Genomic DNA, 55593 nt, shown 5'->3' on the forward strand with positions numbered 1-55593 from the left:
CCGTCGTGCGGGCTGAACTGCGCGGAGGTGTAGGCGCTGGTCTCGTCGGTGAACACCGGGGTCACCTCCCGGGATTCGGTGTCCACCCCGAGCACCTTGGGCTCCCCGGCGGGGGCGGTGACGTCCACGACGAGCAGGCGCCCGTCGGCGTCGAAGGTCGGGCCTTCGAGCAGGGTCATCCCCGTCTCCTCGTGGACGGAGGTCACCTGGACCAGGAGTTCGGCGGTGCGCTCGGTTCCGCCGTCCTGGCCGTCCCCACTCGTGGCGGCGGGGGCGGCGCATCCGGCCGCCGCGCCGGTCAGGGCCAGCGCGGCGAGTGCGCGGGCGGCCACCGTTCGTCGCGGCCTGGGGCAGTGCGGTTCCATACGGTTTCCCTCGGGGTCTGGGATGCGGGATCGGGTGTCGGGGGGCGTGCCCGGCGCACGTGCGTCCCGCCGCGCGGCGGGACGCACAGGTGTCGAACACGCTCGGGAGGATGGGGACGCTCCGGAGGAGGGCGCCCGCGAAGGTTCCCGGCCGGAGCGGCCGGGCCGACTAGGGCCGTGCGTCCATGACCTCGTGCATGCGGCTCCCGCGCCAGTCCGCCAGCAGCCGGTGGAAGGCCACGGGGCCGGGGCTGTAGGAGAACCCGCCGTGCACGCCCGCGCCCTCGCGGTTGTAGTAGCCGGGCGTGCACTCGGCCTGGAACGCCGAGTTGTCGTGCGCGGTCTCCCGGACGGTCCGGCCCCACGCGTCGGCGGCCTCCTGGGAGGGCTCGACCACCGGCGCCCCGGTCTTGCGGGCCTCGGCGACGACGGCGGCGATGTGCTCGGCCTGCTCCAGCAGGATGTGCGCGAAGTTCACCGAGTTGGCGTTCTGGAGCGCGCCCAGGTGGAACAGGTTCGGGAACCCGTTGCTGTAGAAGCCGTGCAGCGTGCTGGGCCCGCGGCTCCAGGAGGCCAGCAGGTCGCGCCCGCCGCGCCCGCGCACCGGCAGCGTCCCCGACATCACCCCGGACACGCCCACGTCGAACCCGGTGGCGAAGACGACGCAGTCCACGGGGTACTCGGCGTCCCCGACGACGATCGCGTCCTCGGTCATGCGGGTGATGCCGCCGTGGTCGGCGGTGTCCACCAGGGTGACGTCGGGCCGGTTGAAGGTCTGGAGGTAGTGGTCGCTGAAGCAGGGCCGCTTGCACATGTAGCGGTACCAGGGTTTGAGCAGCTCGGCCGTGGCCGGGTCGTCCACGACCTCGTCCACGCGCGCCCGGATCTGGTTCATCTTGCGGGCGTCGACGAGTTCGTCGATCCGCTCGCGCTCCTCGGCCGGGACGCTGGTGTCCAGCGCGCCGGTGATCATCTTGCGCTGGAGCCGGGCGGTGGAGGTCCAGCCGTCGCGGGTCAGGTCGGTTTCGACCGGCTCGCCAGAGAGGATCGCCAGGAGGTTCTCCATGCGCTCGCGCTGCCAGCCGGGCTGGAGGGAGGCCGCCCACTCCGGGTCGGTGGGGCGGTTGTCGCGCACGTCCACCGAGGAGGGGGTTCGCTGGAACACGTACAGGTGCTTCGCGTCGCGGCCCAGGTGCGGGATGACCTGCACGCCGGTCGCGCCGGTGCCCACGACCGCGACCCTCTTGTCCGCCAGGCCGGTGAGGCCTCCGTCCTGGTCGCCTCCGGTGTAGCCGTAGTCCCAGCGGCTGGTGTGGAAGGTGTGGCCCCGGAAGGTGTCGATCCCCGGGATGCCCGGCAGCTTGGGCTGGGTGAGCGTGCCCGAGGAGGTGATGACGAACCGCGCGCGCATCCGGTCGCCGCGGTCGGTCTCCACCACCCACTCGTCCGCGTCCTCGTCCCAGTTCAGCGCGGTGGCGCGGGTGTGGAACAGCGTGTCGCGGTACAGGCCGAAGGTCTCGGCGATGGCCACGGCGTGGCGGCGGATCTCCTCGCCGGGGGCGTAGCGCCACTCCGGGACGTAGCCGACCTCCTCCAGCAGGGGCATGTAGGAGTAGGACTCGATGTCGCAGTGGATGCCCGGGTAGCGGTTCCAGTACCAGGTCCCGCCGAAGTCGCCCGCCTCGTCCATCATCCGGATCGACTCCACGCCCGCCTGGCGCAGCCGCGCGCCGGTGGTCAGGCCGCCGAAGCCGCCGCCGATCACGAGCACCTCCACGGCGTCGGTCAGCGGTTCGCGTTCGGTCCAGGGGGTGTAGGGGTCCTTGGCGTAGTAGCCGAACCCGCCCGCGGCCGAGCGGTACTGGCCGGTGCCGTCGGGGCGGATGCGGCGGTCGCGCTCACGGGCGTACCTGGCCCGCAGCGCGTCGAGGTCGATCTCCTCGGTGCGGTCGTCGGTGTCGGCGGTCGTGTCGGAGGCTGTGCCCATGTGCCGTCCTCACTTCGTTGCCGTCGCATCGCGACGCGGACGCGGCGCCGGGCTCGCGCGGGGGATGGCCGTGGTGCTCACGGGAGCGTGGAACGGGATCCGGGCGGCTGCCATCCCGATGCGGCGGCGGTGTCGTTGAACCGTGCGCCAAAAAGCTTAGCATCAGGCTAAGTATTTGGGCCCCGGGGGAGCCCGTCGCGGAGCTCTATCATGGCGGCATGCGGCAACAGGTTTCCGAACAGGGCGAACACGAACGCGAACGCATCGTGCGCGAGATCCAGACCCTGAACGGGGTCATGGAGGAGACCGTGATGGCCGCCCTTCTGCAGAACCTGCTGTCGATGGACCTCACCATCCAGCAGCTCAGGGTGCTCATGGTCCTGGTCACCACGAAGGAGGGCGCGACGGGCAGGGGGCTGTCGGAGTCGTTCGGCGTCTCCATGGCCTCGATGTCGGGCGTGCTCGACCGGCTCGTGGCCCACGGCGTCGCCGAGCGCTCGGCCGACCCCGACGACCAGCGAGTCCGCCGGGTCCGCGCCACGCCCTTGGGCGCCTCGGTCGTGCGGCGCCTGATGGTGGCGCGGCCCTTTCGCGACGACATCCTCATGGGCCTGCCCATGGAGGACCTGCGCGCCCTCGAACAGGGGTTCCGCGCGGTGAGCAGGGAGATCTCCCGGCTGGGCGCACCGGACTGACTCCCTCCGCCGGGCGGGCCGGTCACCGGGCGGCTACAGGACACCGAGCAGGACCGCGCGTACAGGGGTGCGCCCCGCCCGTACGGGGCGGGGCGGGAGGGTCACCGGCCCGACCGGGCGGAGAGGCGCGGCGAGACCATGCGTCCGACCGCGCGCAGCAGGGCCCGGAACTCGGCCCCGTTCGGGCGCACGCCCAGACCGGCGTACATGAGCGCGTTCCCGTACTCGGCCATGAGGACGATCCGGCCGTCCTCCACGTCGAACCGCGTCACATAGGTGTTGCGGTAGGGCTGGCCCGTGCGAGCGACGACCATGTCGCCGACGCCGTGGAAGAAGAGCTGGCCGCCGTCGGGCGAGACGCGCCACGCCTGGTCGCGCCACCGCAGCGGGGCGAACTTGTCGAACAGCGCGCCCGTGTAGGCCAGGACCTCGCTCCTGCCCTTGACGTCCGCGACGCACAGGCCCCGTGTGCGGCCCTCGATGATGTCCGTGACGCCCTCGGGGGTCGTGGCGCCCCGGGCGTGCATGAACAACTGCCGCGCGTCCTCGGCCAGGGTCCGGGTCACGGCGTCGATGTCCTTGGCCTCGACGGCGCGGATGAACTCCCGGGCGACGGCGAGTCCGGCGTGGGCGGCGGGGGTGGCGGGGGTCAGCTTCTGGTCGTGCATGAGGGTCTCCGATCGTCGTGTTCTGCGGGTTCGTCGTGTCGCGCGGGCGGGGAGCCGGTTCAGGCGTCCCAGGACAGCAGGGGCTCACCGAACGACCCGGGGAGCCCGAAGGATCCGAAGCGGGGCGTCCACCACCGCGTGAACTCCGACTCGTAGGCCAGGAGCCGCTCGGAGAAGGCGGCCAGGTCCACGCCCTCGTCGAATTCGAGGTAGACGATGAACTCGGCGCCGCCGTCGTCGTCGGGCTGGAGCCACATCCGTTCCCGGTGGTAGCCGACCTCCCGGGCTCGGGCGTCCAGGCCGGGGAGGTGGTCCCTGTTCAGGGCGGTGAGCAGGTCCCGGAACTCCTGGACGCGCTCCCGGGGGATCGGGAGGGTCCACGCTGTACTGGTCATGCCGTCTCCTCGGCCTCGGGTGTCCGCCGCGCGTTCCGGGCGGTCCCGGCCCGCCCGGTGCGGTGTGCTCTCGATGATCCGGGGAGCCGGGCGGGGGAGGAAGACCGCGTCGAGGGTGGTACTGGCAGGACCAGGCTCGCCCGACGGCACGGGGCGCGGGGCGGGGACAATGGGGGGTATGGCGAGCAGCGATCGGACCGAGTTCGGGGAGTACCTGCGGCGGCGCAGGGCCGCGATGAGCCCTCCGGAGCCGCGGGGCGGTGTGCGGGTCTCCCGGCGGCGGGTCCCGGGGCTTCGCCGCCAGGAGGTCTCCGACATCGCGGGTATCTCGGTGGAGTACTACACGCGCCTGGAACAGGGCAGGGCGCCGCGCCCCTCGCGTGAGATCCTCTCCTCGCTGGCCCAGGCGTTCGCGCTCTCGGACGCCGAGCGCGACCACCTCTTCCGGCTGGGGGGCGAGCCCCCGCCCGAACCGGACTCGCCCTCGTCGGTCATTCGCCCCGGGCTGCTGCGCCTGCTGCGGGGCCTGGACGAGACGATGCCGGTCACCGTGCACGACGGGCGGCTCGACCTCCTCGCCCGCAACAAGGCCGCGCGGGAGCTGCTGGGGTCCCTGACCGGCGGCGGTCCGTTCGAGCGCAACATCGCCTACCAGGCCTTCACGACCGACGTGCTCGCGCAGCTGCTCGGGGGCGAGGGCGCGGACCGGTTCCTGCGGGTCGCCGCCGCCGAACTCCGGACGGCGCTGAGCCGGTACCCCGGCGACGCCTACCTCCGTGCCCTGCTCGCCGAGCTCACCGCGACCAGCCAGAGCTTCCGCGACCACTGGGAGGAGGGGGAGGTCGGCGTTTCGAGGTCCGCCGTCAAACAGATGCGCCACCCGACGCGGGGGTGGGCCCGCTTCGAGATCGAGGTGCTCCACGACCCCGAGCGGGACCACTGGATCATGCTGTACACGCCTCACGGCGACGAGTAGTCCCGCGCGCCGGGAGGGGCGGAGTCACTCCCTGGGCGCGACGGCGTGTTCGAAGCCCAGCTCCCGGAGGGCGGTGCGCAGCAGCTCGGCCGAGTGGTCGAGGACGCCGTGGTCCGTCTCGGTCTCGACGCCGCTGAGGTCGAAGTCGGACATGCCCCAGACGGGGGCCACGTGGACGTGCATGTGTGGAACCTCGAAGCCCGCGACGAGCAGCCCGGCGCGGGGCGCGTTCCAGGCGGCGCGAACGCCCCGGCCGACGGCCTGGGCCACTTCCATGCACCTGGTCAGGAGGGCGGGGTCGGCATCGGTCCAGTGGTCGACCTCCGCCCGGGGGACGACCAGGGTGTGGCCCGGCCGGAGCGGGGCGATGGACAGGAAGGCCACGACCTCGGGGTCCTTCCACACGAAGTGTCCGGGGAGGTCGCCGGCGATGATCTTGGAGAAGAGGGTCGGCAAGGGCAGGCCTTTCCAGCAAGGGCGGGGACAGACGGTCCCTCACAGTGTGGGGGCCGCGAACTCATGGAGGTGTCGAGAGCCTCCGCCAGGGTGGTGAGCACCATCGACGTGACCGAACTGACCAGCACCGAGACGAAGCCGATGACTGCCAGCGCGGCGACCGCCAGGGGGAGAAAACGCGCGGAGACGCTTGTGGGCATCATCGGTCCGTTCCGTGCCAGACGGCGACCAGCGCGGTGACCCTCGGGAGAGCCGGGAGACAGAGCAGGGTCAGGCCCAACCACAGGGGAACGATCCGGTCGTACGCACCACCTGCGGCCCCGGCGCTGAGGATGAGCACTCCCATGCCGACCGCGAACAGGGCCGTGACCACGCCGCGCTCCCGCCACCCGCGCCGAACCGCCGCCAGGGCGAAGAGCCATCCCGCGAGCCCCGTCGCGCCGCTGCTCGCCCATCCGGGGGTGGTCACCCTCTTCGCCACCCGCCCTGCCCTGACCAGCCGGAACCTTCGCGAACTCGAAGGCCTCCTGCGCATCCTCACCACGGCGGGTTTCGCCGCTGGGACCGCACTGGCCATCGTGCACGCGACGGCCTCGTCCGTGCTCGGGCAACACCTGACCAAGCAGGGCGAGAACTCCGGCGACCCCGTTCCTGGAAGTGCCGACCTGCTCTTGGTGAACGAGGCCCTCGAAGCGGGGTTCCCCGGTGTCGACGCCCGGGTGGGGTTCACCCTGACCGCACTCGTCACCGGTTATGAGAGTCTTCTGTGAAAGTTGCGGGATTCCCGGCGCACCGCACGTCATCGTCCTCCGCGCGCTGATCAGGTTCCGGAACGGGGCACGCCTCCGAGCAGGGCGGGACGGGCGGATCCTGTGGTGGGTGTTCACCGGTTCGTGCACGGTCTCCCCGTGTCGGTGTGACCTACGCGACTGGCGGCGTGGATACACCCGGGGGTATGGTGGGGGCACGGGCGGAAGGAGACCAGATGAAGCCTGAAATGGTGGGCGACGCCATCACGCGACTCAAGCGCGCGCAGGGTCAGCTCTCCGGTGTCATCTCGATGATGGAGGCGGGGGAGGACTGCGCCGCCGTCCTCCAGCAGCTGGCCGCGGTCTCCCGGGCCCTGGACCGGGCGGGGTTCAAGATCGTCGCGAGCGGCATGCGGCACTGCAACACCGCACGCGAGCGGGGCGAGGAGCCCGAGCTCACCGAGGAGGAGCTGGAGAAGCTGTTCCTGGCCCTGGCCTGAGGGTTCGCGGGCGCCGACCGGGTGTCGGGCGCCCGCACGCCGCCTTTCGCGCGGAGTCCCCCTCCGGCCTCGACCGGGGCGTCTCCATGACCTCTGGATACTCCCCCCAGTATATGGGGGCGGATATCGGGTAGCCCGGGCTCCCGCGCGTCCGGAGCCCCAGTCCGTCCACTGGATACCCCCGGGTGTATCCAGACCCACTCCTGCACCACCGAAGGAAGGAAACACATGAGTGACCACGGCATCGACGTGCGCGCCGTGCGCGTACTGCTCGAAACCGACCCCCGCGCCCTGATCGTCGACGTGCGCACCCCCGCCGAATACGAGGGCTCACACATCCCGGGGGCCGTCAACCTGCCGCTGGAGCAGGTGGACGCCCACCTGGAGCGCATCGTCACCAGCGCGGGCGGCCGCCTCGTCCTGGTCTGCCGCTCCGGCAGGCGGGCCGGGCGGTGCCGGAACACGTTGGCGGGGGCGGGCTTGGGCGACACGGTCGTGCTGGAGGGCGGCATGAACGCCTGGGAGGCGCAGGGGGCGCCCCTGGAGCGCGGCCGCGAGAGATGGGCGCTGGAACGCCAGGTCCGGTTGGTGGCAGGCGGCATCGTCCTGGGCTCGGTGCTCGTCTCCCCGCTGTGGTTCCCGGCGGTGGCGGTCGCCGGGGTCGTCGGCGCGGGGCTGGTCCTCGCCGCCGTCACCGACACCTGCGCCATGGGCATGGCCCTGTCCCGCCTTCCCTACAACCGGCCGAGCGAGGAGGTCGACATCGAGGACTCCCTGGCCCGCATCGGCGCTGGCCGATGAGCGCACGCGAACAGGGCTGCCTTCTGCCCTCTGGATACGCCCCCCGGTATCTGAACAGGGCTGACACGCCACACAGCACCCACCGGACAAGGAGCAGAGCATGCTGCTGGAACGCCTCTACGACGACGACCTCGCCCAGGCCGGCTACTTCGTCGGCTGTCAGGCCAGCGGAGAGGCCGTCGTGGTCGACGCCCGCCGGGACATCGACGACTACCTCGAACTGGCCCGCGCACACGGCATGCGCATCGTCGCCGTGACCGAGACCCACATCCACGCCGACTACCTCTCCGGCACCCGCGAACTCGCCGCGGCCACCGGCGCCACCGCGTACGTCTCCGGCGAGGGCGGTCAGGACTGGCAGTACGGATTCGACGCCGAACGGCTGCTCGACGGTGACGCCATCACCGTCGGCAACATCACGGTCCGCGCGAGCCACACCCCCGGGCACACGCCCGAGCACCTCTCCTTCCTGGTGACGGACGGGGCGTTCAGCCGCGACCCCGGCTACCTGCTCTCGGGTGACTTCGTCTTCGCCGGCGACCTGGGCCGTCCCGACCTGCTCGACGAGGCCGCCGGGGGGACCGGCACCCGGTTCGAGGGCGCCCGCCAGCTCTTCGAGAGCCTGCGCCGGGTGTTCCTGAACCTGCCGGACCACGTCCAGGTCCTTCCCGGACACGGGGCGGGCAGCGCCTGCGGCAAGGCCCTCGGCGCGCTCCCGGCCACCACGGTCGGATACGAGCGGCTCAACGCCTGGTGGGGGCCCTACCTGCGCGCCGACGACATGGAGGGCTTCGTCGCGGAACTGCTCGACGGGCAGCCCGACGCCCACGCCTACTTCGCGCGGATGAAGCGCCAGAACAGGGAGGGGCCCCGAATCCTGGGCCGCCTCGCCCCGCCGCCCGCGCTCTCCGGCGAGGAGGTCGGCAGGTCCCTGAACGAGGGCGGGAGCGTCCTCGTCGACACCCGGCCCCACGCCGAGGTCCACCGGGGCACCGTGGCGGGGGCGCTGAACATCCCGGGTCCGGCCAAGGCCGCGACCTTCGGGGCCTGGGCCCACGACCCCGAGTCCGAAACCCGCCCCCTGGTGCTGCTCGCCGACGACGGGGACACCGCCCGCCGGGTGCGCGACCACCTGTTGCGCGTCGGCATCGACCACGTGTCCGGTTACACGACCAGCACGGAGGGCCTGCCGAGGACCGTGCCGCCGCGCGTCACCCCCGAGGAGCTCGAACAGGACGGTGCCGCGCTCCTGCTGGACGTGCGCACCAGGGGCGAGCACGCAGAGGGGCACATCCCCGGTTCGCGGCAGCTCAGCGCGGGCCGTGTGCTGTGGAACCTCGACGCGCTGCCGACCGACGGCACCATCGTGAGCTACTGCCAGTCGGGCGCCCGCAGTTCCGTGGCGGCCTCGGCTCTGCGCCGCGCGGGATACGACGTCGTCGAACTCGACCGGGGTTACGGAGCCTGGGAGGACTGGAGGCGGGACCGGGACGCGTCGGTACGCGCTGGTGCCGACTGAGGCACACGGCGGGGCCGCGCCCGCCGCCCCGCGGAGCGGGGCGCGTGCGGGCGCCGCCCGCCCCGCGTCGTCCGGGCGGCCACGCGCTGTCACCGCCACGCGTTGTCCGGGCGGCCCCGCGTCGTCGGACCGCCCCCCGCGCCCACCATTCCCGAGCCAACGGCCGCCCGCACCCGCGGCGGCGAGCCACGCAAGCGGAGTCAACATGGAGTTTCAGATCGTCCTCGCCCTGGGCCTCGCCGTGGTGGTCGGGCTCGCACTCGGACTGCTCGGCGGAGGCGGTTCCATCCTGATGGTGCCGCTGCTGACCTACGTCGCGGGCATGGACCCCAAGGAGGCCATCGCCGCGTCCCTGTTCGTCGTGGGCGTCACCTCGCTCGTCGGCGCGCTCGCGCACGCACGTGCGGGAAACGTGCGCTGGCGTACCGGGCTGGTGTTCGGAGCCGCCGGGATGGCGGGGGCCTTCGTCGGCGGTGTGGTGGGAGCGCACGTCCCCGGCGCCCTGTTGATGACCGCCTTCGCCCTCATGATGGTCGCGACCGCCCTGGCCATGCTCCGGGGCGGGAACGCGATCTCCGGCCGGGGGACGGCCGCCGCGGCGCCGCCGCTGGGACGCGTCGTCCTCGACGGAGTGGTGATCGGCGCGGTCACCGGGCTGGTCGGCGCCGGAGGAGGCTTCCTCGTCGTGCCCGCCCTGGTGCTGCTGGGCGGACTGGCCATGCCGGCCGCCGTGGGCACCTCCCTGCTCGTGATCGGCATGAAGTCCTTCGCCGGACTCACCGGTTACCTGACCGCCGTGAGCCCGGACTGGGCCCTGGTCGGCGCGGTCAGCGCGCTCGCGGTGGCCGGTTCGCTCGTCGGGGTGCGCCTGACCTCCCGCGTGCCCGAAGCCGCCCTGCGCAAGGGGTTCGGCGGCTTCGTGCTGCTCACGGGGGTGTTCGTGCTGGCCCAGGGGCTCTTCGACCCCCTCGGCGCGGTCCTGGTCGCCGTGGCGGCGGGTCTGGCGGCCCTGGCCCTGGTGTGCCGCCTGGTCGGTGACCGCTGTCCTCTGGTCCCCCTCCTCCGGCCGCGCGCTGGATGACCCCGCCCTCCGTCGGAGGCGCGACGGCCCCGCGTGGAGGCGGACGCTCACGCGGTCGGCGGGCCCCGCCCGCCGGGGCCCCGCCGACCGCGAGGGCCGGTCCCGCGCGGGCGCGACGGGGTGTGCGAAGCCCCGGGCGTCGGCCCGCCGATGCGGACCGACGCCCGGGGCCGTCGGGCTTGGAGCCGGGGCGCCCGGGCGGGCGCGGTCGGCTCAGAAGCGGTCGACCAGGAGCTGCCCGTCCGCGACGCGCTGGCCGCTCAGGCCGCTGCCGTAGTTGGCCTCCACCCGCGAGCGCTCGGAGGCGTTGGGGTAGCGGCTGGTGCAGTTCACGCCGCCGGTGGAGCCCGACATCAGCGACGAGCACGGGCCGGGCTTGGCGTCGGGCAGGCCCAGGCTGTGGCCGAGTTCGTGCGCGGCGATGCGCACCGCGTCGTAGCCCTGGGCGGTGCCCTGGCGGCCCATCCAGACGGTGACCTGCCCGCCCGGGCGCACCGGGCCCAGGTGGGCGCGGGGCCAGCCGTCGTCGGCGACGATCCGGATCTCGGCGCGCCGTCCGGCGGAGGCCGGTTCCAGGCGCACGTTGTCGACGCTGGAGTTCCACACGTTCACGGCCGAGGCGACGGCGGAGGTGTACTCGGCGGCACGGCTGGCGTCGTAGTACAGGACGGTCTGGCGCAGCGGCTGGGTCTGCTCCGCGGGCGCTGCGGTGGCCGGCGCGGTGCCCACCAGCGTCAGCGCCAGGGCGCTCAGGGCGATCAGGACGGGCATGAGGACGCGTCTCAGCATGGGGGTCTCCCGGGGGTGAGGGTGCTGATGCTGCCTGGTGACCCGGTGGGGTCGGGTCGATGCTATGCGTAGCGGTGTGCCGCCACAAGACGTGCGGGACGCCTAATTGGGGTACCGCGTACCGGTTCGGAGGCCCCGGGGGAGAGAGCGCCGTTCTGTCGGAAAGGTCCGATAAAACGGAGGAATCCGTACGCCACGACCGCCGAGAGGTACCCCCTGATGGACCACCGTCCCGCCCTGCCCCTGCCGCCCGCCGACGACGCGTCGCACGTGCCCGGGATGCTGCTCCTGCGCACCGACCACGACGACGAGGCCTGGGACGACGTGCTCTCCCGCATGGGCGAACTGCCCGGTCTGGTGGCGCCCGCCCCCGGCCAGCAGGCCCCCGCGGTGTCGGAGGCCCCCGTTCCCCGGCGCCTGGTCGTGGTGGACGACCCCGCCTGGCGGGGCGCCACCCCCGAGGAGGTGGGCGGAGCCCTGGGCCGGGACGGGGTGTGGGTTCCCGACGTGGTCCTGCTCGCCAACGACAGGACCACGGCCAACGCCGGTCCGCGCCCGCTGCTGGCGTTCCGCGGCACCGGCGGGGACGCGTTCCGCATCACGCCCCGCCAGGCGGCCCTGACCTACCTGGTGATGCACTGCCAGGACCTGGACACGGTCCTGGACGACTTCGAGGAGTGGGCTCCGGCCGAACCCGAGTGGGAGACCGAGGAGGACGAGACGGTGGAGGACTGGGAGTCCGGCCTCCCCGACCCCGTGGGCGCCCACCTGGAGTCCCTGGAAATCCCGCCCCGCTACGAGCCCCCGGCCCGGCCCCTGCCCCCGCTCACCCACGCCAACGACGGTCTGCTCGTGCGCACCGACTTCACCGACGAGGCCGCCTGGACGGCGCTCCTGAACACCGTGTACCGCCCGGGCCCGGGCTACGGGAATCCGATCGACGACTTCGGCGACTACATCGGGGTCGTGGACGACCCGGTGTTCGAGGGCGCCACCCCCGAGCAGCTGATGTCGCTGGTACGCGCCGACCCGGAGGACTCCGACGAGGACGTCGCGGACGCCCTGCTGGTCGCGGACCGGGCCGCCATGAGCGATCCGGAGCACCGGCTCCTGGTCGTCCCGCTGGAGGAGCACGTGGGGCGCACCTTCCGGCTCGTGCCGGAGAAGGCCGGGCTCATGCTGGTCAACCTGGCCATCGCCAACCAGGACGTCGAGGACTACATGGACACGGAGGAGAAGGCCCGCATGCACGGGTGGTGGTGACCCGTGGGGGCGGGGCTCCGCCCGGCCGGATACGGAAGGGCGGAGCCGGACCGGCCTCGGTGCGGGCGGGCCTCCGCGTAACCGGTTCCGGCCGGGGAGGGGCGGACGGCCGGGGGGCAACCACCTGCCGACCGCGCTGCTGGGCGGCGCCTTCCTGCAGGGAGGGGTGGGTCGTCGGGGGCACAACCGCCCCGCCGCCCCGGACGGGCCGCCGTTCCCGCCGCCGCGCGATAAGTTGCGGATATGGATGAGAGCGGGAACCACCCTGCCGACGAGGGCGACGCCGATGTGCTGCGTGCCGTGGGCGCGCGGTTGCGGGGCCTGCGCAACCGCGCGCGGCTGACCCTCGCCGAGCTGTCGGAGCGCACGGGGGTCACCCCGAGCACGCTGTCGCGCCTGGAGACCGGGCGCGTGCAGCCGACGCTGGGCCAGTTGCTCCCGCTCTCGCGCGTGTACCGGGTGCCCATCGACGAACTGGTGGACGCGCCCAGGGTGGGCGATCCGCGGGTGCACCTGCACCCGGTGCGCCGCTTCGGCCTGACGTTCGTCCCGCTCACCCGGCGCGCGGGCGGGGTCCAGGCGTACAAGGTCCTCTACCCGCCGGCGCGGACGCTGCCGCCGCCCGAACTGCGTACACACGAAGGGCACGAGTGGTTCTACGTGCTCTCGGGGACCATCCGGCTGGTCCTGGGCGCCGAGCAGGACCTGCTGCTGGGCGCGGGGGAGGCGGCCGAGTTCGACACCCGGACCCCGCACTGGATCGGCAACCCCGCCGAGGACGGACCGGCGGAGACCATCGCGATCTTCGGAACCCAGGGCGAACGCGTCCACCTGCACGGGACCTGAGAAGGCGGGCGCGCGGAGCGGACGGGCACCCGCGCCGTAGCGCTCCCGCCCCGGCCCGCCGGAGACGGGGCCGCGGGGGAGGGGCCCGGAGCCACCGGGAGGGGTCCGGGACGATCACGGGAGACGTCCGGAACTGTCGGGGACGCGCCGTGCGCACGTGCTTTTGCAGTTCTGCAAGAGAACTGGCCCCGCGGCCCCGGCGGGGCGAACACTGGCGTCCATGGAGACAGACGAGAACACCTCGCCCAGCCGCGATTTCTGGGAACCCCGCTACCGGGACGATGACCCCTCGACGCCGCCGCCCGGCCCCAACGCGGCCTTCGCCCGACTCGCCGGGGAACTGGCCCTGGTGCCACCGCCGGAGCCGGGAAGCGGGGCGGGCGCGCGCCGCGCCCTCGAACTCGCCTGCGGCCGGGGCGGGGACGCCCTGTGGCTGGCGGGCCGGGGATGGAACGTCACGGCCGTCGACGTCTCGGAACACGCCCTGGCCGTGCTGGCCGAGCGGGCCCGCCGCGCCGGGGTCCAGGGCTCCCTCACCACGCGGCGCCACGACCTGGCGCTGTCAACCCCCGACACCGGACCGTGGGACCTGGTCTACGCGAACTACTTCCACACCCCGGTGGACATCGACCGTGACGCCGTGCTGCGCCGGGCCGCGCGGTCGGTGGGCGAGGGCGGGCTGCTGGCCGTGATCGACCACGCGTCCAGCGCGCCCTGGTCCTGGGAGCAGCGCGAGGACTTCCCCGACCCCGAGGACCTGTGGCGGTCGCTGGACCTGGGCTCCGACTGGACCGGACTCGTGTGCGAGCGGCGTTCGAGAACGGCCCACGGCCCCGACGGCCGGAGCGCGCGGGTGAGCGACAACGTGGTGGTGGCCCGGCGCCGCACGGGGGCGGCGCCTAAGGAACCCGCGAAGACGTCCGCCGCGCCTTCGCACCGAGGCGACCGGCCCCCGCCCAGGACCGGGCCCGGGGAGAAGGAGGTCCTCACCGGGTTCCTGACCTACCTGCGCGAGAGCGTCCTCGCCAAGCTGGACGGCGCACCGGAGCGGCACGTGCGCGCCCCGGGCGTCGCGTCCGGCACGAACCTGCTCGGCCTGGTCAAGCACCTGGCCCACGTCGAGCGCTCCCTCTTCCTCGGGGAGGAGGTCGACGACTGGCAGGCCACGTTCCACGCCGATGCGGGAGAGACCACGGCGGGCGTTCTGGAGGGGTACCGCGCCGCCGTCGCCGCCGCCGACCGGGCCATCGCCGCCTGCGACGACCTCGGTGGGCCCGCGCACGCGGGGCGCCGGAATAGACCGGCCCCGTCGATGCGGTGGGCGCTCGTGCACATGATCGAGGAGACCGGCCGCCACGCCGGGCACCTGGACATCCTCCGCGAGCTGGTCGACGGCCGCACCGGCCGCTGACCGCCACCGCGTCCTCCCGCGCACCCCTCCCACCGCCTCACGGGCCGGGACCGGTGCGGCGGGGGTCTCAGCGGCCCCCGGAGGAGGGGGCCGGGTCCGCCGCGACCGCGCCGGGGCGCCACAGGACCGCCGCGGCCAGGGCGCACGCCCCCGTGAGCACCCCGGCGCCGCCCAGCACCAGGACCGGTTCCAGGCCTCCGGCCCACCCGGCCAGCGGGTAGGTGAGCAGGAAGCAGGCGTGGGAGAGCGAGAACTGGGCGGCGAAGACCCCCGCCAACGCGCCCTCGGGAGCGGCCTCGCGCAGCAGCCGCCCCGTGGGCGCGGACACCAGCGCGCACCCCGCGCCCAGCACCGCCCACCCCGCGCCGAGCACCAGCGGCCCCGGCGCCAACGCCCAGCCCAGAGCCAGTGCCGCCGCTCCCGCCGTGAGGACGCCGGGGCCGGTGAGCATGAGCGCGCGCGTGCCGAACCGGTCCACCAACGCCCCCAGCGCCAGCGCCACCGCCATCGAACCGCCGCCGAAGCAGGCCAGCACCAGCGCCACGGCGGTGTCGCCGCCGCCCAGGTGGGAGCGGACGAGGACGACGGTGTCGACCAGGACCAGCGCGGTGACCACGGCCACCGCCGTGTTCAACGCCGTCAGCGCCAGCAGGCGCCGGTCGGTGCCGAAGGCCCGCCAGCTCGCCGCGGCCCGGCGCGGGCTCCGCGACCCGGGCGTCGGGGCGGGCAGGGCGGTGGTGGCCACCAGGGCGGCGGAGACGGCGAAGCCGAGCGCGGTCAGCGCGAACAGGCCGTCGAAGGGCACCGCGAGCAGCACGAGCGCGGCCAGCAGCGGTGAGGCCAGCGCCTCCAGGTCGTAGGCCAGCCGGGACAGGGCCAGCGCCGAGGTGTAGCCGCGGTCGTCCACCAGTTCGGGGATGACCGCCTGGAAGGTGGGGGTGAAGGCCGCCGAGGCGCACTGGAGCACGGCGATGAGCGCGTACACCTGCCAGACCTGGTCCACGAACGGCAGGCAGGCCACCGCCAGGGCACGCACCGCGTCCGAGCCCACCAGTACCGCCTTGCGCGGGGCCCGGGCCAGGGCAGCGGTCAGCAGCGGTCCCGCGCCCACGTAGGCGAGCATCTTGACGGTCAGGGCGGTGGCCACCACCCGTCCCGCCTGGCCCGGGGCCAGATCGTAGGCCAGCAGCGCCAGGGCGACCGTGGCCAGCCCGGTGCCCGCCAGCGCCGCGACCTGGGCGTAGAACAACCTGCGGTAGGACGCGAAGTCCGCCAGTACCCGCCACACCCTGACCACCACCCGGAGAAGTAGGAAGAGCTCGACCAGGCGCACCATATAAGTGCGCAAGTACGCACATGATGTCATATGGCGCGGGGTCCTTCCCCCTCCGGGCCCTAGACTGCGCACATGCGCACCAGCGACGAGCAGGACGTCCCCAGCCGCGTGCACCCGGCTCCGCCCGAACCCGAGCGGCTCGCCGTGGCCGCGAGCGTGTTCGCCCTGCTGGCCGACCCCACCCGTCTGCACCTGCTGTGGACCCTGGCCGGGGGCGAGGCGGACGTGGGCCAGCTGACCGAGGCCTGCGGAGCGTCGCGCACCGCGGTCTCCCAGCACCTGGCCAAACTGCGCCTGGCCGGACTGGTGGAGTTCCGCAAGGAGTCCCGGCACGCCATCTACCAGCTGCGCGACGGCCACCTGCGCCGCCTGGTGCTGGAGGCGCTCAACCACGCCGACCACGTCGTGACGGGCGAACCCTTCCACGACTGACACCGGATCGACGGACACCGCGCGGCGCACACGGCGCGAACGGGCCGCGCGCCCGCCCGGAGCGGGCGCCGGAGGGCAGGACCCGGTCCGGTAGCCGCCCCGGGCGCGTCCGCGCCGCCGCGAGGCCGACGCGGCTCCCGCCCGGCTCCGGGGCCAGTACGAGCACCGCCGCCGCACGGCGTCGAGGACTGTTGGTCGCCCGGCCGCTGCTGCCGAAGCGACGTGTCACGACACGGCCGAGCGGTGAGCCAGTGCGTTCGGGCGGAAGCGGGCGGTCGCGGCCCGCTGTGACGAACGGGCCGCGACCTCCGGCGGACCGTGCCGACCGCCCCGAACCGGGCCCGCCTGCGCGATCCCACCGGTGCGGGGACCGTCCCCGGTTCAGCCGCTACTCCTCAGCGAACGTCGCCGCGCGGGCATGCGCCTGGATCCACTCGTGGGCCTCCTCGGAGCCCAGGACGTTACATCCGCGCACGAAGGCCAGCACCGCGGCCAGAGTGGGCCTCGCTCCGGCCAGGGTGACTCTGCGCAGCGCGGCGTGGGAGCGCGTCTGGTGCATGCTCCTGTACTTTCCACGGAAGCGCTGCTCGGAGCCTGCCGCCATCTCCCTCAGGCTGGGAGAGCCCTGGGTCCTGTGCAGAGCCTGCAACGCCCGCACCAGCTCGGGGAAGGAGCTGACCTTGCGGGGGTCGCTGAGCTCGTGCACCGACAGCTGGGCCCGCCTCCCCATCAGCCGGTAGCCGCGTTCGTGCAGTTCGTCGGCGCCGATGTGGGTCCGTCGGCCGGTGTCGTTCCGCAACCGGGTGAGCTCGCTCTCGAACACGATGCGCAGTTCGGGCTTCGGCTCGCTCTGCCTCTCCTTCTTCTCCTCTGCGGTTTGTTTCCTCTCGTCTGTGAAGAACAGGGCCTCCAGCAGCGCGCGGCCACGTCTGCGGCCCATCTCGGAGCGCAGTGCCTCGGTGCGCCCGTTGAACAGGTCGTGCACGATGCCCACGGGGTGGTTCTTCTCCCTCTCCTTCAGGAGGTCCGCCAGCAGGACGTCGACCAGCCCTTCGACGCGCAGCGCGAAGAGCAGGGCGTTCAGACGGTCCTCCTGGGAGTAGCGGTGCAGGGGGAAGTGCTCCTCCAGGAGCTCGTGGGCCCTCTTCGGCGGGTGGTGGTTCTCCTCCACGCCGTGGGCTACCGCCCCAGGCGGCGGGACACGGACACCGCCGTGCAACCGGCCGCCGAGGCCAGGGCGACGGCGGCGATCGCTTCGTAACCCAGGACCATGGCGTACATGACCAGAACGATCACGACGACGGTGACGACCACTCTGGACCAGGGGACGGTGTTCGTACGGTCGCAGGCGTGGGAATGGGACACGGGGTTGCTCCTCTGTTGACGCAGGCTTCTTCTTGTCGGATTTCGATGGATGCGTGACCGTGCCAAAACGGGGAGAGAACCCGTATGGAGGCACAGATGGTGCTATGGAGAGAGAAATGCCTTCTCTTCCCGAAGGAACTATGGCAGGTCGCTGGCCTCTCGGTGGGGCCCCCGGGGGAGGATGGGCGTATCTTTATGTAACACGCCTTCTCACCTGCTCTTATGTGGTGAAAGTTATTTGGCTCTCTCCGGGAGAGGACTTCCCTCGCTGCCGGTGGAACGTTTTGTAACAACCGACACCGGGGGTTCTGTGGGAACCTTTCTCGTGAGAGACTGACAAATGGGTGCTAGGCACCTTTTTTGTCTCTTTCGATGAGATAAGTCCACTTAGAGGACGTAGGGGACCCTGAGGCGGGTAACCGTCCGGTCGCGGTCGGGAGAGAGACTCCGCAAGGTGCCCGGCCACGGCGCGTCGGGGTTCCCTGTCCTCCCTGCGGACCCGGGGCCCGCGGCCTGTTCTGTCGCCGCTGGCCTCCACAGGGCGGTGGCCCGCTCGGAACATCGGGCGGGCCGCCGTGCCGAGGGCCGCGGTATCCGACTTGTGGCGCCCGGTTCGACAGGACCACGGGTCGGTGGCCCCCGGCAGGGGCGGGTGCACGGTGTGGCGGGGGTACTGGCCTTGCGTCAACGCCGCCGCGGGGCCGAGACGGCCCCCGCCCGGCTCCGGGGAACGCCGGACGCACCGGTCAGCCGGAGGCCATCCCGCGGAGCCCGTTCAGGCGTCCCGGTCCCCGGGACCGCCCTTCCGAACACGGACCACGCTGACGGACTCCCTGACCCGTTCCGCCTCCCCCTCGGGAGCGTCCACCCGGATGTCGAGCTCGTCACAGGTCAGGAGCAGGCGGACGTCCACGCGGTTGTGCAGGTACCTGCCCTCGTACAGGCGTACCGGGGCCTCCTCCGCGCGGATCCGCGGGGCCAGTCGGGGCAGCAGGGCGAACAGTTCCTCGGGGAGGGCCTGTCTGTCCACGCACCCGCGTACCCATACGTGGGCGTACGTGTGGTGGAACTCCGAGAGCCAGGCGCCGTACCCCCCGGCGGGACGGACCCGGCCCCGCGCCATGGCGTCGGCGATGCCGGTGCTCTCCAGCAGGCGCAGCCAGACGGCGCCGTCGGTGACCGAGGTGGGGAAGAGCGAGGCGATACCCGGCTGGTGCTCCGGGGTTGGCGGGACCTTGGCGAAGACCCGCTCGGCCTGCCGGAACAGTCCGTCCGGAACGGGGTTGCCACGGGCGCGGGACAGGTACCGGCCGAGCACCCGGGAGGTCTCCTCCGCGCTCGGGCCCGCGCCCAGTCCCAGGGCCTTCACCGAGGCGCGTACCTGGGTGGCCAGGTCGGCCGGTGGTGCGACGCCGGTGGAGGCCTGGTTGTGGGGGAAGTACAACCTGGAGGCCGCCACCGCGCCTCCGGCGGCCCAGGCGTCCAGGAAGCGGACGAACTCCCGGTGCGCGTCCTCGGCGGAGAGGAGCGCGACCAACCGGTTCCGGTGGGCCTTGACCTCCGAGACGGGCAGCACGCCGTGGCGGGCGAAGAGGAGAGCGTTCTCCGCGGTGTGGTGGGGATCGGGCACGAGGCCGTGCTCCGTCTCCAGTTCGCGGGCCCCCAGGTAGGCGGCGGCCGCCTCCTTGCGATGGCGCGGGAGCAGACGGTGCCCGACCGTGTCACAGAGCCAGGGCAGGTGACCGACGGGCAGCCCGGCCCGGTCGAGACAGCCCCGCATGTACCCCGCGACGTAGGCGGGTTCCAGGCGGTGCCAGCGCATCCGCTCGTCGAGCTGGTCCATGAGGCCGAGGGCCTGGGGTTCCCGTTCGGGGGCCCGGGAGCGGACCCAGTCCAGGTACAGGGTGGAGGCGGAGGGGTCCTGGGGGAGGGGAGGGCTCGAAGACATGCGGGGGAGTATTCCAGCGCCCGCCGACAGCGGTGCGGGGTTCCCCTATCCCGTGGCCGCCGAACACCCCGGCGACACCACCGCTACAGTTCCTGACATGGACCGGCACACCTCCACGCGGCGACAGCGCACCCTCGCGGTGCCGCTGGTCGCGCTGGTGCTCATGTGCTTCATGTGCGCGCTGTGCCACAGCACGGGCCCGGTCACCCAGGCCGTTTCCGCCGCCTCAGCCGCCGCGTCCACCGCTGCCACCGCCGCCGCGACGGCCGACTGCCCGGGACAGCCCCGGGAGGCCGTCGCGGTCACCGACGCGGCCCCGGCCGCCGCCCCGCAGGCCGCGCACGCGTGCGAGGTGACCGAGGGGCACGGACTGCCCACCGCGCCGCCCCTGTTCCTCGTCGCCCTCGGCGTCGTCCTGGTCCTCGCGCTCCTGCTGGCCCCGCGCCCGGGACCGGCCCCGCGCCCCGTCAGCCGCCCGCCCCTGGCCCCCCACGGGTACGGGCTGCTGACCCTGCTCTGCGTCCAACGGGTCTAGGACACGGTCACCCGCCCCCTCCCCGCACCCCGCGCGAGGGGGCCTCGGCCGCGCCCCGCGCGGCCCCTTCCCCGTGACCGTCTCCCCGGGCGCGCTCCGCCGCGCCCCGCACCCCAGGACGCACCCACATGAGCAAGAACCTCGGCATCACCCTCGGCCTGATCATGGTCGCCGTCATCGGCCTCGGCCTCCTCATCGCCCTCGATGACCGGGGCGGCACCGCCGCACCCGCGGCCACGGACGCCTCCGCCGACCCGCAGGCCGCACCCACCGCACCGGCCGGACTCCTGGTCCGCGAGGACAGCCGCCACCTCGACCGGGTGGAGGAGGCGCCGGTGACGGTCGTGGAGTTCCTCGACTTCGAGTGCGAGGCCTGCCGCGCCCAGTTCCCCGTCATGGAACGTATCCGCGAGGACTACGACGGGCGGATCAACACGGTCATCCGCTACTTCCCCATGCCCGGGCACACCAACGCCGAGCCCGCCGCCGCGGCCGTGGAGGCCGCCGCCCAGCAGGGCGCGCTGGAGGAGATGTACGTCCGGATGTACGAGACCCAGGCCGAGTGGGGCGAGTCCCAGGACTCCAAGGCCGAGGTGTTCGTCGGCTTCGCCGAGGACCTGGGCCTGGACACGGAGGAGTTCACCGCGACCATGGAGGACCCCGCCACGCTGGAGCGCGTGCGGTCCGACTTCCGGGACGGCGTGGCCCTGGGCGTGCGGGGCACCCCGACCATCTTCGTCAACGGCCGCCCCACCCCCAGCATGCCCGGCTACGAGACGCTCTCGGCGATGATCGACCGGGAGCTGGAGGGTTGAACGCCCCAACCGCGCCCCGCCGCGCCGCGGCGGCCCCGCCCGGTGCCGAGACACCCGTCATCAGCCGGGCCCTGCCCTGGCTGCTCACCCTGGGCGGCGGCACCGGACTGCTCGCGGCACTGGCCCTGCTGGTGGAGAAGATCCGGGTGCTGGCCGACCCCGGGCACGTGCCCGCGTGCAGCCTCAACCCGGTACTCTCCTGCGGCACCGTCATGGCCACCCCGCAGGCCGAGGTCTTCGGGGTGCCCAACCCGGTCATCGGCGTGGTCTGCTTCGCCGTGGTCACCACCGTGGGCGCGGCGCTGGCCGCCGGGGCGCGCTTCGACCGCTGGTTCTGGCTCGGACTCCAGGCGGGCGTGGTGTTCGGCGCCGTCTTCGTGCACTGGCTCATCTTCCAGAGCCTGTACCGCATCGGCGCGCTGTGCCCGTACTGCCTGGTCGTGTGGGCGGTGACGATCCCGCTCTTCTGGTACGTCACTCTGCACAACGTGCGCTCCGCGCACCTGCCCGCGCCGGGGTGGGCCGCCGGGCCCCTGGACATGCTGGCCCGCAACCACACCGTCGTGCTCACCGTGTGGGCGCTGGCGGTCGTCGGCGCCGTCGCCCAGGCGTTCTGGACCTACTGGTCCACGCTGCTGTGAGCCCGTCCCCCGGCGGGCCGCCGCGCACGTCGGCGAATCGGCGCCGGCGTGCGTGGCGGTACCCGTGACGGAGCGTGTACGAAACGTAGGTTGGGTCCATGCGCGTACTGGTCACGGGTGGTGCCGGGTTCATCGGATCGAGGGTCGCGGAGGAACTCCGCCTGGCCGGGCACGAGGCGGTCACCCTCGACGCCTACCTGCCCCAGGCCCATACCGGGAGGGACACCGAGCACAGAACCGTCGACGTCGTGGGCGACGTCCGGGACGGCGAGATCGTCGAGCGCGCCCTGCGGGGCGTGGACGCGGTCTGCCACCAGGCGGCGATGGTGGGGCTGGGCTCCGCGGACTTCCTGGACGCCCCCGACTACGTCCGCTGCAACGACCTGGGCACGGCGGTCCTGCTGGCCGCCATGGCCCGGACCGGCGTCCGCGACATCGTCATGGCCGGTTCGATGGTCGTCTACGGGGAGGGGCGGTACACGTGCCCCGAGCACGGCGACGTCCGCCCCGGCCCGAGGTCGGAGGCGGACCTGCGGGCGGGGGTGTTCGACCCGCCGTGCCCCCGGTGCGGGGCGCCGCTCGTGCCCGGCCTGGTGGGGGAGGACGCGCCGAGCGACCCGCGCAACGTCTACGCCACCACGAAGCTGGCGCAGGAGCACCTGTGCGCGTCGTGGGCCCGGTCCGTCGGCGGACGCGCGGTGTCGCTGCGCTACCACAACGTGTACGGGCCGGGGATGCCGCGCGACACCCCGTACGCGGGCGTGGCCTCCTTCTTCCGCTCGGCGCTGGCCCGGGGCGAGGCGCCGCGCGTGTTCGAGGACGGCCGCCAGCGGCGCGACTTCGTGCACGTGGGCGACGTGGCGCGGGCCAACGTGGCGGCGCTGGAGGCCGTCGCGGGCAGGGCCCCGGGGGAGCTGTCCGCCTTCAACACCGGCAGCGGGACCCCGCACACCATCGGTGAGATGGCCCGGGCACTGGCGGACGCGCACGGCGGCCCCGAGCCCGTGGTCACCGGCGAGTACCGGCTCGGCGACGTCCGGCACATCACCGCCTCCTCGGACCGCCTGACGCGGGAGCTGTCCTGGCGGCCCGGGGTCGGCTTCGCCGAGGGGATGGCCGAGTTCGCCCGCGCCGAACTGCGCGGTTCGACCGGTTCGGCGGCGCCGGAGGCCGAGGCGTCCGCGTGTCGCGACCGCCTTTCCCGGCCTGTGTCCACATGACTTCGTAGCGTAACCAGGGTGAGCAGAGAACCACACGAGTACGGCCAGGACGAACCGGCGCAGGCGTCGCCCGACACGGCGGGCGGCGACCCGCCGCCACCGGTCGACGTGGTGCTGCCCTGTCTGGACGAGGCGTCCGCCCTGCCCTGGGTGATGGAACGCGTCCCGCCGGGGTGGCGGGCGATCGTCGTGGACAACGGGTCCACGGACGGTTCGGCGGGCGTCGCCGCGGAGCTGGGGGCCCTGGTCGTCTCCGAACCGCGCAGGGGGTTCGGCGCCGCGTGCCACGCGGGCCTGTCCGCCGCGACCGCCGAGTTCGTCTGCTTCTGCGACTGCGACGCCTCCCTGGACCCCGCCCTGCTCCCGCGGATGGTGGAACGGGTGCGGGTCGGCGGGGCGGACCTGGTCCTGGGCAGGCGGCGCCCCGTCCGCCGGGGGGTCTGGCCGCTGCACGCCAGGGTCGGCAACGCCGTCGTCGCGCGGATGCTGCGTTCGCGGACCGGGGTGCGGGTGCGCGACATCGGGCCGATGCGCGCCGCCCGCAGGGCGGACCTGCTCAAGCTGGGGATGACCGACCGGCGTTCGGGCTACCCCCTGGAGACGGTCGTGCGCGCCGCCGACGCCGGGTGGCGGGTCGACGAGGTGGACGTCCCCTACCTGCCGAGGTCGGGAGCCTCCAAGGTGACGGGGACGTGGCGCGGTACGTGGACCGCCGTGCGCGACATGACGGCGGTGCTGCGCGAGCCGCCGGGCCCGGAGGGCGTGCGCGCGAGGGGAGGGCGGCCATGACCCGGGCCGGTGACCCCGACCTCCCGGCAGGGGGGACCACCCTGTTGGTGATCGCCAAGGAACCCGTCCCCGGACGGGTCAAGACACGGCTGTCCCCCGAGTACTCGCCTCGGGAGGCCGCCGCGGTCGCCGAGGCGGCCCTGGCCGACACCCTGCACACGGTGCGCTCGCTCCCCGCCCGCAGGAGGCTCCTGGTGCTGGAGGGGCGGCCCGGGCCCTGGCTCCCGTCGGGGTTCGAGGTGGTCCCGCAGTCGGGCGGCGGGCTCGACGAACGGCTCGCGCACGCGTTCGCCCGGTGCTCGGGCCCCTCCCTGCTGATCGGCATGGACACCCCCCAGGTGAACGGGGAACTCCTGGGGCCCGCCCTGGCCCCGGACGCCTGGGAGCGCGCCGACGCGTGGTTCGGCCCGAGCGAGGACGGGGGCTTCTGGGCGCTCGGCCTGGCCGCCCCCGACCCCCGCCTGCTGCGGGGAGTGCCGATGTCCACGGAGCACACCGGGCGCCTCCAGCGCGCGCGGCTGGTCGGGGCCGGGCTGCGCGTGGGCGACCTGGACGTGCTCACGGACGTGGACACGCCCCGCGACGCCGCGCTGGTCGCCTCGCTCGTCCCCGGCAGCCGCTTCGGCAGGGCGGTCCGGCTCGCCGGAGCGGGGTGTCGGCGGTGAGCGCGACCGAGACCGGGATCGACACGAGGTCGGCCCCGTGGCTGTGCGACCCCTACTCGCGGGCGCTCGCCGACGGCCGCGGCCCCCTCTTCCTGCGACGGCCCGACGGGTGGATGCTGCGTCTGGACGTCGAACGCTGGTGCGGGGGGACCGACGCCGCGGACGAGAGCGTGCTGGAGCGCTGCGAGGGCGACACGCTGGACGCCGGGTGCGGGCCCGGGCGCATGGTCGTCGCGCTCGCCGCCCGGGGCCGCCGGGCGCTGGGCGTGGACATGAACCCCGTGGCCGTGTCGCGCGCGGTCGAGGCGGGCGGACGGGCGGTGTGCGCCTCGGTGTTCGACCCCCTGCCCGGCGAGGGGGACTGGCGCACCGCGCTGCTGGTCGACGGCAACATCGGTATCGGCGGAGCCCCCGGGGACCTGCTCGCCCGCATGCGGCAGGTCGTGCTGCCCGGCGGCCTGCTCATCGTCGAGACCGCCGCCCACGAGGTCCACGAGTGCGTGACGGTGCAGGTCACCGACGGCCGGGGGGAACCGGGCTCCCCGTTCCCGTGGGCGCGGATCGGCCCCCGGGCCCTGCGGTGGTGCGCGCGGGAGAGCGGGTGGGAGTGGTCGGAGACCTGGCAGGTGCGGGGACGCCGGTTCGCGGCGCTGCGCGCGCCGCGGGGCAACCCGGCTCCGGGGCCCGCCCGCCCCGCGGTGACGGCGTGACGCGGCCCGGACTCCACCAGCGCGACGTCCGGGGCGCGGTCGGCGCCGCTTGGACGGGAGCGCGCGCCGACCTGGCCGTGGCGGCCCTGGCCGCGCTCCTCTTCACGGCTGCCGCCGTCATCGGCTCCCGGATCGAGCGCGCCCACGGCGTCCTGCACGTGGACTGGCCGCCGCTGTACGCGTCCTGGTTCCCCCACACGGGGCCCGGCACGGTCCCCGCCCTGGCCCTGGCCGCGGTGGTGGCGGCCTGCGGGCCCGCGGCGGCGCGCGCCCTGCCCTGGCGCGCCCTGGTGTGGGCGGTCTGGGCCGCGTCCGCGCTCTGGACAACCGCGCTCGCGCTGGTCGACGGGTGGCGGCGCGGGATCGTCGGCCGCATGCTGTCGCCCCACGAGTACCTGTCCTCGGTCGACCGCTTCGAGGACGTGGGCGCGGCGCTGAGCACGTTCACCCGGCACATCCTCATCGGGCAGCCCGACAACTGGCCCACGCACGTGGCCGGGCACCCCCCGGGCGCCGTCCTGACCTTCGTCGCGCTGGACCGGATCGGCCTGGGCGGCGGGGCGTGGGCCGGGCTGTGGTGCGTCGTGGTCGGCGGCTCGGCCGCCGCCGCGGTCCTGGTCGCGATGCGCGCGCTCGGCGCGGAGGCGACGGCGCGCCGGGCGGCCCCGTTCCTCGTGCTGCTGCCCGCCGCCGTGTGGGTGGGCACGTCGGCGGACGGGTACTTCGCGGCGGTCACCGCGTGGGGCCTGGCCCTGCTCGCCGTGGCCGCGGTCCCCGACGCGCGTGCGCCGCGCGCCACCGCGCTGGCGGCCGGTCTGCTCCTGGGGTGGTCGGTGTACCTGTCCTACGGGCTCGTCCTCATCGGGCTCATGGCCGTGGCGGTGCTCCTGTGCGCGCGGACCGCGCGCCCGCTGCCCTACGCGCTGCTGGGCGCCCTGGCCGTCGCCGCGGCCTTCACCGCGGCCGGTTTCCGGTGGTGGGAGGGCTACCAGCTGCTCGTGGAGCGCTACTATCAGGGGTTCGCGTCGGTCCGGCCCTACGGCTACTGGGTCTGGGCGAACCTGGCCGTCGCGTGCCTGACGACCGGACTCGCGACGGCGGCGGGCCTGCGCCGGGCCCTGGCGCGCCTGCCCGGGGCGGTGCGCGGTCTGCGCCGGGCGCCGCCCAGGGAGGAGGCCGCGACGGCCCTGCTGGTGGCCGCCGCCCTGTGCGCGGTCGCGGCCGCCACCCTGTCGGGGATGAGCAAGGGCGAGACCGAACGCATCTGGCTGCCGTTCGTGCTGTGGCTCGTCCCGGCCGCCGCCCTCCTGCCGGACCGCCACCACAGGGCCTGGCTGGCCGTCCAGGCGGCCACGGCACTCCTGGTCAACCACCTGCTGCTCACCGGTTGGTGAACCCGGGCGCTCCGCGGGGCCGGTGTCCCAAGCCCTGGTGCCCGAGGCCCCGGCGTCCGCGCGGGCACCGCGAAGGAACCCGTCCGCGGCGCGGCCGGGGGCGTCTCCGTGTGCGACCGGCCGTGGGTGGGCGAAGTCGGCGGACAGCGGGTGCACGCCGGGTGTCTCAAGGCGCGACCGGCGGTGGGGACACCGAGGGGCGGGACGAACGGTGCCGTCCCGCCCCTCAGGGCTCAGGGATGCTGGTCACCCCCACCGAGTATTCAGGCGTGGTCGCCCAACTGGTCGAGGGTCTCAGTCCGCGACCGCTGAGCCTCCTCGTCCAGCCCCAGGCCGGAGGACCCGGACGCCCCGCAGGAGACGTCCTGTTCCGGGAACTCGCCGTCGACCAGGTAGCTCGTGGCCACGTCCCAGGCGCATGGGTTGTCGCCGTAGACGTATGTGCCGTGACCGCTGTCGTCGACGCTCACCAGCCGGGAGCGCTGGCCGAACTTCTCGTCCAGCAGCACGCCGCCCAGGTGCGGCGTGGCCGGGTCGCGCAGGTTCTGCATGATGAGGACGTTGCTCGGGCCCTCACCGGTGATCTCCACGGCGGGCTCGGACGGCTCGTCGCTCCAGTAGGCGCAGGGCATGACGTTGGCGGTGGCCGCGCCGTACATCGGGTACCTCTCCCGGTCCTCGGCCACGCCCTGCTGGTAGGTGGCCAGGTTCTCGGGCCACTCGACGTCGTTGCAGGTCGTCGCGAGGAACACCGACCAGGGATTGTCGCCGGGCGACAGCTCGCTCGCCGCCGCACCGGCGCCGCCGACCGGCGCGCCGCCGAGCCCGCTCTCCTCCATGTGCCGCCGCACAGCCTCCTCGTCCGCGAGGCGCACCGACTGCCACAGCTGCGCCGTCCGCCCGTAGCTCCGCTCGTTGTACAGCCCCGCGAAGACGGCCAGCCGGAAGACGTGGCCGTTGACACCGGCCACCGGACCCTCCTCGTCGAGCCGCTCGGCGGTCTCGAAGTAGGTCTCCCGGACCTGTTCGGGCGAGCCGCCCAGGCCGTAGCTGCCGTCGCGCTCCGCCGCCCACGCGGCGAAGTCGGGGAAGGTCTCCTCGAAGCCCAGGGCGTACCTGCGCATGCCGTCGTAGTCGAGGTGGGTGTCACCGACATTGCTGTCGAGCACGATCCGGTCGGTGCTCCCGGGGAACATCGAGGCGTAGGCGGCGCCCAGCGCCGACCCGTAGGACAGCCCGAAGAAGCTGGCCTTCTCCTCGCCGAGCGCGGCCCGGATCCGGTCCAGGTCGCGGGCCGTGTTCGCCGTCGAGATGTGGCGCATCAGCCCGTTCTCGTCGCTCTGCGCGCACTGGTCGGCGACCGCCTCGGCGACCGCGGCCTGTTCGGTGACCGCCGCCTCGTCGACGGCGTAGGGCGGGATGTTGCCGAAGTACTCCTGGTCGGTGGTGAAGCCGCAGCCCACCGCGGACGAGTGCCCGACCCCGCGGGTGTCCATGCCGATCAGGTCGTAGCTGTTCAGGACGCTGGCGGGCACGCCCAGGGAGGCCAGGTCCGCGGGCATCGACAGCCCGGACCCGCCCGGGCCGCCGGGGTTGAGCAGCAGCACGCCGCGCCTCTGGTCCGGCTCCGTGCTGGCCAGCCGCGACACCATGATCTCGATCCGGTCGCCCTCGGGGTCGTCGTAGTCCACGGGCACCGGCACGGTGGCGCACTCCAACGGGTACGTCCCGGTCGGGACGTCCTCGGGGCAGACGCCCCACGCCAGATCCGTCGTCGGCGCCCCGCCCCGCTCGTCGGCCGCGGCCGACACCGGGGCGACCAGTGAGCCCACGAGGCCCACCGCCACCACCACGGGGGGCAGACCTCGGCCCGCGCTCCGCCTTCGTCCCATGTCTCCAGCCTCCTGGATGTCGATTTCACCGGCGCTCCGTCGGGCACGGCGCCCCGCCGTCCGTCGCGGGAGGGCCGTGACCGCCGTCGCCGGAGGCACGCGTCCAGCCTGCTGTCACTCAGCCGAGTCCACCAGTGACACCGTGTCATGCGTTGGCGGTGCGAACCTCACGGAAAAGCCGTGACAGGCACACATCGTTCGCGGGTGGTGTCGTTCCGCGACGGAGGTCCGGGCGCCGCGCGCGGCGGGGGAGGGTTCGGGGCTCAGGAGTCCCCTGCGGGGAGCGCGAGCCGCGCCCGACGGGGAGGCCGTGCCCGGCGGGAGAGCCCGGGCGGGCTCAGCTGGTGACGTGCCGGTCGAGCCACTCCATGAGGGGACCGGTGGCCCGCCAGTCCGCGCGGACGGTGTCCAGGAGCTTCGCGGACAGCGGCACGTCCGACCGCTCCACGTTGTGCTCGGCCCCCAGGGAGCGGTGGCGCAGCAGGTGCACGCGCGGGTGGTCGCCGCTGTACCCGCGGGGGTGGGTCTTGAGGGTGTCGCCGACGATGTCGAAGCCCCGCGCCGTCAGCTCCTCGACGATCCGCGCCAGCCGCGGGCCCTGGCGCTCGTTGTCGACGCCGTCGCGGTAGCGCTCCACCTGCGCGCCCGACATCGCGTGGTAGCCCGCGCCCACCGAGAGCCCCTCCAGGCCGAGCTGGAGGTAGTGGCCGACCGGTCCCCGGGACCGGCTGACCAGGCCCACGTGGGTCTTGTACGGGCTCTTGTCGTGGGAGAAGCGCACGTCGCGGTTGGGGCGTCCCACCTTCATCGGGCCGAATTCCTCCTCCAGCGCCTCGGCCAGGGCGCGCGCGGGCTCGCGCACGGCACGCACGTACACCTCGTGGTGGCCGTGGAAGTAGTCCTTGGAGTTGTCCCGGGCCAGGCCGTCGAAGAACGCGAAGGTCTCCTCGGTGAAGCCGGTGAAGTCCATCCCTCTCCCGGTGCTGTGGCGGACGCGCGCCCGCCGTCCTACCCCGGCGGCACCTCCCCGAACCCGGCCACCGCCCGCAGGGCCCGCCGGGAGAAGGCGTGCTTCGAATCAGAGGACTATGTCGGCCAGGCGGGTGACCTCGTCGAGGTCGTCGGTTCCGGGGCCCAGGATCAGTTCGTCGGCCCCCAGGGCCTCGAACCGCTTGACGGCGTCGCGCAGCGATTCCGCGTCGGTGTGCACGTTTTCGACGACTATGTCCTGGTATTCGCCGGTAGCGGCGTAGTAATCGGCGATGTTGGTCCGACCGCGGTCGGGATCGCCCAGCGCGAAGTAGTTGAGGGCGACCAGCCGGGGCTGTCCCGGTCGCCCGGCCGCCTGCCACGCGGCACGGGCGGCGTCGAAAGCGCTGGACGCCAGGGCCGCCGGCACTGATCCGGCTATGTAGCCGTCCGACGACTCGGCCATCCGGCGGTAGGCGGCCGGGGTGTTGGCGCCGAACAGCAGCGGCACCTGCCGTCCTCCGGCCGGAACCGCCGGATTCGTGCTTCCCGAAAGGGGCTCGCCGGCCCAGACCGACCGATAGGTCGCCAGGTCGCGGTCCATCCTGGCGCCCCGGCCCCGGGGGCCGTGCCCGGGCACGACGAAGTCGTCCTCGCGGATGCCCACCCCGATGCCGAGGGTGAGCCGGCCGCCGGAGACTCCGTCGATCGACGCCGCCTCCTTGGCCAGCAGCGTGCCCGGCCAGGTGGTCGCCAGCAGTACCTGGCTGATCAGCCCGATCGTGGTGGTGGCCCCGGCGGCCGCGGCCAGGGCGACGGTGTCCATCACGCCCGGATAGGCGATCCGGCCGGTGGTGCCCAGGGTGGCGAAGCCCGCTTCCTCCGCTCGGCGGGCCCAGGCGGGAATCACCGGGGCGTGGACGTCGCGGACCTGGTTGGGTAGTCCGATGCCGATGCGCATGGAGACGGTCCTTAGCTGGTACGGGTGTCGACGTTGCACGGGCCGTGGAGCGGCCCGCTCCGTGATCCTGGCCAGGCACCCCTACACCCGGGTTGCAACCGTCAGACAGCGCGCACCGGGGCGTTCAGGACGGCGACGGCGTCGTCGAGTGTCGGCGGCTGTGAGGGAGGGGCGCCTTCGTACCAGCCGTGCGGTACGACCGACTGGAGGTAGCTGCCGGCCGGCCGGACGTCGCTGCGCGCTTGGTGGAAATGGACGACGTCGCGGAGCAGCGCGGCACCGGCCGCATCGCCGACCGCGTCCAAGGCCAGGGCCCCGTTGTGCAGCACGGCCAGCTGATTGCTCAGGTCGCCTTCGTCGAGGAAGCGCCGCAGCGAGGTCCGCAGCAGGGGCAGCGCTTCGCCGTCCCCCGCGTGGACCAGGGTCTGGGCCAGCATCAGCTCGCTGAGCGCGGCCGTCCAGACCAGCCCGGAGGCGTCGGCCAGCCGCACGGCGGCCCGCAGCCGGTGCTGGCCGTCGGCGATCCGGCCGGCCATGACGAGGGCGGCGCCCCACGCCATCGAGGTGGCCGCGATCAGCCAGGTGGTCCGCGTCTCGGTGGCGATGGCGTGCGCCTCGGCCGACGCGGTCAGCGCGATCGCCGGGTCGCCTCCCGGCAGCTGGACCAGAGCCTGGTAGTAGCGGACCTCGGCGAGCAGGTTGCGATGCCCCGGTTCCGAGCCCACCGCCAGGAGCGCCTCGGACAGCATGCGCCGTGCTGTGGTGACGTCGCCGGTGAAGTAGAACAGTCCGGCCGACGAGGCCCTGGCCCGCACGGAGTCACCGAGCGGGGCGTCCGGCGCGGCGGCCAGGGCTGCGGCCAGCATCCGGTTGCCCTCGTCGAGCAGGCCGCTGCGGATCCAGAACCACATGAGCCGCGCGGCCGTACGCAATGCCTCGACCGGGGCGTGCGTCAGGTCGTGCGCGAGCCCTGCGCGCAGGTTCGGCAACTCCAGACGCAGCGCCGCCATCGTGCTCGCTGACCGCACGCCCTGCAGATCGCCCGCGGCCCGGGCGGCCAGCTCGCGGACCCAGACGGCATGGGCGGCCCGGGTCGCCGCCGGGTCTTCGTCCACGGACCGGCAGTACGCCCGGATCGTCTCCAGCATCCGGTAGCGCGCCGTGCCGCCCCCGGTCTCGGCGGTGACCACGGACTGGTCGACCAGCGAGACGAGCGCGTCGAGCCCGGCGGCGGCGGAGGCCGCGGCCTCCACGGGAAAACCGCCCTCGTAGGGCCAGAGCCGCACCGCGAGATCACGCTCGTCGCCGGAGAGAAGGGCGAAACTCCAGGCGACGGCCTCCTGCAACGTCGCGTGCGAGGTCATCGTGCCGTGCGGGATCCGGCCCAGCACGGTGAAACGGTCGTTCAGATGCTCGATCAGCCCCCGTACGCCGAAGGTCCGCACCCGCGCCGCCCCCAGTTCCAGGGCCAGCGGCAGACGGTCCAGCGCGTCGGCGAGGCGGCGCAGGTCACGGCGGTCGGCGTCCTGCTCGACCCAGCCGGGCCGGCCCGCGCGGATGCGATCGGCCAGCAGCGCCACGGCGTCGTCCGCGGCCAGCGGTCCGAGCGGGAGACTGTGCTCGCCGTCGACGCCGAGCGGTCCGCGGCTGGTGGCCACCACCCGCAACGCGGGGATCCGGTCGAGCAGGTCGATGACGAGCCGGGCCACCTCGCCGACGAGGTGCTCGCAGTTGTCGAGCACCAGGGGTCTCCCGCGAAGACGCAGTCGCTTGACGAGTACCTCGTACGGGTCCCCGGTGAACCCGGTGACGTCGAGCGCCGCGGCGACAGCCGAGACCAGGTGGGCGGGGTCGGTCACATCGGCGAGCCGGACGACGGCGTCCCGCCCCGCCCATTCCACGGCCAGGCGGGTCTTGCCCGACCCGGCGGGCCCGACGACGGTGACGAGCCGGTGCATGCCGACGAGACGGTCCAGCATGGCCAGATCGGCGTCGCGGCCGATGAACGACGACAGCGGCCGATCACCGGGCGTCGCGGCCCCGACGCCGGAGGCCGCCAGGGCCGGGTCCTGTGACAGGATGCGGCCTTCGAGCTGCCGCAACTCCGGTCCGGGGTCGACACCCAGTTCCTCGGCCAGCAGGGTCCGGACCCGGCGCACCGCGTTCAGGGCGTCGGCCTGGCGTCCCGAGCGGTAGAGCGCCAGGGCCAGCAACTGCCATCGGCGTTCGCGGTACGGCTCGGCGTGCACCAGCAGTTCGAGCCCGGCCGCCGCACCGGCGTGGTCGCCGGCGGCCAGCAGCGCCGCAGCGCCCTCCTCCTGGGCGCTGTCGCGCTGTTCCACCAGGGCGGCACGGATCGCGGCCGTCGACTCGTCGTCGGCCAGATCCTCGTACGGTGTCCCGCGCCACAACCGCAGCGCCGTGTCGAAGGCCTCGTGCGCGTCGGCGTGGCGGTCGCCGGCCACCAGCGCACGGGCGCGGACGAGGTGGCCGCGGAACCGTTCGACGTCGGTGTCGGCGGCAAGAAGCCGATAGCCGCCGGGGGACCGCTGCAACGCCGTGCCCGGCAGCACCCGGCGCAGGCGGGAGACGTACACCTGCAGGGCGCCCGCCGGATCGCGTGGCCGGCGGTCACCCCACAGTCCTTCGGCCAGGCTGTCATCCCGGACCGGACGCCCTTCCGCGGCGATCAGGATCGCCAGCAGCCTGCGGGGCAGCCGGCCCCCGACGTGGACCGGCTGATCTCCCGCGCGAACCTCGAACGGACCCAGCACCGAGAATGTCAGCACCGCACCATGTAAGCCCATGCCACCGACGGCGGCAAACGGCGCGGCGGCCGCCGTATCCGTGCTGTAGGCGGCTTGAAAGGTACAGCTTCGAAGCTGCTCCCATGCACAACGAGAAGATGGCCGACAGCCGCGACATGATCGGCGCGCACGACGCCATGCGGCGGGAGTTCGCCGCTCTCCCCGCGCTGGTCGCCGGCGTGTCGGCGCGTGACGCGGACGGCACCACCGTCGTCGCCCGCCACGTCCTGATGATGGTCGACTTCCTGCACGCCCACCACACCAGCGAGGACGACCACGTGTGGCCCCGGCTGCGGGAGCGTTGCCCCGCCGACGTCGAGCCCCTCGTCGAGACGATGGACCGGCAGCACGCCTTCATCGACGGCGAACTGGAGGCGCTCGCCGCGGGCAGTCGGCGCTGGCGGGCCTCCGCCGACGCCACCGACCGGGATGCTGCCGCCGCCGTCGCGGAGCGTCTGCTGCCGGCGCTGTACGAGCACCTGGCGCTGGAGGAGGAGCGGATCCTGCCGCTCATCGATCGCTACCTGACCGAACGCGAGTGGAAGGCGACCGTCGAGGCGTCCTTCGGCAAGGTGACCTTCGCCCGGCGTCTGCTGATGCTGGGCATGGCCCTGCACGGGGCGAGCGAGGAGCAGGCCCAGCTCCTGCGCGCCGCCGTCCCCGCCGTCGTCTGGCACGCCGGTCGCCCGATCGGGACCCGCCTCTATCGCACCCACCGTCAGCGCCTGGCCGCCGCGAGCCCGGGTTCAGACCTCTGATCCTCGACCACTCGCTCGCGCGCGAGCCGCGGCCGTGATCACCACGTTGTCGCGGTAGTGCGCGGTCCTCTCGTCGAACCGCCCGCCGCAGGCGATCAGGATGAGCCGTGCCGCTCCACCGTGGGCGAAGGACTCCTCCTCCCGCTCCCCGGACCGGTGGACACCGGTGTCGACGGTCTACCTCATGACCGGCGACCGGGAGCGGACCGGGGCCGCCCTGGAGGACCTGTGCGCCTGGATCGACTCCCGCGTGGCCGCGGCGCGATCCGGCGGGTGAGGCGGAAGGCCCGGCATCCGGCGGAACGCGGGGCACCCGGCCCGCACACCCGTCCTCGTGTTCGGGGCCCCGCCCGCGCACCCGTCCGAGGGGACGGGCGAGGGGGTCCGCCCGACTGCCCGGAGCCGCTGCGTGCACCCGCGCCCTCCCGGGGCTCCCGTAGGGCCGGCCGGTCGAAACCAGAACATACTGAGATCCTGTTCACATCCAGCGTGCGGCGTCCTCGTCTGGCCCGCATGAAGTAGCAGCTGGTACGGTGGCACCCGCTGTGACCCAGCGAGACGTGAGAGGAGGTGCTGTGATGTCCCGGTCAGTGGCCACGGTGCCCCCGTCGCGTCGTCACGCGCCCGTACTCCTCGAAGGCGCGCACTTCCGCGCCCTGGACGTCTACGCCCGCGTCGGCCGTTCGCGTTTCGCCGAACGGCACAAGCTGCCCGTGCGCAACCCCCGCCCCCTGGGCACCAACGGCTACTCCACCTCGTGGGGTACCAACGCCCACGGCGAACTCAGCTCCTGCCCGCCCGGACGCAGCTGACCCTCCCGCCTCGCCCGAGGCGTCTTCTCCTTTCCGCATGACGGTCGCCCCGTGCCCGCGCGCCGTCGGGTACCGGCCTGCCCAAGGCACCGGTACCTGACGTCGGCGTCCGCGGTCCTCTTCGGGTACCGGTCTGCCCACGGCACCGGTACCCGACGTCAGTACCCGCGGTCCTCTTCGGCTTCCGTCCTGCGCGAGGCACCTTTCGCGTGCCCTCCTCCACTTTTTCGCTGAACGCCGACCGTGCCGCACCCTGTGCGCCACGGCCGTCCCCGGCGTGTGCCCGCATGCCCGGGGACCGGCGCGCAACCGTGAAAGGATAGCGGCGTGCTGCTGCTCCTCCTTGCCGTACTCACCGTCACCACCCTGCTCGTCCCGCTGCTGGGACGCCCACTGGGCCGCGCCGCGGGGTGGCCCATCGCCCTGGTTCTGGCCCTGGCGGCCCTGTGGGTCGGCGCCCGGGGGCCCTCCCTGTGGAACCACGACCGGGTCCTGGAGGCGTCCCTGCCCTGGATGCCCGCCCTCGACGTGGGCCTGCACCTGCGCATGGACGGCCTGGCCTGGCTGTTCTGCGTGCTCGTGCTCGGCGTGGGAGCCCTGGTCATGGCCTACTCCACCCGCTACTTCCCGCCCGGGCGCAGGACCGGCTTCTACGTCCTGATGAGCGCCTTCGCCCTGTCGATGACCGGCCTGGTCCTGGCCGACGACGTGGTCCTGCTCTTCGTCTTCTGGGAGCTGACCACGATCTGCTCCTTCCACCTGATCGGCCTGTCCGGACCGGGCGCCTCACGACCGGCCGTGCGCACGTTCCTGCTCACCGCCATGGGCGGCCTGGCGCTGCTGACCGCGGTGGTGCTGCTGTGGGTGCGCACCGGAACCACCCGCCTCAGCGCGATCCTGGGCGACCCGTCCTGGACCCAGGACACCGCCTTCACCAGCACCGTGGCGGTGCTGGTGGTCATCGCGGTGTTCACCAAGTCGGCCCAGTTCCCCTTCCACTACTGGCTGCCCGACGCCATGGCCGCGAGCACCCCGGTGAGCGCCTACCTGCACGCGGCGGCGATGGTCAAGGCCGGCGTCTACCTGGCGATGCGCTTCTCACCGGCCTTCAGCGACACGCCGCTGTGGGGTGCCACCCTGGTCGTCGCCGGTCTGACCACCGCCGTGGTCGGCGCCGTGCTGGCCCTGCGACGGCACGACCTGAAGGAACTCACCGCCTACTCCACGGTCAGCCAACTCGGCTTCCTCGTCGCCGTCATCGGTGTGGGAACCCCGCAGGCGCTCGTCGCCGCCGTCGTGCACACCGCGGCCCACGCCCTGTTCAAGTCGGCGCTGTTCATGTCGGTGGGCGTGATCGACCACCAGACGGGAACCCGGGACCTGCGTGAACTCGGCGGTCTGCGCCGGGCGATGCCCGTCACCGCGGCGGTGAGCGCGCTCGCCGCCCTGTCCATGGCCGGGGTTCCCCCTCTCCTGGGATTCGTCAGCAAGGAGAACCTCTTCGAGGCGCTTCTCCAGACACCGGGGCCCGCCTGGGCCGGTCCGGTCGCCGGGGCCGTCGCGGTCGCCGCGGCGTCGTTGACCTTCGCCTACGCCTTCCGCTTCGTGTACCTGGCCTTCGGCGGGAGCGGCAGACGCCGTCCCGACCGGGAACCGCCCCGCGAGGCGGGCGCGCTCCTCCTGGCCGCACCCGTGGTCACCGCGGCGGCGGGCCTGGTCCTGGGGCTGGGAGCCACGGCGCTGAACCCGGCCGTCTCCTGGGCGGCCGGCGACGCGGTCCTGGCTCCCGCGGACTCCCACTTGGCGCTGTGGCACGGACTCAACCCGGCCCTGGGGATGTCGGCCGCCGCCCTGCTCCTGGGCGCCCTCCTGACCTGGGCCTCCCGCTCCGGGGAGAAACTCGCCGGGCACCGGTTCCTCCCCGTCCGGGGCACAGGAGTCTTCGAACGCGTGCACGCGGCGGTCATCGCCCTGGGAGCGCGCGTGGGCGACCTGACCCGCACCGACGCGCCCACCCGCCACCTGGCCGTGCCGTTCGTCATGCTCATCGTGCTCGCCGCCGTGGTCTGCGCTCTCGGACTGGACTACGGGCTGCCGCCCGCTCCCACCTCACGCGCGCTGGACTGGCTCCTGGTGGCGTTGGTGGCGGTCGCGGTGCTCACCTCGGTGGTGACCCGCTCGCGGATGGCCGCCCTGGCCCTGGTCGGGGTCGCCGGGTTCGCCACCGCGCTGTGGTTCGTCTTCCTCGGCGCCGTCGACGTGGCGCTGACCCAGTTGCTGGTGGAGACCCTGACGGTGGTCGTGGCGGTCCTGGTGCTGCGCCGGCTCCCCCGCGAGTTCCACCGGGTCCGCCGCTCACGCACCGCCCTCACCGCGGCGGTCGCCCTGGCCGCGGGAACCGTGGCGGGGCTGGGCGCCTACCTGCTCACCGGCCGCAGGGAGCTCTCCGGGGTCAGCGACTACCTGCTCTCCAACGCGCCCGAGGACACCGGCGGCACCAACGTGGTCAACACGATCCTGGTCGACTACCGGGCCCTGGACACCCTGGGCGAACTCACCGTCCTGGGAGTGGCCGGCCTGATCATCATCGCCGTCCTGCGCTCGTCCGGTCTCACCGCGAACGGCGAGGTCTCCTCGCGCGTGGCCGGGACCAACCCGGTCTGGAACGCCGACGACAACACCGTCATCATGCGCACCGTGGCGCGCTGGCTGATCCCGCTGCTGGTGCTGTGGTCGTTCTACCTCCTGCTGCGGGGCCACAACGCCCCGGGTGGTGGCTTCATCGCCGGACTGGTCGGCGGTTCGGCCTTCGCCCTGGCCTACCTGACCGCGCCCAGCGCCTCGGCGGCCCGCATCCGCCTGGCCTACCCGGCCTTCATCGCCGCGGGCGTCCTCACCGCCGCGGCCACCGGGCTGCTCGGCTACGCCGACGGGTCCTTCCTGCGGCCCCTGCACGCCGAGATCCCCCTGCCCTGGGGCGGTTACTACCACTTCACCAGCGCGCTCGTCTTCGACGTGGGCGTCTACCTGGCCGTGGTCGGCGTGCTGCTGACCGCGCTCAACCAGTTGGGGCTGCCCCGGAGCGGCCGTGAGAGCCCCCCGGAGCCCGAAGCGCACCGCACACCCGACCCCGTCCAGCACGGTCCGGCCACCGGAGGTACCCGATGACCCTGGCCATCACGATCGGCGTCCTGACCGCCGGAGCCGTCTACCTGATCCTGCAACGCGGCATGGTCCGCGTCGTCCTGGGCTTCGTCCTGCTCAGCCACGGGGTCAACCTCCTGCTGATGTCGGCGGGCGGAGCCTCCCGCCGGGGCGAACCCCTGCTGGGACGGGACACCGGCGCCGCCATGGCCGACCCCCTGCCCCAGGCGTTCGTGCTCACGGCGATCGTCATCGCCTTCTCCATCACCATCTACATGCTCGCCCTCGCCGCGACCGGTGGGAGCGACGACACCGAGGACGCCTCATGAACCCCGTTCTCCTGCCCGTGCTGGTCGCGGTCCCCCTCCTGGGCGCCGCGCTGCTCGTCCTGCCCCTCGCGCGTGCGGCGGCCCGCGCCCTGTTCCTGGGGACCAGCGCCTTCGCCCTCGCCGCCGGTGTCGTCCTGCTCTGGGCCACTCGGGAGGGACAGGTGCACGCCCACCAGGTGGGCCTGTGGCCCGCCGGGGTGGCCATCCCCTTCGCCGCCGACACCTTCAGCGCGCTGATGATCACCACGACCGCCCTGTTGGTGCTGGTGTGCTCGGCCTTCGCCGTGGCCACCGGCGAGGCCGACCGGCGCTTCTTCCCGTCCCTGGTCCTGGTGCTGTCCGCCGGGGTGTACGGGGCGCTGCTCACGGGCGACCTGTTCAACCTCTTCGTGTTCGTCGAGGTGATGCTGCTGCCCTCCTACGGGCTGATGGCCATCGCCGGGACCCTGCGCGGCCTGCGGGGCGGGCGGACCTACGTCGCGGTCAACCTGTTGACCTCGACCGTGTTCCTGGCCGGTGTCGCCCTGGTCTACGGCGCCGCCGGAACCGTGCAGCTCGGCGAACTCGCGGGCGCCGCCCAGGAGTCACCCGTGGTCGCGGTCGCCATGGGCGTGGTGCTGCTGGCCATGTCGGTCAAGGCCGCCGTCGTGCCGGTGCACGGATGGCTGGCGCGCACCTACACCGCGCCCTCCCCGGCGGTGACCGCCCTGTTCTCCGGCCTGCACACCAAGGTCGCCGTCTACGCGATCTACCGCCTCTACGCGGTGGTCTTCGGCGGCGAGTCCTCGCTGCTGTGGGTGGGCCTGGTGTTGTTCGGCGCGACCATGCTGATCGGGGTCCTGGGAGCGGTGGGGGAGGACACCACCCGCTCGATCCTGGTCTTCCACATGGTCAGCCAGATCGGCTACATCCTCCTCGGCGTCGCCCTGTTCACCGAACTGGGACTGATGGCGGGCATCTTCTACCTCATCCACCACATGGTGGTGAAGGCGTCCCTGTTCCTGTCCACCGGCGCGATCGAGCACGTCCACGGCACCGGCAGGCTCGACCGGCTGGGAGGCGTGGCCCGCCGGGAACCGCTGCTGGCCCTGGCCTTCCTGGGCGCGGCCCTGTCCCTGGCCGGACTGCCGCCCTTCTCCGGGTTCGTCGCCAAGCTCACCCTGGTCGCCGCCGCCTTCGCGGACGGCCAGTGGGCGGTCGCCGCCGTCGCCGTCGCCGTCAGCCTCATCACCCTGATGTCGATGCTCAAGATCTGGGGCTCGGTGTTCTGGGGCCCCGGCCCGGGCTCCGGTCCCGAACCCGGGGGCGGACGGTCGGCGGAGGGGGCCGGGACGGTCACCGCGCCCCCGGCCGCCACGAGGATCCGCGCGGGCCTGGTGCTGCCCGCGGCGGCGTTGACCGGCGTCACCCTGTGCGTCGGCCTGGGCGCCCAGGTCCTGCTCGACCTGAGCGCGCAGGCCGCGGCCCATCTGCTGGACACCTCCACCTACGTCGAGGCGGTGACGAACCGATGACCCCCTTCCTGCTCAGGGCCCTGCGGATCGCGTGGTTCCCGTTCTTCTACGGCTCCCGGGTGGTGACCTCCACGCTCCAGGTCGCCTGGGACATCCTCACCCCGGGCAGCGCGTCCGTGCCGGCCCTGATCGAGGTCCCGTTGCGCTGCCGCACCGACCTGGAGATCACGGCCGTCGCCAACATGGTCTCCCTGACCCCCGGAACGGTGACCGTGGCCACCCGCACCGACCCGCCCACCCTGTGGGTGCACGGCATGTACACCGCTGACGAGCGGGCCTTCCTCGACGACATCCACCAGATGGAGGACTACCTGTTGGGCCTGACGCGCGCCGGACGGACGAAGGCCGAGCCCCGCGGGGAGGAGACCCGATGAACCCCGTCGACATCGCGCTGCTGCTGCTCGGCGCGTCCATGGTCCTGGCCGCGTACCGGATCCTCTCGGGCCCCGACCGGGCGGACAGGGCCGCCGGGGCCGACGTGGTCCTCTTCGGCTTCGTCGGCCTCGTGGTCGTCCTCGGCCTTCGCGTCGACTCCGCCCTGGTGGTCGACATCGTGCTCGTGTGCGCCCTCGTGGGGTTCCTCTCCGCCCTGTCCCTGGCCCGACTGATCTCCGGAGGCAAACGATGACCCCGTTCGAGACGCTCGCCGTGGCCTGCGTGATCGCGGGCGCGTCCGTGTTCACCGTGGGAGCCCTCGGCCTGGTGCGCCTGCGCGACTTCTACGCCCGCCTGCACGGGGTGTCGGTCTCGGCCGGACTGGGGACGGCCCTGCTCCTGCTCGGTCTGCTGCTGTGGTTCCCCTCGGTGGAGAACGCGCTCAAGATCGGCCTGGCGCTGCTCGTGCAACTGGCCACCGCCGCGGTCGGCGGCAACGCCCTGGCCCGGGCGGGTTACCTGGCGGGAACACCGCTTTCCCCCGCCACCCGGCACGACGCCCTCGCCGACGCGGACACGGACCGCTCGGAGGAGGGCTGACCCTGCTTCGTGCCGGTGGCCCGTCACCACGGCCGACGGCACGAGGAGGCGGTGACTATGGATGACATGTTCGTCGGTGGGACGCGGACCGCGTTCCAGCTCCTGGCCCTGCTGGCCACCGTGCTCAGCGCCCTCCTGCTCGCCCGGGTGCTGCGCACGCGCGCACGGTCCACGAGGATGCGCCGCTCCCGGACGCCTCCGCTACGGGACCTGCCCAGCTCCGGTACCCCGGTCCTGGTCGACGGGAACGCCGTACCGGGGTCCTCGGGACCGCTGGTGGCCCCCTACTCCGGGACCAGGTGCGTGTGGTACCGGACCGAGGTGTGGGACCACCGCCCCGCCGAGGACTCCCACCACGAACGCCTGCGCGTGACCCTGGTCCACGCGGAGCAGAGCGAGGCGCCCTTCCGGCTCCAGGACAGGACGGGGAGCGCGTGGTGCCACCCCCGCGGGGCCGTCACGGACAAGGTCGCCCTCACCCACGACTCCTTCGTGGTGGACCCCCTGGCGGAGGGCGCTCTCGGCAGGACGGAGGCGAGGCGGGAGCTGCGGCCCGAGCACGCGCATTCGAGCGCCGGCCGCTCCTACCGGGAGTGGGCCATCGCTCCCGGGACCCGCCTCCTGGTCAACGGAACCGCCTACGAGTGGAACGAGGACACCCTCGTCGCGAGCTCCTGCGACGGGTACCTGCTGCTCTCCACGCGCACCGCCCCGCAGTTGTACGACGCCCACCTGACGAGGCAGGTCCTCGCCGGAGCCGCCTTCCTCGGGTCGCTCGCGCTCACCCTGTGGCTCTCGTGACGGTTCACGCCGGGTTCTCGGAGGCGGTCGGCCAGCCCACGGGCGGAGGCGCTGCCGACCGCCGTCCGGACCCGCGCGGCGGCGCCCGGCGCTGTCGGGCCGTCGGAACCCGCCCTTCCGAACCGGACACTTTCGAAGCGGGCACTTCCGGGCCCGACACAGGACCTGACCAGGGCTCCGGCCGCCGCGGGGCGTCAGCCGCCGTCCTGTTCGAGGTCGAAGCGCTCGCGTGCCCGCTCGATCTCGGTCGTGTGCGCCGCGATCCAGTCGAGCAGCACGTCCACCGGGTGCCGGAGGGTCTTGCCCAGCGGGGTGATCCGGTACTCGACGGCGACCGGCCGCGAGCCGACCACCGCGCGGTGCACGATGCCGTTGCGTTCGAGGCGGCGCAGGGTCGCGGTGAGCGACTTCTGGGTCACCGAGGGGATCGCGCGGCGCAGTTCGTTGAAGCGCGAGGGGCGCTCGCAGAGCACGTTGAGCACCTCCATGGACCACTTGTCCAGGATCTGGTTGAGGAGCTCGCGGTGCGGCGCGGTGATCCCGATGTCGTCGTGGGCTGCCTGCCCGGTATCCGTCATGACACCTGGTTTCGTTGCAGTTTCTTTCTGATACCAGGTATCAAGATTAGACCAAGTCGGTACCAGTAGCGAGGACACAGAAAATGAGCGTTCAGCGTTTCACCCCCGAGGGCATGATGCAGCCCACCCCGTACCACCACGTCGCGGTCGGCACCGGTACGCGCCACGTGCACGTCAGCGGACAGGTCGCCCGCCGCGCCGACGCGACCCCGGTAGCCCCGGGCGACCTCGCCGGACAGGTGGCCCAGGTGCTGCGCAACACGGCGGCGGGCCTGGCCGGGGCAGGAGCGACGTTCGACGACGTCCTGCGGCTGACCTTCTACGTCACGGCGTGGGAGCCCGGCAAGATCGACGCCTTCATGGCGGGAGTCGCCGAGGTCGCCGAGGAGGTCGGCCTCCCGACGCCTCTGCCGCCCTCGTCGCTCATCGGCGTGGACTACCTCTTCGAACCCGACGTGCTCGTCGAGGTCGAGGCGACGGCCGTCCTCGACTGACGGCGGCCCACCGGTCGCGGCGGGCGGAGGCCGTGACGCCCCCCCCCGCGCGTCGGCTAGGAAGGGAACGGCCGCCGGTTCGCGGGCGCGGGGGTGCGGTCCACGGGCGCGGCGGCCGCGCGCTCGCCTTGTTCGGGCTGGTGGAGGCGCTCTGACCTGGTTATTTGTCGTGCGACAACAAAAAATTCGCTCTGCGGCTTTTGAAGCGGTTTCTGAGGGAACGGTAGTGGTCGCACCGGCGCCGCCCGCCGGGCCGCGGCACCCGAACCGCGGTCGCCAGCGGGTCAGCGCACCGGTGTCTGCCGAGGCAGACAGACAGGAGCACACAGGACCAGAGCACCGGGGGTTTCCTCTTGTCCACCACGCTGAACCAGGACACCGTGTCGCAGACCGACACCGACCACACGACCCTCATCCCCAGGACGCGCGCGTCCTCCCCGGGGGAGGAGATCCCGGTCGAGGAACTCCTCGCCGAACTCCAGCGCCTGGACGGCGACGACCCGCGCGCGGTCAGCCTGCGCGAGCAGGTCGTGGTCCGCTACCAGCCGCTGGTCAACAAGCTCGCCCGCCGCTACAACGGCCGGGGCGAACCGCTGGAGGACCTCAAGCAGACCGCCATGGTCGGCCTGGTCAAGGCCATCCACGGCTACCAGCCCGACCGCGGCAAGCCCTTCATCTCCTACCTCATGCCCACGGTCACCGGCGAGATCAAGCGGCACTTCCGCGACCACACCTGGGCGATCCGCGTCCCCAGGCGCCACCAGGAGAACCGGATCAAGCTGCGCCAGGTGCTCAACACCTTCCAGCAGACCCACGCGCGCGTCCCCACCAACGCCGAGATCGCCAAGGAGATGGGGCTGGACGAGGAGGAGGTCGTCGAGCTCGTCCAGGCCTCGGAGTCCTACCGCTCCCTCTCGCTGGACGCCCCCGACTCCTCCGACTCCGAGGGTCAGGAGGGCTCCCGCCTGGAGGACCACCTGGGCAGCGAGGACGAGGGCCTGGAGCGGGTCGTGCAGCGCGAGTCGCTCAAGCCCGCCCTGGCCCGCCTGCCCGAGCGCGAGCGCGAGATCCTCAAGCTGCGCTTCTTCGGCGACCACACCCAGACCGAGATCGCCGACCGCATGGGCTACTCCCAGATGCACGTCTCCCGGCTGCTGAAGAACACCCTGGAGCAGCTGCGCGAGGACGTGGGCGAGCGCGGACCCGCCCGGGGCTGAGGACCCCGATCGCTTTCCGGAGGGCGCCACGGGGGACGCCCTCCGGAGAGCGGGTCGTCCCGCCCCGGTCGGCCGTCCGCCGCCCGGCTGTCACCAGCGCGACTCCCGGTCCAGGTGAGCGGGAGGCACATCCCCGTCGGGGCCGATGACATCGGCCGTCCGCCGGTCTCCCGACCTTGCGGCCCCTGACTCTTCAGCCGCAGTGGGCGGCGTCCCTCACGGACGCCGCCCATCGTCGTGCGCGCGGGAACCGTCCGTGCCCGACCGGCCCGGTCCCGGCGAACCTGTCGGTCCGCTCCGCTAGCGTGGCCCGGCACGTGAGGTCACACGCTGGCGAAAGGAACCGCCCCCTATGCCCAGAGTCCTCCTCAGGGTCGAAAGCCCCCTGGGCGTCGGCCTTCCCGCTGTCGAACCGCCCGATCTCCCCGACCGGGTCCGCGTACGCGAACTGATCCGGACGCGCGTGCGGGAGGAGGTCGCCCGGTACAACCTCGACCGTTCCGCCCCCTACCAGGGCCTGGTCGTCCCGACCGCCGCCGAGCGTCAGCTCAACACCGCGGTCCGGCGGACCGAACGGCCGACCGTGGACTGGGAGGAACAGGCCGACCTGGCCGAGCGTGCCTTCGAGAAGCAGCGGTTCGTGCTCATCGTCGGTGACCGCCAGGTGGAGTCCCTGGAGGAGCACGTCGACCTGACCGGCGAACCCGAGATCGTGTTCGTCCAGCTCGTCCCGCTGGTGGGTGGCTGACCATGACCGGGAGCACCACCGAGACCATCGCGGCCCCGCCCTTCACCTCGATCGTCCCCTCACCCGCCGGGCGGGCGTGGGCCGGACGGACCGCCGAGGAGTTCGCCTCGGGCATCGACGCCATGGGGAGGAGTTCCTGGGCCTACCGGAGCACGATGCCCGCCCAGGTCGAGGAGGTCCTGGGCCGCCTGTACGCCCCCGGTCTGCCGGAGCTGATCGAGGAGTGCGACCGGGTCATACGCGCCCACGCCCCCGACCGGGGTTGGCAGGGGTACACGGGGATCTCCTCACTCGACCGGGGCACCCCGCTGCGCGTCCTGGTCGACCGGTGCGACGACGACCTGAGGGTGCGCCTGGCGGTCTGGTTCCTGGTCAACGCACGGCATCCCCGGCCTGTCGCGGTCGACGGACAGGGACGCCACAGCGACTACTTCTCCAGCGTTCACCGTCGTGCCGCGTTCACCCTGTGCCGTAGGACACTGCCGTGGGACAGCGCCCTGCTCTCCCTGCTTCTGCACGCGCAGGCGCGGGGACTCACCGACGAGCACGCCCACATCGACGTCTGCGAGCGGGTGGAGGACCACGTCCTGGCGCCGTACGCACGACAACTGCACGAGTACCGGGCCCGCTGCCAGGAACGGGGGTACCGCCTGTTCACCTGGGAACCCGATGAGCCCGAACCCCGTGCGCGCGGACTCCTTCTGCTCCTTCGCCTGGGAACTCCCCTGGCCGTCGACCACCTCCTCCCCGAGGGGGACCTGTTCGGCGACCTGCTGCGCGAACGCGAACCCTCGCTGGTCACCCGTCCAGGGTTGGCGGAACTGCTCGTCCACCTCCTGGTCCCGCCCGGTGCCCGGCCCGGCGGTGCGTGGCGCGAAGGGCTGCGGCGCAGGTTGGCCGCCATCCCCGAAGCGGAGGACGCGCTGCGGCGCCTGGTCGAGGTGGTGCTGTGCACGCCGCGGGCAGAGGAGGGCCATTTCGGTTCGAGCACGGCCTACTTCCTGATCCACGTGCACAACATCGTCAACGGCCTGGCGTGGGCGGTGCGGGAGCTGGCCTCGGAGGCGGACACCTGGTCGCTGCCCCTGCTGGAGCGGGTCGCGGTGTTCACCGGAACCGGACCGGGCGGCTCCAAACTGCTGCGCTCCGAACGCACGGCCTCCGCCTGTGTCCGGATCCTGGCCGAACGCGGTACCGACGAGGCGGTCGCCGTCCTCGCCCGCGTCCGCGCTCGGGTCAAGAAGAAGACCCTGTCGAAGGTGATCGACAGGGCCCTGGGGGAGATCGCCGACCGGCTGGGCATCACCGGAGAGCAACTGCTGGAACGCACCGTCCCCGACTTCGGCCTGGGTCGGGACGGGACTCGGACCGACCAGCTGGGCGGGCACCCGGTCACACTGGCCCTGGCCGCGGACGGCAGCGCCGCACTCGGCTTCGCCTCCGCCAAGGGGCGTCCGGTCGCGAACCCGCCCGCGGCCCTGCGCACCTCGCACCCCGACGAGATCAAGGCGCTGCGGGCCGAACTCAAGGAGCTGCGCCAGGTGGTGGCGGCCGAACGGGTCCGGCTGGAGGAGTTCCTGATCCAGGGGCGGGCGTGGGACGCCGCGTCCTGGGTCCGCTACTACCTCGACCACCCGGTCACCGGCGCGCTCGCCCGGCGACTGCTGTGGGAGGTGAGCGCCGACGACGGCCGGACCTGGGTATGCGGGCTGCCCGGGGCCGACGGGGACCACTGGCGTCTGGCCGACCCCGACGGGACGGAGGTCGCGCACACCGCGACCGTGGACGGCGGCGCCCGGGTGCGGCTGTGGCACCCCGTGCGGAGCCGGCCGGAGACGGTGCGGCGATGGCGCGAACACCTGACCGATCGGGAGATCGCCCAACCCCTCAAGCAGGCGTACCGGGAGATCTACCTGCTCACCCCGGCGGAGGAGGCCACCCGGGTCTACTCCAACCGCTATGCCGCCCACATCCTCAAGTACGGGCAGGCCAAAGCTCTGCTCAACGAGCGCGGGTGGAGCGTCCACCAGCTGGGCGGTTGGCACGGCGGCGAGGACGGCCCCGCCGAGCGCGTCCACACTGACCGGGAGAGCGGGGCCTCTTGGCGCGTCACCCTCGACATCGCCCTGGTCGACGACGACTGCGATCCCGTACGGCACTGCGGCACCGATCAGGTCCGCTTCCAGCGTGCGGGCGAGAGGGAGCCCGCACCGCTGACGGAGGTGTCGCCGCTGGTGCTGTCCGAGGCGATGCGCGACGTGGATCTGGCTGTGGGTGTGTCCTCGATCGCCGCCGACCCCCAGTGGGTGGACCGGGGAGAGAGCGCGCACCTGCCCTACTGGCGTCGGGCGGCCTTCGGTGAACTCACCGAGAACGCCGTCGTACGGCGCGAGGCCTTGGCGCGCCTGCTGCCGCGGCTGCGCGTGGCCGACCGGTTGGAGGTCGACGGCCGCTTCCTGCGGGTGCGCGGTGACCTGCGCTCCTACCGGATCCACCTGGGCAGCGCCAACATCCTGATGGAACCGGACGACTCCTACCTCTGCGTGGTGCCCTCGGGCAGGGGGAGGGGACCGGGGGTGTTCCTGCCCTTCGAGCAGGACGGCGGCCGCCTGGCGCTGATCCTGTCCAAGGCACTGATGCTGGCCGAGGACAGCGCCATCGAGGACGCGAGCATCACCGGGCAGATCCGACGCGGACTGGAGTAGGGGGAGTTCCGAGGTTTGGGAAGCCGCGGAACAGCGGAGCGGAACCCGGAGTCCCGCGCGAGTCCGCGTTCTGGTGTCTCCTTGAACCGGGACTGAGCTGGTCGGAACTGTTCGGGGCCCGCCACTCGGCGGGGCAGCGGACCCCGGCACGTCTCGCACACCCGCCCGGGGCTGAGGACTCCGATCGCTTTCTGGAGGGCGCCACGGGGGCCGCCCTCCGGAAAGCGGGTCGTCCCGCCCCGGTCGACTATCCGCCGCCCGCCGGGCGGCGGACCCCGGCACGTGCCTCACGTCCGCCCGGGCGCCGCGACCGTTCTCAGGGCGCGCCGAACCACGTGGAGAGCGCCTCGCGCAGCGCGGGCGCGGCTCCGTCGGCCGGTTCGTCGACCGCCGTCGCCCAGGCGACGTGGCCGTCCGGGCGGATCAGGAGGGCGTCGGCCGGTCGGTCGTCGGTCCTGGCTGTGTGCACGTCCACGCGCCCGTGCCAGGCCCGGGCGGTCTCGTGGAGCCCTCCACGGCCGGTGAGGTCTAGGAGCACGGGGCGCGCGGCGCGCATGAGTTCCGCGACGCTGGTCACGCCCCGCTCGGTGTGCAAGGTGAGGTCGGGCGCGAAGGCGCCGACCAGTGAGTGGCGGTCGGCGCCCGGCAGCGGGTAGCGGATGTCGGACCCGGCCACGAGCGCCCCCATGCGGCGCAGCGGCTGCTCGTCGGTGAGCAGTTCCCGGAAGACCTCCCGGAGCGCTTCGGCGGCCGGGTCGTGTCCGCGCCGCAGCGCCACCTGGGCCCTGGTGTGCAGCATGGTGCGGGCTCCGGCGAGGTGGCGTTCGCCGTGGTAGGTGTCCAGCAGGCCCTGCGGCGCCCGGCCGCGGACGTCGGCGGCCAGCTTCCAGGCCAGGTTGACCGCGTCGAGCATGCCCGCGCTGATCGCCACGCCGGTGGCGGGGAACAGGTGCGCCGCGTCACCGGCCAGCAGGATCCGCCCGTCGCGGTAGCGCTCGGCCTGGTGGGCCCTGAAGGTGAACCGCGACAGCCGCAGCGGTTCCCCCAGGGGCAGGTCCACGCCGATCACGCGGCGAAGGCTCCCCTGGAGTTCGGCCACGGACATCGGTGTGTCGTCGTCGTACTCGGCTGCCTCGTCCTCGACGGTGTAGAGGGAGGCTACCCCGGAGTCCGGCGACGCGCTGACTCCGAGGAGGCCGCCCTCCGTCCGGGTGAAGCCCGCGCGGACCGTGCCGAAGCCGGGAACGTCGAGGCCGCCGTCGTCGAGCACGGTCACCGTGTCGGGCAGGGCTACCTGGGCCAGTCGGTTGACCTCCGGGTAGGTGGTGCCGGGGAAGGGGATACCGGCCCGTTCGCGGACCCGGCTGCGCGCGCCGTCGCAACCCACGAGGTAGTGGGCGCTCGCCCGGTACGGCCCGTCCGGACCGCGCACGTCCACGGTCGCGGCGGCGTCGTCCTGGCTGAGCCCGACCACCTCGTGTCCGCGGCGGAGGTCCACGCCGAGTTCGGCGGCGCGTTCGTCGAGCAGCTGCTCCAGCCGCTGCTGGGGCAGGGGCAGGGCGTGCATCGGGGGGTCGGCCAACCGGGTGAGGTCCAGGTGCACACCGCCGAACGGGAACCGGGGAGCCGGGGCGGGGCCGGTGCAGGCCGCCTCGAACCGCTCCAGCAGTCCCCGGTGGCGCAGCAGTTCCAGGATCTGTCCGCCGAGGCCGCCGGCCTTGGGGGTGCTGCGGCGGTGCGGATACCGCTCCAGCACCAGCGGCCTCAGCCCGGCCAGACGCAGTTCGGCGGCCAGCATCAGGCCGGTCGGACCGGCGCCCACGACGATCACGTCAGCGTCCATGCACTTCCCTCCACAAGAACGGCACGGACCGTGCCGTTCCACCCGGTTCGGGGAGAATGCCCGAGCCGGTACACCGGTGTCAAGTACGGTCCATGCCGTGCGGTCGGCCGGGCGCGTGGACCGTCTAGCCCTCCGCCCCCGGGCGCCCGCCGCCGAACACCTCCTCGACGAGCCGCTGCGTCGTCTCCTGGAACGTCTGCGCCAGGGACAGTCCGGCGTCGTCCACGTAGGTCAGTGAGGCGGTCAGGGTCCTGCCGCCGTCGGCCGTGGCGTACATCAGCGCCGCCGAGCCCGCGATGCCGCCGTTGTGGTGGAAGAGGGTCTGGCCGTCGGTCTCCTGGACGAACACCCCCAGGCCGTAGCCGACCTTCTCCTCCGGCGTGCGCATCTCGGCCAACAGTTCGGTCGGCAGGAGCCTGCCGCCCATCAGCGCGGAGAAGTACGTGTGCAGGTCCCGGGTGGTCGAGATCATGTCACCGCCGCTGGAGATCCAGGAGGGGTTCTGCCGGGTGACGTCGACCGTCCTCTCCCGGCCCTCCTCCTCGTACCGGTAGTAGGCGTGGGCGTGCGGCTCGGGGATCTCCGTCCGGGTGGTCGGCACCACGGTGCCCGTCAGCCCGAGCGGGCCCAGGATCAGCCGCCGCGTCTCCTCGGCGAGCGAGCGGCCGGTGACCCGCTCGACCAGCAGCCGGGCCAGCACGTAGTTGGTGTTGGCGTAGCTCCAGTCCGTCCCCGGCTCGAACCGGGACGGCTTGGACAGGGCCAGCCGCACCAGCTCCTCCGGCGGGTAGGTCCGGAACCGGTCTTCCACCCACTCCCGGCCCGACCAGGTGATCCCCGGCGCGAAGGTTCCGTCCTCGTAGACCTCGCCGGTGTGGTTGAACACCCCGCTGGTGTGCTGGAGTAGCATCCGCACCGTGATCCGCCGGTCCAGCCCGAACTCGGGCAGGTGGTCGGCCACCCGGTCCTCCAGTCCGATCCCGCCCTCGGCCACCAGCATGAGCACCGTGGTCGCGACGAAGTTCTTGGTGGCGCTGCCGATCCGGAAGTGCCCGTCGGCCGGCGGCAGCTCCGGCTCGCCCAGCCTGCGCGCCCCGGCGCTGCCGACCCACTCGCCGTGCTCGTCGTGTACGCGCAACTGCATTCCGACGAAGCCGGAGTCGACGATCTCCTGCATGGTCTTGTGCAGTTCCGGACGGTCCTGCTCGGTGGGGGCGAGGGACATGGTGGTGTTCTCCTTCGAAGCGGTGACGCGGTGGGAGCGGGGGGAGGGGATCGCCGTGCGAGGTGGCGGCGCGGATGCCGGGTCCGGTGGTGCCGTTGTCCACGAAAACGGTTCGGTGCTTTTCCCCCTGGTGCGCCGCTGGCGCGGCTCGCTGTTTCTGGCAGTGGAAAAGCTACGTTGCGTTCGTGGTTGTGGCAACGGGAACTTCGCGGCAAATCCCCGTGTTCGCAGGTGAATCCAGGGAAATTATTGCAATGGCTCTGAATCTAATGCAACAAAACTCGCCTCAGGCGTTGCAATGGCTGGAAAGCGAACGCTACGGCCGCCCTGCGGCGCTGGCGCAGGGCGGCCGGGCCCCGTCGGGCGGGGCGACCGCGGTCAGAACCCGAGGCGCCGGGAGGGCGTGCGCCAGGAGCCGGCGAAGACCGCCGCCGACGTCTCCGGGTCCTCGAAGTTCCCGATGCGCTGCCCCTGGAGGAGCTGGAGCGCGGGGAACCTACCCTTCTCGAACAGGAGGATGTTCAGCGAACCGCCGTACTTGAAACACCCGATCTCCTCCCCCTTGGCCACGTCGGCGGGTTCCTCGGGGGTCACCTTGGCGAATTTCGGCCTGAACTCGACGGAGGCGATCGAGTTCAGTCCGACGGGGACCATTCCGACCAGACCGTTGTCGTCCTCACCCGTGGCGATGACGAGATAACCCCGGCGGAAGTACTCGAACATGCTGTAGTCGTACCCGTATCCGACGTTGCCCTTGTTGAGCAGTTCGGGGAAGTTGCGCATGCCGTAGTAGACGCCGCCGACGTCGTCACGCGATTCCAGCACGCGCCCCCTGACGGGGGAGTGGTAGCGGTGATACGACTTGGGCAGCAGGATGCAGGACACCGCCGTGCCGCCGACGAACCTGCTGGCGTAGTCGGAGCCGTCGAGCAACTGCCCGACGTTCATGGTGACCGTCTTGACCGGAATCCGCGTCTCCTCGGTCAGTTCGTCGACGATCATGTTGATGACGCAGTCGGCCGGGGCGACCACCACGGATTCGTCGTCGGGGGCGTCGACCGGTCGCTTTCCCTGTTTGACCTCACGGACGAAGAACTCGTTGAAGTTCTTGTAGCCGCCTGCCGGGACGACGTAGTCGTCCATCCTTCGCCCGAGCTCCCTCATCCACTCCTCCGCCAGGCCGAGGGAGGCCTCGGAGTCCATGTAGCGCCCCTGCAACTCCGTGAAGAGGGCGGTCATCCGGCATCCGGGGCCGGAGGTGACGAAGACCATGCCGTAGTCGTTCTCGTAGTTGATCCAACTGAACTTCTCGATGTAGTTCAGCCCGCTGGAGACACCCGGCCGCCACTGGTCCCATTCGCGGAAGAAGTCGCACAGGTCGTTGATCGTCCTTTCTCGCCAGTCGTAGCGGACCTCCTCCGGTGCGTCCTCGGGGATCGGTTTCACGTGCCTGATCGCGGCGTCGTACATGGTGGCGAAGCCCTCGAAATCATCCCTGTACCAACTCTCGATCAGTTCGACGAATTCGTCGATGTCCTGGATCTGGTCCTGTGTCAATGTTCCCCCTCTGTCGTTTCTGCCTGGCTTGCGCGACTTCGGTGCGGTGGTCGGCGACCAGTCGTCGGGCGCGTTTCCGCCGGATGCGGAGAGCGGTCGAACGGGCACGGTTCCCGTTCGAAGCGCCGACCGTCGTGCGCGACGCGGCGCGTATGCGCGACATCGGGAGTTCCCGGGGCTCGCGAGGCCGTAACCCCGGGGCGGCTTTCTGCTTTTCCCGCGGCAGGATTGGTGATCGCTATTCCTTTTTGGGGCGGCGATGCGAGGGGTTTGTCCGTGTGCTTTCGGCTGGGTTCCGTCCGGGTTTACCGCCTGTCCGCGCCGGGGGGGCTCCGTGCCGGTCGGCGCGGTACGTACCGGTACGACCCGCCGCCGGTGGGGTGCCTGCCGCCCCGGTACCGACCGGCCGCGGGAGCGTCCCCCCTCCGCCGACCAGCCCCATCCCACCTCTGTCGGCCAGCCCCGCCGGAACGGCAATCGCGAAACGGCCGCGGGCCCGCCGGTGTCCGTGGTTGCATGGCGTGCGTACCCGCCTCGACCGTCCCCGGACACGGAAGGGCCCGCGTGAACACACCGCCGACCACACCGAGGCAGGAACGGGACCGCGGCACCGCGGACGTGCGCGTCCTCGCGCGCCGAGGCGGCCGCCTCGGCCTGCCCCCGGAGCACACGGCGCCTTCCGGAGCGGGGCGGGGCCGATGACGCGGACGGTGCGGGTGGGCTCGCGCGGCAGCCACCTGGCCAGGGCCGGGGTCGCCGGGGAACTGCGCGAGCGCGGTGCCGCCGACCTGCTCGCCGGGCCGCCGACCCCGGCGTGAGCGGGTTCAGTCCCCGCCCGCGGCCTCCCGGCGGGGGCGCGGAGCGCCGGCCCGGGTCTCCCGGGGTGTGACGATGTTGAACTCCGGGTCCGGCTCCTCCAGCAGGCCGAACAGCGTGGTGAGCAGTGACGCGTCGCCCGAGGTGTCCAGGTCCTCGGAGCCCCCGCCCGCGACCAGGCCCAGGAGTTCGGGCTTGGTGAGCGTGACGGTCAGGTCGGCGCCACCGCCGCCGGGGGACTCCCAGGAGATGAGCGCCCCGTTGGACAGTTTGGTGCGGTGGGTCGTGTCCAGGTCGGTGAACACCCAGTCCACGGTGAAGCGGTGGTCCCAGGCCCGGGGGCCGTCGATCCGGATGGCCAGGGAGTCGAAGAGCTGTTCCACGGTGAGCGCCGAGGTCATGCCCCCGCCGATGGCGAGCGGTTGGGCTCCCGGCGCTCCCCGCAGCTCCCGCGCGCCCTGGAGGTAGAAGTTGCGCCAGGTGCCGCACTCGGCCCCGTGGCCCAGCCGCTCGTACACCCCGGCCAGCGCCTCCCTGGCCCCGGTGTGGTCGGGGCGGGCGTACACCGCGTGGTCGAGCAGGGTGGCGGCGAAGCGCAGGTCCCCCTCGTCGCGGTACCTCCCGGCCTTGGCCACCACCTCCTCCACACCGCCCATGCAGTCGACGTAGCGTCTGGCCTCCTCCGCCGGCGGGTGCTCCCACAGGTGGGCGGGGTTGCCGTCGAACCAGCCCATGTAGCGCTGGTAGATCGCCTTGACGTTGTGGCTGACCGAACCGTAGTAGCCGTGGGTGTGCCACTCCCGCTCCAGCCCGGGCGGCATCCGGATCTCCTCGGCGATCTCCGACCCCACCATGCCGCGGTTGACCATGCGCAGCGTCTGGTCGTGGAGGTAGGCGTACAGGTCGCGCTGCTGGGACAGGAAGCGGACGACCTCCCCGCCGCCCCAGGTCGGCCAGTGGTGCGAGGCGAACACCACGTCGGAGTCGCGCCCGAACAGCTCGACCGCCTCGTTGAGGTAGCGCGACCAGACCCGGGCGTCGCGCACCAGCGCGCCGCGCAGGGTGAGCAGGTTGTGCAGGTTGCGGGTGGCGTTCTCGGCCATGCACAGGGCCCGGTACCCGGGGAAGTGGAAGTTCATCTCCGAGGGCGCCTCGGTGCCGGGCGTCATCTGGAAGACCATCCGCACCCCGTCCACGACCTCCTCCTGGCCGGTGCGGGTGATGTCCCGGTTGGGTTCCAGGAGCGTCACCGTGCCGCTGGAGGTGCTCTGGCCGAGGCCGTCGCCGATCTGCCCGTCGGGGCCCTTGGGCAGGAGGACACCGGTGTGGAAGACGCCCCGCCGTCCCATCGCGACACCGGCGTAGACGTTCTCCGACACCGCGTGCTCCATGAACCCGGCCGGTGCCAGGATCGGCACGTTCCCGTCGGTGACCCCGCCGACGCCGCCGAAGTGGTCGATGTGGGAGTGGGTGTAGACCACCCCGGTGACCGGGCGGTCGCCCCGGTGCCTGCGGTACAGCTCCAGCCCGGCCGCGGCGGGTTCCGCCGACACCAGGGGGTCGATGACGATGACGCCGGTGTCGCCCTCCACGAGGGTCATGTTGGACAGGTCGAACCCGCGGATCTGGTAGACGCCCTCGGTGACCTCGTACAGCCCCTGGCGCGAGCACAGCCGGGACTGCCGCCACAGGCTGGGGTTGGCGGTGTCGGGGCAGGGCCCGTCGAGGAAGGCGTAGGCGTCGGCGTCCCACACCACGCGGCCCTCGGCGTTCGTGATCCGCCCCGGTTCGAGCCGGGCGATCAGCCCCCGGTCGGCGTTGGCGAAGTCGGCGGTGTCGGTGCGGTCGGGTCCGGTCGTGGTCAACTCTTCCTCCTGGCTCCTGGGCACGGAACGGTCGGTCGGGCTCAGGAGCGCGGGGCCCGGACGCACTGGGCCATGACCGCGTGCCCTCCCGTCGTCGCCGGGCCGCCCGGTCGGGCCTTGGACGGGCCCGACCGGGGCGAGCCTTCCCGTAGGCGTCTCTGGCTAGAACCAGCGACCGGCAAAAGGGGTATCCGCACCGTCTCGACGCCGCCGGGTGCCTCGTCGTGGTCGCCCCGGACGAGGAGGAACTCGTGCCGTGCACACCCACCGCCCCCGAGGGCCGCCGACACCTCCCCACCCGGACGCCGACCACGGTTGGGGCCGGGGGTGGGCGGGCCCCGCCCGGGGAGTGGACGCCCGCGGCCCGCCGTACACTACGGGGCCGGGGCGGACGCCCCGTTCCGCACTCCTGGGAAGGCAGCACCGACCATGGCCGGTTTCTTCGAACGTCTCCTCAGCCCCGAGCCCATGAGAAGGCCGGTCGACCAGGGCACGGTCGACGAGGCACAGGCCCTCGTGCGGGCGGACCGCAAGATCGAGGCGATCAAGCTCGTGCGCGAGCGCACCGGCGCGGGACTGGCCGAGGCCAAGCACGTCGTCGACGCCGTCGAGCAGGGCCACTGGATCCCGGTCGAGCCCCCGCCCGGTCAGAGCCTCGCCGACCGGGCCCGGGAGCTGCTCGCTCAGGACCGTGCGGCCGACGCCGTCACGACGGTCTCCCGCGAGACCGGGATGACCGAGGCCGAAGCCTCCCGCTTCGTCGACGCCCTCGACCGCTGAACCCGGCGGCGCCTCCGCGCCGTGTCCGCCGCCGCGCGCCCGTCCCCCGCGAGGCCGGGGCCATCCCGCTCCGGCGGTGCGTGAGGGGGGTGAGACGATATGCGGGAGATGTCAGAGAGCCAGCCGTGCCGTCCGTTGCGCACCGGGGTGTTCACCCTGGTGTGCGCGAGCGTGTCCGCGCACGGCCACGCCCTCGGCTCCGGCCACGACGTCCCCCTCGCGGGCCTCCTGCTGGGCTGCGCGGCCGTCCTCGGGGTGTCCTGGGCCGCCGCCGGACGCCGCTACGGCCCGGCGATGCTCGTCGGCTGGATGCTGTGGGGGCAGCTCGCCCTCCACGTGGCCTTCAGCTACACCCAGAACACCGGGCGGGGCCGGACCGCGCACGGCGCCCACTCCGCCGACGCGGTCGCCCACTCCGCCCTGTCGGGCTGGCAGATGATCGCCGTCCACGT

Annotated in this window: 55 protein-coding genes (2 of these 55 only partly in view); 36 read left to right on the forward strand and 19 right to left on the reverse strand. The window is 73.0% G+C overall.

Translation table 11 applies throughout. The annotated features are described in order from the left end of the window. Both ACSTA4_RS13010 and ACSTA4_RS13015 read right to left on the reverse strand, forming a co-directional pair. Positions 1-365: the 5' end (the start) of an SMP-30/gluconolactonase/LRE family protein gene (locus tag ACSTA4_RS13010; RefSeq protein WP_444963753.1), read on the reverse strand. Its footprint begins 676 nt before the window's first position; only the first 365 of its 1041 coding nucleotides appear in the window; the start codon lies at positions 363-365; its stop codon lies beyond the left edge, outside the window. A 169-nt stretch (positions 366-534) separates the two neighbouring features. Continuing rightward, on the reverse strand, positions 535-2352 hold the full coding sequence (locus tag ACSTA4_RS13015; RefSeq protein WP_444963754.1) for a flavin-containing monooxygenase: 1818 nt from the start codon (positions 2350-2352) through the stop codon (positions 535-537). Positions 2353-2570: 218 nt separating this feature from the next. On the opposite strand from ACSTA4_RS13015, the gene ACSTA4_RS13020 reads away from it, so the two are divergent. Next, positions 2571-3047: a MarR family winged helix-turn-helix transcriptional regulator gene (locus ACSTA4_RS13020; protein ID WP_444963755.1), complete on the forward strand. Its 477-nt coding sequence runs from the start codon at positions 2571-2573 to the stop codon at positions 3045-3047. Between the two features lie 101 nt (positions 3048-3148). Here ACSTA4_RS13020 and ACSTA4_RS13025 read toward each other — a convergent pair whose 3' ends face one another. Together ACSTA4_RS13025 and ACSTA4_RS13030 are read right to left on the reverse strand one after the other, a co-directional pair. After that, on the reverse strand, positions 3149-3715 hold the full coding sequence (locus ACSTA4_RS13025) for a nuclear transport factor 2 family protein (RefSeq protein ID WP_444963756.1): 567 nt from the start codon (positions 3713-3715) through the stop codon (positions 3149-3151). 59 nt (positions 3716-3774) lie between these two features. Next, a complete protein-coding gene (locus ACSTA4_RS13030) occupies positions 3775-4110 on the reverse strand; it encodes a hypothetical protein (RefSeq protein ID WP_444963757.1) in 336 nt (111 codons plus the stop codon). A gap of 178 nt (positions 4111-4288) precedes the next feature. Here ACSTA4_RS13030 and ACSTA4_RS13035 point away from each other — a divergent pair, with 178 nt between their 5' ends. Next, positions 4289-5086: a helix-turn-helix transcriptional regulator gene (locus ACSTA4_RS13035; RefSeq protein ID WP_444963758.1), complete on the forward strand. Its 798-nt coding sequence runs from the start codon at positions 4289-4291 to the stop codon at positions 5084-5086. Positions 5087-5110: 24 nt separating this feature from the next. On the opposite strand, the gene ACSTA4_RS13040 is transcribed toward ACSTA4_RS13035, so the two are convergent. Then, positions 5111-5542 carry an HIT family protein gene (locus tag ACSTA4_RS13040; protein ID WP_444963759.1) on the reverse strand — a complete coding sequence of 144 codons (432 nt, stop codon included), beginning with the start codon at positions 5540-5542 and terminating at the stop codon, positions 5111-5113. A 93-nt stretch (positions 5543-5635) separates the two neighbouring features. Between ACSTA4_RS13040 and ACSTA4_RS13045 the strand changes: the two genes are divergently transcribed. The 6 genes from ACSTA4_RS13045 (at position 5636) to ACSTA4_RS13070 (ending at position 10192) form a co-directional block, all read left to right on the forward strand. Then, positions 5636-5782: a hypothetical protein gene (locus ACSTA4_RS13045; RefSeq protein WP_444963760.1), complete on the forward strand. Its 147-nt coding sequence runs from the start codon at positions 5636-5638 to the stop codon at positions 5780-5782. Between the two features lie 104 nt (positions 5783-5886). Then, complete coding sequence (locus ACSTA4_RS13050) at positions 5887-6312, forward strand: TetR/AcrR family transcriptional regulator C-terminal domain-containing protein (RefSeq protein WP_444963761.1); 426 nt, start codon at positions 5887-5889, stop codon at positions 6310-6312. A gap of 227 nt (positions 6313-6539) precedes the next feature. Next, entirely contained in the window at positions 6540-6791 is a 252-nt protein-coding gene (locus ACSTA4_RS13055; RefSeq protein WP_019611331.1) for a metal-sensitive transcriptional regulator, read from the forward strand. Positions 6792-7019: 228 nt separating this feature from the next. Further along, entirely contained in the window at positions 7020-7592 is a 573-nt protein-coding gene (locus ACSTA4_RS13060) for a rhodanese-like domain-containing protein (protein WP_444963762.1), read from the forward strand. A 100-nt stretch (positions 7593-7692) separates the two neighbouring features. Beyond that, on the forward strand, positions 7693-9111 hold the full coding sequence (locus ACSTA4_RS13065) for an MBL fold metallo-hydrolase (protein WP_444963763.1): 1419 nt from the start codon (positions 7693-7695) through the stop codon (positions 9109-9111). Positions 9112-9316: 205 nt separating this feature from the next. Next, the gene (locus ACSTA4_RS13070) at positions 9317-10192 is read left to right on the forward strand and encodes a sulfite exporter TauE/SafE family protein (protein ID WP_444963764.1); all 876 of its coding nucleotides are present in this window, start codon (positions 9317-9319) and stop codon (positions 10190-10192) included. 213 nt (positions 10193-10405) lie between these two features. Here the strand turns inward: ACSTA4_RS13070 and ACSTA4_RS13075 are convergent, their stop codons facing one another. Next, entirely contained in the window at positions 10406-10981 is a 576-nt protein-coding gene (locus tag ACSTA4_RS13075) for a snapalysin family zinc-dependent metalloprotease (RefSeq protein ID WP_444963765.1), read from the reverse strand. A 219-nt stretch (positions 10982-11200) separates the two neighbouring features. On the opposite strand from ACSTA4_RS13075, the gene ACSTA4_RS13080 reads away from it, so the two are divergent. The 3 genes from ACSTA4_RS13080 to ACSTA4_RS13090 all read left to right on the forward strand — a co-directional run bounded on the left by ACSTA4_RS13080 (position 11201) and on the right by ACSTA4_RS13090 (position 14501). Then, positions 11201-12244: a DUF6924 domain-containing protein gene (locus ACSTA4_RS13080; protein ID WP_444963766.1), complete on the forward strand. Its 1044-nt coding sequence runs from the start codon at positions 11201-11203 to the stop codon at positions 12242-12244. 243 nt (positions 12245-12487) lie between these two features. Beyond that, positions 12488-13090: a helix-turn-helix domain-containing protein gene (locus tag ACSTA4_RS13085; RefSeq protein WP_444963767.1), complete on the forward strand. Its 603-nt coding sequence runs from the start codon at positions 12488-12490 to the stop codon at positions 13088-13090. Between the two features lie 220 nt (positions 13091-13310). After that, positions 13311-14501, forward strand: coding sequence for a mycothiol transferase (locus tag ACSTA4_RS13090; RefSeq protein ID WP_444963768.1), 1191 nt, complete (start codon positions 13311-13313; stop codon positions 14499-14501). 67 nt (positions 14502-14568) lie between these two features. Here ACSTA4_RS13090 and ACSTA4_RS13095 read toward each other — a convergent pair whose 3' ends face one another. After that, positions 14569-15849, reverse strand: coding sequence for an MFS transporter (locus ACSTA4_RS13095; RefSeq protein WP_444963769.1), 1281 nt, complete (start codon positions 15847-15849; stop codon positions 14569-14571). A 60-nt stretch (positions 15850-15909) separates the two neighbouring features. Here ACSTA4_RS13095 and ACSTA4_RS13100 point away from each other — a divergent pair, with 60 nt between their 5' ends. After that, the gene (locus ACSTA4_RS13100; RefSeq protein WP_248770155.1) at positions 15910-16269 is read left to right on the forward strand and encodes an ArsR/SmtB family transcription factor; all 360 of its coding nucleotides are present in this window, start codon (positions 15910-15912) and stop codon (positions 16267-16269) included. Positions 16270-16657: 388 nt separating this feature from the next. On the opposite strand, the gene ACSTA4_RS13105 is transcribed toward ACSTA4_RS13100, so the two are convergent. The 3 genes from ACSTA4_RS13105 to ACSTA4_RS13115 all read right to left on the reverse strand — a co-directional run bounded on the left by ACSTA4_RS13105 (position 16658) and on the right by ACSTA4_RS13115 (position 19582). Further along, a complete protein-coding gene (locus ACSTA4_RS13105) occupies positions 16658-17440 on the reverse strand; it encodes a hypothetical protein (protein WP_444963770.1) in 783 nt (260 codons plus the stop codon). Between the two features lie 8 nt (positions 17441-17448). After that, on the reverse strand, positions 17449-17634 hold the full coding sequence (locus tag ACSTA4_RS13110; protein WP_416024864.1) for a hypothetical protein: 186 nt from the start codon (positions 17632-17634) through the stop codon (positions 17449-17451). A gap of 775 nt (positions 17635-18409) precedes the next feature. Further along, positions 18410-19582 (reverse strand): hypothetical protein, encoded by a 1173-nt coding sequence (locus ACSTA4_RS13115; RefSeq protein ID WP_444963771.1) that lies wholly within the window; start codon positions 19580-19582, stop codon positions 18410-18412. 97 nt (positions 19583-19679) lie between these two features. On the opposite strand from ACSTA4_RS13115, the gene ACSTA4_RS13120 reads away from it, so the two are divergent. The 8 genes from ACSTA4_RS13120 to ACSTA4_RS13155 all read left to right on the forward strand — a co-directional run bounded on the left by ACSTA4_RS13120 (position 19680) and on the right by ACSTA4_RS13155 (position 26351). Next, positions 19680-20117 carry a hypothetical protein gene (locus ACSTA4_RS13120; RefSeq protein WP_444963772.1) on the forward strand — a complete coding sequence of 146 codons (438 nt, stop codon included), beginning with the start codon at positions 19680-19682 and terminating at the stop codon, positions 20115-20117. Between the two features lie 128 nt (positions 20118-20245). Beyond that, the gene (locus ACSTA4_RS13125) at positions 20246-20932 is read left to right on the forward strand and encodes a DsbA family protein (protein ID WP_444963773.1); all 687 of its coding nucleotides are present in this window, start codon (positions 20246-20248) and stop codon (positions 20930-20932) included. After that, complete coding sequence (locus ACSTA4_RS13130; RefSeq protein WP_444963774.1) at positions 20929-21573, forward strand: vitamin K epoxide reductase family protein; 645 nt, start codon at positions 20929-20931, stop codon at positions 21571-21573. Before ACSTA4_RS13125 ends, ACSTA4_RS13130 begins: the two co-directional genes overlap by 4 nt. 98 nt (positions 21574-21671) lie before the next feature. Further along, positions 21672-22793, forward strand: coding sequence for an NAD-dependent epimerase/dehydratase family protein (locus ACSTA4_RS13135; RefSeq protein ID WP_212640182.1), 1122 nt, complete (start codon positions 21672-21674; stop codon positions 22791-22793). 18 nt (positions 22794-22811) lie between these two features. Next, complete coding sequence (locus tag ACSTA4_RS13140; protein WP_444963775.1) at positions 22812-23582, forward strand: glycosyltransferase family 2 protein; 771 nt, start codon at positions 22812-22814, stop codon at positions 23580-23582. Then, positions 23579-24247, forward strand: a complete 669-nt coding sequence (locus tag ACSTA4_RS13145; RefSeq protein WP_444963776.1) for a TIGR04282 family arsenosugar biosynthesis glycosyltransferase — start codon at positions 23579-23581, stop codon at positions 24245-24247. The genes ACSTA4_RS13140 and ACSTA4_RS13145 overlap by 4 nt, the downstream gene beginning before the upstream one ends. Continuing rightward, complete coding sequence (locus ACSTA4_RS13150; RefSeq protein WP_444963777.1) at positions 24244-24957, forward strand: class I SAM-dependent methyltransferase; 714 nt, start codon at positions 24244-24246, stop codon at positions 24955-24957. The genes ACSTA4_RS13145 and ACSTA4_RS13150 overlap by 4 nt, the downstream gene beginning before the upstream one ends. Beyond that, a complete protein-coding gene (locus tag ACSTA4_RS13155; RefSeq protein WP_444963778.1) occupies positions 24954-26351 on the forward strand; it encodes a hypothetical protein in 1398 nt (465 codons plus the stop codon). The genes ACSTA4_RS13150 and ACSTA4_RS13155 overlap by 4 nt, the downstream gene beginning before the upstream one ends. A 263-nt stretch (positions 26352-26614) precedes the next feature. Here ACSTA4_RS13155 and ACSTA4_RS13160 read toward each other — a convergent pair whose 3' ends face one another. The 4 genes from ACSTA4_RS13160 to ACSTA4_RS13175 form a co-directional block, all read right to left on the reverse strand. Then, entirely contained in the window at positions 26615-28243 is a 1629-nt protein-coding gene (locus ACSTA4_RS13160) for an alpha/beta hydrolase (protein WP_444963779.1), read from the reverse strand. A 337-nt stretch (positions 28244-28580) separates the two neighbouring features. After that, positions 28581-29213 (reverse strand): DUF2461 domain-containing protein, encoded by a 633-nt coding sequence (locus tag ACSTA4_RS13165; RefSeq protein ID WP_444963780.1) that lies wholly within the window; start codon positions 29211-29213, stop codon positions 28581-28583. A gap of 108 nt (positions 29214-29321) precedes the next feature. Beyond that, positions 29322-30173, reverse strand: a complete 852-nt coding sequence (locus ACSTA4_RS13170) for an LLM class flavin-dependent oxidoreductase (protein WP_444963781.1) — start codon at positions 30171-30173, stop codon at positions 29322-29324. Positions 30174-30274: 101 nt separating this feature from the next. Further along, the gene (locus ACSTA4_RS13175; RefSeq protein WP_444963782.1) at positions 30275-32962 is read right to left on the reverse strand and encodes a BTAD domain-containing putative transcriptional regulator; all 2688 of its coding nucleotides are present in this window, start codon (positions 32960-32962) and stop codon (positions 30275-30277) included. Between the two features lie 101 nt (positions 32963-33063). Between ACSTA4_RS13175 and ACSTA4_RS13180 the strand changes: the two genes are divergently transcribed. The 10 genes from ACSTA4_RS13180 (at position 33064) to ACSTA4_RS13225 (ending at position 41313) form a co-directional block, all read left to right on the forward strand. After that, complete coding sequence (locus ACSTA4_RS13180) at positions 33064-33738, forward strand: hemerythrin domain-containing protein (protein ID WP_444963783.1); 675 nt, start codon at positions 33064-33066, stop codon at positions 33736-33738. 100 nt (positions 33739-33838) lie between these two features. Continuing rightward, a complete protein-coding gene (locus ACSTA4_RS13185; RefSeq protein ID WP_444963784.1) occupies positions 33839-34015 on the forward strand; it encodes a hypothetical protein in 177 nt (58 codons plus the stop codon). 301 nt (positions 34016-34316) lie between these two features. After that, complete coding sequence (locus tag ACSTA4_RS13190; RefSeq protein WP_094802513.1) at positions 34317-34550, forward strand: hypothetical protein; 234 nt, start codon at positions 34317-34319, stop codon at positions 34548-34550. Between the two features lie 327 nt (positions 34551-34877). Beyond that, on the forward strand, positions 34878-37718 hold the full coding sequence (locus tag ACSTA4_RS13195; protein ID WP_444963785.1) for a DUF4040 family protein: 2841 nt from the start codon (positions 34878-34880) through the stop codon (positions 37716-37718). Next, positions 37715-38023 (forward strand): sodium:proton antiporter, encoded by a 309-nt coding sequence (locus ACSTA4_RS13200; RefSeq protein WP_248770170.1) that lies wholly within the window; start codon positions 37715-37717, stop codon positions 38021-38023. The genes ACSTA4_RS13195 and ACSTA4_RS13200 overlap by 4 nt, the downstream gene beginning before the upstream one ends. Further along, positions 38020-39537 (forward strand): monovalent cation/H+ antiporter subunit D family protein, encoded by a 1518-nt coding sequence (locus tag ACSTA4_RS13205; RefSeq protein ID WP_444963786.1) that lies wholly within the window; start codon positions 38020-38022, stop codon positions 39535-39537. The genes ACSTA4_RS13200 and ACSTA4_RS13205 overlap by 4 nt, the downstream gene beginning before the upstream one ends. Next, positions 39534-39911, forward strand: a complete 378-nt coding sequence (locus ACSTA4_RS13210) for a Na+/H+ antiporter subunit E (protein WP_444963787.1) — start codon at positions 39534-39536, stop codon at positions 39909-39911. The genes ACSTA4_RS13205 and ACSTA4_RS13210 overlap by 4 nt, the downstream gene beginning before the upstream one ends. Beyond that, positions 39908-40165 carry a monovalent cation/H+ antiporter complex subunit F gene (locus tag ACSTA4_RS13215; RefSeq protein WP_013152768.1) on the forward strand — a complete coding sequence of 86 codons (258 nt, stop codon included), beginning with the start codon at positions 39908-39910 and terminating at the stop codon, positions 40163-40165. Before ACSTA4_RS13210 ends, ACSTA4_RS13215 begins: the two co-directional genes overlap by 4 nt. Further along, on the forward strand, positions 40162-40512 hold the full coding sequence (gene mnhG / locus ACSTA4_RS13220; protein ID WP_094802521.1) for a monovalent cation/H(+) antiporter subunit G: 351 nt from the start codon (positions 40162-40164) through the stop codon (positions 40510-40512). Before ACSTA4_RS13215 ends, mnhG begins: the two co-directional genes overlap by 4 nt. Before the next feature lie 57 nt (positions 40513-40569). Next, positions 40570-41313 (forward strand): E3 ubiquitin ligase family protein, encoded by a 744-nt coding sequence (locus ACSTA4_RS13225; protein WP_248774568.1) that lies wholly within the window; start codon positions 40570-40572, stop codon positions 41311-41313. Between the two features lie 194 nt (positions 41314-41507). Here the strand turns inward: ACSTA4_RS13225 and ACSTA4_RS13230 are convergent, their stop codons facing one another. Continuing rightward, on the reverse strand, positions 41508-41891 hold the full coding sequence (locus ACSTA4_RS13230; protein ID WP_444963788.1) for a winged helix-turn-helix transcriptional regulator: 384 nt from the start codon (positions 41889-41891) through the stop codon (positions 41508-41510). 83 nt (positions 41892-41974) lie between these two features. Here ACSTA4_RS13230 and ACSTA4_RS13235 point away from each other — a divergent pair, with 83 nt between their 5' ends. From ACSTA4_RS13235 to ACSTA4_RS13250, 4 genes are all read left to right on the forward strand, one after another. Beyond that, entirely contained in the window at positions 41975-42385 is a 411-nt protein-coding gene (locus ACSTA4_RS13235) for a RidA family protein (RefSeq protein ID WP_444963789.1), read from the forward strand. A gap of 353 nt (positions 42386-42738) precedes the next feature. Then, the gene (locus ACSTA4_RS13240) at positions 42739-43602 is read left to right on the forward strand and encodes a SigB/SigF/SigG family RNA polymerase sigma factor (protein WP_444963790.1); all 864 of its coding nucleotides are present in this window, start codon (positions 42739-42741) and stop codon (positions 43600-43602) included. 352 nt (positions 43603-43954) lie between these two features. After that, entirely contained in the window at positions 43955-44350 is a 396-nt protein-coding gene (locus tag ACSTA4_RS13245; protein ID WP_444963791.1) for a hypothetical protein, read from the forward strand. Positions 44351-44352: 2 nt separating this feature from the next. Then, positions 44353-47055 carry a DUF4132 domain-containing protein gene (locus ACSTA4_RS13250; protein WP_444963792.1) on the forward strand — a complete coding sequence of 901 codons (2703 nt, stop codon included), beginning with the start codon at positions 44353-44355 and terminating at the stop codon, positions 47053-47055. Between the two features lie 316 nt (positions 47056-47371). On the opposite strand, the gene ACSTA4_RS13255 is transcribed toward ACSTA4_RS13250, so the two are convergent. The 4 genes from ACSTA4_RS13255 to ACSTA4_RS13270 all read right to left on the reverse strand — a co-directional run bounded on the left by ACSTA4_RS13255 (position 47372) and on the right by ACSTA4_RS13270 (position 54361). Then, on the reverse strand, positions 47372-48898 hold the full coding sequence (locus ACSTA4_RS13255; protein ID WP_444963793.1) for an FAD-dependent monooxygenase: 1527 nt from the start codon (positions 48896-48898) through the stop codon (positions 47372-47374). Positions 48899-49022: 124 nt separating this feature from the next. Beyond that, on the reverse strand, positions 49023-50123 hold the full coding sequence (locus ACSTA4_RS13260) for a serine hydrolase domain-containing protein (RefSeq protein WP_444963794.1): 1101 nt from the start codon (positions 50121-50123) through the stop codon (positions 49023-49025). Positions 50124-50501: 378 nt separating this feature from the next. Next, positions 50502-51680: a phosphatidylserine decarboxylase gene (locus ACSTA4_RS13265; protein ID WP_444963795.1), complete on the reverse strand. Its 1179-nt coding sequence runs from the start codon at positions 51678-51680 to the stop codon at positions 50502-50504. 824 nt (positions 51681-52504) lie between these two features. Then, positions 52505-54361: an alkyl/aryl-sulfatase gene (locus ACSTA4_RS13270; RefSeq protein WP_444963796.1), complete on the reverse strand. Its 1857-nt coding sequence runs from the start codon at positions 54359-54361 to the stop codon at positions 52505-52507. Positions 54362-54829: 468 nt separating this feature from the next. On the opposite strand from ACSTA4_RS13270, the gene ACSTA4_RS13275 reads away from it, so the two are divergent. Beyond that, entirely contained in the window at positions 54830-55141 is a 312-nt protein-coding gene (locus ACSTA4_RS13275; RefSeq protein WP_444963797.1) for a ribosomal protein L7/L12, read from the forward strand. A 99-nt stretch (positions 55142-55240) separates the two neighbouring features. Beyond that, positions 55241-55593, forward strand: the 5' portion of a protein-coding gene (locus ACSTA4_RS13280; RefSeq protein WP_444963798.1) for a hypothetical protein. The gene runs 241 nt beyond the window's last position; only the first 353 of its 594 coding nucleotides appear in the window; it begins with the start codon at positions 55241-55243; the stop codon falls past the right edge of the window.

This window comes from Nocardiopsis sp. M1B1 (assembly GCF_052466615.1).

What these genes read in the sequence shown, in the direction of transcription:
- ACSTA4_RS13015 (WP_444963754.1), bottom strand. Translation starts at nt 2,352, where the DNA reads ATGGGCACAGCCTCCGACACGACCGCCGACACCGACGACCGCACCGAG.
- ACSTA4_RS13020 (WP_444963755.1), top strand. Translation starts at nt 2,571, where the DNA reads ATGCGGCAACAGGTTTCCGAACAGGGCGAACACGAACGCGAACGCATC.
- ACSTA4_RS13025 (WP_444963756.1), bottom strand. Translation starts at nt 3,715, where the DNA reads ATGCACGACCAGAAGCTGACCCCCGCCACCCCCGCCGCCCACGCCGGA.
- ACSTA4_RS13030 (WP_444963757.1), bottom strand. Translation starts at nt 4,110, where the DNA reads ATGACCAGTACAGCGTGGACCCTCCCGATCCCCCGGGAGCGCGTCCAG.
- ACSTA4_RS13035 (WP_444963758.1), top strand. Translation starts at nt 4,289, where the DNA reads ATGGCGAGCAGCGATCGGACCGAGTTCGGGGAGTACCTGCGGCGGCGC.
- ACSTA4_RS13050 (WP_444963761.1), top strand. Translation starts at nt 5,887, where the DNA reads ATGCCGACCGCGAACAGGGCCGTGACCACGCCGCGCTCCCGCCACCCG.
- ACSTA4_RS13055 (WP_019611331.1), top strand. Translation starts at nt 6,540, where the DNA reads ATGGTGGGCGACGCCATCACGCGACTCAAGCGCGCGCAGGGTCAGCTC.
- ACSTA4_RS13060 (WP_444963762.1), top strand. Translation starts at nt 7,020, where the DNA reads ATGAGTGACCACGGCATCGACGTGCGCGCCGTGCGCGTACTGCTCGAA.
- ACSTA4_RS13065 (WP_444963763.1), top strand. Translation starts at nt 7,693, where the DNA reads ATGCTGCTGGAACGCCTCTACGACGACGACCTCGCCCAGGCCGGCTAC.
- ACSTA4_RS13070 (WP_444963764.1), top strand. Translation starts at nt 9,317, where the DNA reads ATGGAGTTTCAGATCGTCCTCGCCCTGGGCCTCGCCGTGGTGGTCGGG.
- ACSTA4_RS13075 (WP_444963765.1), bottom strand. Translation starts at nt 10,981, where the DNA reads ATGCTGAGACGCGTCCTCATGCCCGTCCTGATCGCCCTGAGCGCCCTG.
- ACSTA4_RS13080 (WP_444963766.1), top strand. Translation starts at nt 11,201, where the DNA reads ATGGACCACCGTCCCGCCCTGCCCCTGCCGCCCGCCGACGACGCGTCG.
- ACSTA4_RS13085 (WP_444963767.1), top strand. Translation starts at nt 12,488, where the DNA reads ATGGATGAGAGCGGGAACCACCCTGCCGACGAGGGCGACGCCGATGTG.
- ACSTA4_RS13090 (WP_444963768.1), top strand. Translation starts at nt 13,311, where the DNA reads ATGGAGACAGACGAGAACACCTCGCCCAGCCGCGATTTCTGGGAACCC.
- ACSTA4_RS13100 (WP_248770155.1), top strand. Translation starts at nt 15,910, where the DNA reads ATGCGCACCAGCGACGAGCAGGACGTCCCCAGCCGCGTGCACCCGGCT.
- ACSTA4_RS13115 (WP_444963771.1), bottom strand. Translation starts at nt 19,582, where the DNA reads ATGTCTTCGAGCCCTCCCCTCCCCCAGGACCCCTCCGCCTCCACCCTG.
- ACSTA4_RS13120 (WP_444963772.1), top strand. Translation starts at nt 19,680, where the DNA reads ATGGACCGGCACACCTCCACGCGGCGACAGCGCACCCTCGCGGTGCCG.
- ACSTA4_RS13125 (WP_444963773.1), top strand. Translation starts at nt 20,246, where the DNA reads ATGAGCAAGAACCTCGGCATCACCCTCGGCCTGATCATGGTCGCCGTC.
- ACSTA4_RS13135 (WP_212640182.1), top strand. Translation starts at nt 21,672, where the DNA reads ATGCGCGTACTGGTCACGGGTGGTGCCGGGTTCATCGGATCGAGGGTC.
- ACSTA4_RS13145 (WP_444963776.1), top strand. Translation starts at nt 23,579, where the DNA reads ATGACCCGGGCCGGTGACCCCGACCTCCCGGCAGGGGGGACCACCCTG.
- ACSTA4_RS13160 (WP_444963779.1), bottom strand. Translation starts at nt 28,243, where the DNA reads ATGGGACGAAGGCGGAGCGCGGGCCGAGGTCTGCCCCCCGTGGTGGTG.
- ACSTA4_RS13165 (WP_444963780.1), bottom strand. Translation starts at nt 29,213, where the DNA reads ATGGACTTCACCGGCTTCACCGAGGAGACCTTCGCGTTCTTCGACGGC.
- ACSTA4_RS13170 (WP_444963781.1), bottom strand. Translation starts at nt 30,173, where the DNA reads ATGCGCATCGGCATCGGACTACCCAACCAGGTCCGCGACGTCCACGCC.
- ACSTA4_RS13180 (WP_444963783.1), top strand. Translation starts at nt 33,064, where the DNA reads ATGCACAACGAGAAGATGGCCGACAGCCGCGACATGATCGGCGCGCAC.
- ACSTA4_RS13185 (WP_444963784.1), top strand. Translation starts at nt 33,839, where the DNA reads ATGAGCCGTGCCGCTCCACCGTGGGCGAAGGACTCCTCCTCCCGCTCC.
- ACSTA4_RS13190 (WP_094802513.1), top strand. Translation starts at nt 34,317, where the DNA reads ATGTCCCGGTCAGTGGCCACGGTGCCCCCGTCGCGTCGTCACGCGCCC.
- ACSTA4_RS13200 (WP_248770170.1), top strand. Translation starts at nt 37,715, where the DNA reads ATGACCCTGGCCATCACGATCGGCGTCCTGACCGCCGGAGCCGTCTAC.
- ACSTA4_RS13205 (WP_444963786.1), top strand. Translation starts at nt 38,020, where the DNA reads ATGAACCCCGTTCTCCTGCCCGTGCTGGTCGCGGTCCCCCTCCTGGGC.
- ACSTA4_RS13210 (WP_444963787.1), top strand. Translation starts at nt 39,534, where the DNA reads ATGACCCCCTTCCTGCTCAGGGCCCTGCGGATCGCGTGGTTCCCGTTC.
- ACSTA4_RS13215 (WP_013152768.1), top strand. Translation starts at nt 39,908, where the DNA reads ATGAACCCCGTCGACATCGCGCTGCTGCTGCTCGGCGCGTCCATGGTC.
- mnhG (WP_094802521.1), top strand. Translation starts at nt 40,162, where the DNA reads ATGACCCCGTTCGAGACGCTCGCCGTGGCCTGCGTGATCGCGGGCGCG.
- ACSTA4_RS13225 (WP_248774568.1), top strand. Translation starts at nt 40,570, where the DNA reads ATGGATGACATGTTCGTCGGTGGGACGCGGACCGCGTTCCAGCTCCTG.
- ACSTA4_RS13230 (WP_444963788.1), bottom strand. Translation starts at nt 41,891, where the DNA reads ATGACGGATACCGGGCAGGCAGCCCACGACGACATCGGGATCACCGCG.
- ACSTA4_RS13235 (WP_444963789.1), top strand. Translation starts at nt 41,975, where the DNA reads ATGAGCGTTCAGCGTTTCACCCCCGAGGGCATGATGCAGCCCACCCCG.
- ACSTA4_RS13245 (WP_444963791.1), top strand. Translation starts at nt 43,955, where the DNA reads ATGCCCAGAGTCCTCCTCAGGGTCGAAAGCCCCCTGGGCGTCGGCCTT.
- ACSTA4_RS13250 (WP_444963792.1), top strand. Translation starts at nt 44,353, where the DNA reads ATGACCGGGAGCACCACCGAGACCATCGCGGCCCCGCCCTTCACCTCG.
- ACSTA4_RS13255 (WP_444963793.1), bottom strand. Translation starts at nt 48,898, where the DNA reads ATGGACGCTGACGTGATCGTCGTGGGCGCCGGTCCGACCGGCCTGATG.
- ACSTA4_RS13260 (WP_444963794.1), bottom strand. Translation starts at nt 50,123, where the DNA reads ATGTCCCTCGCCCCCACCGAGCAGGACCGTCCGGAACTGCACAAGACC.
- ACSTA4_RS13275 (WP_444963797.1), top strand. Translation starts at nt 54,830, where the DNA reads ATGAGAAGGCCGGTCGACCAGGGCACGGTCGACGAGGCACAGGCCCTC.